Raw genomic sequence first — 52,620 nt, forward strand, 5'->3', positions numbered from 1 at the left:
CTCTTGTGGAGGTGGAGCGCCCGCGCCGGTGCCGTGGGTCAGACGGCTTCTGCGATCTGCTGCTGGTCGCCGGCGGTACCGGCGTCCTCGTCGTCGATCAGAAGGGTCGGGTCGATGCCCGCAGCGCGCTGCGCGTTCTTCTCGTCACGCTCGGTGAGGGCGTTGACGATCTGCTCGTAGCTGCTCTGGATCGGCGGGTTCTTCGCCGTGCCGTAGGAGAGCACGTACTGGCTCTTCATGGCGCGCGTGAACGCGACGTAGAACATCCGCTTGGTGTCCTGGGTCATCTTCGCGTCCTCCTTGTACAGGACGACGACGTTGTCGAACTCGAGGCCCTTTGCACCGTGGATCGTCGAGACGACGAGATCGGCCTTGGACTCGAGGTTCTTCCGCTTGCGCTCCTGGTTCTTCTGCTTGTTCACATTCAGCTTCTGCTGGTTGCGCGAGATTTCGAAGGACAGGAGGTTGTCGCGGAGCCGGTCGAAGAACACGTTCGCAGGCAGGCTGCCCTGGTTGCACAGGGCGACCCAGCCGTTGATCGTGGCGCTGTTCTCGACCCACCATTCGGAGATGGTGCGCAGGATCGCCTTCTCGACGTTGACGTTTCCGGCATTCTTCGTCAGCTTGCCCATGTTGTCCTTGATCCCCTGGGAGACCACGAACGAGGCGTTGGCCGGCTGGACCTGCAGGACATCGTTCCAGAAGAACTTGATGTACTTCGAGAAGATGTCCGTGGCGTAGACGCGGTCGCTGACGAGCGAGGCCACGTGCCTGTTCGGGTAGGCCTTCTCGAGCACCTCCTGGATCAGCGCCACCTCACGGCGGGCGTAGGCCAGGAAGGCCACCTGCTCGCCGCGGTCGAGGCAGGCCTGCACGTACGCCGGGATCACCGTGTTGCGCACGATCGGCTGCAGGTCGTTGGCGATGAAGCCGGTCAGGCGCGCCACCTCGTGGTAGTCGAGGGTGACCTTCTCCTGGAAGGAGTCGGCCGTGGGCACCGCCAGCGAGTTGGCCTGCAGCTGGATGTTGGCGAACTGGTTGGTCTCCAGGCCGCCAAGCACGACGTTTGCAAAGTCCAGGATCTCCTGGTTGCTCCGGTAGTTCGTCGTGAGCCGGAAGGTCGCGAAGACCCCCGAGCCCTCCAGCGTGTTGAGAGCCCTAGGGTTGGCCGAGCGGAACTCGTACAGCGTCTGGCTGGCGTCGCCGACGATGAACAGCGACTGTGCGTGCTTGGTGATGTACTTCAGCACGTAGATGAACTCGAAAACCGAGTTGTCCTGGACCTCGTCGATGATCAGGTACTTGCTCTGCACGTGGGCAGGCTCGGACATGTCGTCGATCTTCTGGTAGCAGATGATGATCTGCAGCTCCAGCGAGGTCTGCTCGATGCGGTCGAGCAGCGCGATCACCTCGTCGAAGTGGTTCTCGACGAAGGTGTTCAGGGCCGTGAACGCGCCGGTCTTGTTCTGGTCAACCTCCAGCAGGCGGTGGCGGAACGTCGCCGCGAACTGGCTGTTCGGGTAGAAGATGTCGATCGAGTTGATGATCGTGTCGATGGCCGAAACCTTGTGGGTCGGGTGGTTCATCGAGTAGATGTCGATGATCATCTTGGCGATCGTCATCGAGCCGACGTTCGGGTTCTTCTCCGTGATGTTGTCAGCTGCTGCGTTGGTGAACGACAGCACGGTGATGTCGCTGGCGGGCACCCCGCAGGTCTCGAGGTACTTGATGCGCTCGAGGATCACGGTCGATTTGCCCGTACCCGCGCCGGCCTGCGTCATCACCAGCGGCTCGTGTGTGCTGAGTGCGTCGAGCTGCTGCTTGGACAGGTGCGGCGGGAACACCGCGGCCGTGGCCGGCTGAGGCGGCGTGATGAGCTGGCCCTTCATCCGCTCCAGGTGGTCGAGGGTGTGGTTCATCAGCAGGCTGAGGTTCTGCTTGGACAGCTTCGCCGCGATCGGCGCGGAGAATGTAGTGTCCAGCTGCTGGTGGATCCGGCGGTACGCCTCCAGCGGGACGTTGTAATTCTCCAGGTAGCGCAGCTGCACCGCGAGCATGTTCAGCTGCTCCTCGGTGGGGCTGGCCGGCATGTCCTGCACGTACTGGCAGACCGTATCCGAGATGGCCTCGGAGTCCCAGATCCGGGCCAGGCGCGTGATGCGCTCGTAGATCGGGTACTCATCCATCCAGTCGGCGAGCTTGTCGAGGTTGGTGGCACTCAACCCTGCGGCCGAGAGCACATCTTCGATGAACTCACGGGCGTTCTCGGCAGGGCTGGTGTCCCACTGCAGGAACACAGCTGCGTCGTGGTTGCCGTAGCCGACGGAGCGGGACACCGAGACGGCGCGCTCGGGCTCGGCCACGCCCTGCTTGAGGAAGTAGAGCTCCAGGCGGTACTGGATCACCAGGTCGCGGCGGATCTTGTCGCCGGCTTTGTCCTCGTAGACGGTCAGGGCCTGGGGGGTCATGTCGAAGTGCACGTCCCAGGAGTTGGCCGGCGTCGGAAGGTCGAGCTCGAAGCGGTCATCGACATGTGGCACCGGGAGCGTGAACGAGCCGCCCGAAAGCAGGGAGCGGCGTGTGATCGGGGCAAGCGGCACCAGCGCGGTGGTGATGTCGTGGTGGGTCGAGCTCTGCTTGACCTCGATGTCGCGGTCCACCGCGTAGGCGGTGTTGGTCGCAGTGTTGATCGGCCGCAGGCTCTCGTTGAGCAGGCCGGTCTTCTTGCCGGACCCGGTCAGACGAGAGGAGAAGAACTTCGGGTCGACGGTCTTCTGGGCAGCGACGGCGGCTGCGGAAAGGTCGATGTCGTCAAGCAGGATAGGCATGGTGTCGTCTTTCTTCGAACGAATCAGTAGGCAGGTCGAGAGGGTTTATCGAATGGGAGCCGCATAGACCATTCTCACAGGAGACGAATGGTCAATCGAATGCTCGTAGACGAGCGTTTGGGTCACGGGCGCGGGCATGAGAGCGGGAGGGCTCGCCTCTGGCGACGAGCCCTCCCGCGCTCCTCTCAACCCACCCGTCAGGGGCCGTGAGGCCCCTGAATCCGGGCGCAGCGGCGTCAGCCGCGCGCACACCCGGACACCGCGCGCTACCCAGGCGCGCGGTCGTTCATCGCAGGCTCACCTCTTGGGTAGGCCCGGCGGGAAGCACCTTCATTCGGCGTTCCAGGGATTGGCCTTGGTGACGGACCCCGAGGGGTCCACCTCGACAAGGCCGAGCATGAGCACGAGATCACGGCAGTCGGCCGCGTCCTCGGAGTGGGCGGAGACCAGCAGCCGTGCGTCGTCGCAGATCTGCTCGCTCCTGTCTTCGGGCTGTGCTGCACGGATGGTGGCGGTGCTGGTGGTCGTGATGGTCATGGCAGTGACGTCCTTGCTTCCTGTGGTGGAACGCGATGCGCGCACGCACAAGCACCCCCACCCCGGGTATCCGGGACAGGGGTGCTCGAACGCAGTGTGGTGCCGGATCAGTCGACGGACAGTGCTTCCGGCTCGTCGGAGACGGCGGCCGCAGGTGGTGCGGACGGGACCGGCGCTGCCTGGGCGGCGAGCAGCCGGTCCTCGATCCACACGCGCACAGCCTTGCCGGCCGGACGCGCACCCTGGGAATCGACGTAGGTCTCCTCGGCGACGGCATGCAGCTCGTCGTCGGGGATCGATGCGGGCAGGGCCTGGCCCAGGCGCGGCCTGGCGTCCAGGATCCGCTCGCGCTGGCGGTCGTACTCCGCCGCGAGGATCTCCCGGTATGCCTGCTCGTCGACCGGGTTGAAACCCACTACGAGCGAGAACCGCCCGAGCAGCTCCGCGTCGAAGAACTGCGCCAGCTCCTTGGTCAGGGACCGGTGGGAGACGGCCGGCGGGGCCGAGCCGAAGCCGACCGGCTTGCGGTTCAGGGCTTCCCGCGCGGCGTTGGTCGTGCAGATCACCAGCGCCTTGGAGAAGTCCAGCACCTTGCCGTGGGCATTGCGGATGTAGCCCTCGTCGAACGCCGAGAGGAACAGCCTCTGCACGGCCTTGTCCGCCTTCTCGAACTCGTCGAGCAGGATCACCCGGTGGGGGTTGGACTCGAGCGTGTCGAACGGCAGCTCGCGGTTGGAGTCCGAGCCGACGTAGCCCGGAGGTGCCCCGACGATCTTCGCGGTGTCCGAGGGAGTGTGGAACTCCGTCATGTTCAGGATGATCGGCTCGGTGCCGGTCATCTGCTCGGCGATGATCTTCGCGGTTTCGGTCTTGCCCACGCCCGAGGCCCCGGCGAGCATCCAGGTCATCGGAGTCGAGGTCGGGAACAGGTCCAGCTCCTCGCGGGCCAGGCGGTCCACGAGATTCTCGAGCACGTCGTCTTGTCCGCGCAGGCGGCCCAGCAGGGTTGCCCGGAGGGTCGCGACGTCGAACTCCGGGCGCTGGGCGTTGCCGGTCATCAGGCGCTTGGCGACGTCCAGGACGCGCTTGGCGGTCAGCGGCACCTGCGGGATCGACCGAAGGGTGTTCACGAGTGCCGTGTCCCCGGCGGCCTCGGCCTGGACGATGAGCTTCTTCTGCTCCAGCACACGGTCGGCCATTGCCCGGTCCAGCAGCGTGATGGCGCTGTCGGGGCGGTGCTGCCCGGCACGGGAGTTCTCCTCCGCGATCCGGACGGTCTCGGCCAGGACGTCGTCGGAGACCGCGATCTGGTGGCGGTAGTGCGCCACCAGGCCCGGCCGGACGCTGCCAAGCACCGTGAGGGTCTGTTCGACGGTCAGTTCGTCGACGATCAGCGGGGTGAAGCGCCGCGCGAAGGCGGGGTCGTCGTCGAAGGCCCGGGACTCGGTGGAGGTGGTGGCACCGATGACGCGCATGTCGCCGCGGGCCAGGGCAGGCTTGAGCACCTGCGAGACCTTGCGCAACACCGAGTCGGTGTGGGAGGTGGATCCACCGGTGATCTGGTGGATCTCGTCCATGAACAGGATGACCTTGTTCTTGGGGTCCGAGGCGAAGTCGATGACGGACTGGACCTTCTCCTCCAGCTGCCCGACGATGCCGGAGCCGGCGACGAGGTTGGTGATCGGCAGTTCGTAGACCGTGAAGCCCTTGAGCTGATCAGGGATGAGGGTGTCGCCCAGGGCGATCCGGCGGGCGATGTCCTCGACGATGCGGGTTTTGCCGACGCCGGCGGAGCCCTTCAGGAGCACGTTCGGCTTGTTCCGGCTGATCAGAACGGAGAGGACCTGCTCAATGAGCGCGTCGCGGAACAACGTCGGGTCGGCGTTCTTGAACTTCTCGTTGTAGTCGACGAGGAGCTCCTTGACGGCGTCGCCGGGCTGGCTGGCCTGGCTGGGCATGCCGCCCATGGGCGGGAAGCTCGGGGGCGTGCCGCCGCTGTTGGTGTCGTCGTCGGAGCCTGACGTGAAGTTGTTGAGGCCCATCGCGGGGTCCCTCCTTCGGTGGGGTTCGCCGGGCGGCGCGCTGGGTGGGCGCGCCGGAGTGCCTGGCGTGGATACGGGTAGGTGTGAGGGAGGAGGAGACGCCGGCCGGTCAGGCCGGTCGGCGTCTCCCCCCGTGGCCGAAGGCAGGGTCAGAGGACCATGCCCAGCAGCTTCTGCCGGATGCTCGGGTCGATGTGCTGCATACCGTTCGCGTACGTCTCGGCGGAGCGGACCATGTACTTCCAGTCCATGGCCGAGCACGGGGCATAGTAGAGGTTCGGCGGATGCTCTTCTCGCCTCGAGGGTGGGTACCACTCAAAGTCGGTGATCATCAGCGACAGCCGGCGCTTCCGTACCGGGGAGGCGTTGATGTAATCCCAGACCTGCTTGAACTCGGTGCCGCCGGTGACCTTGGGCACCTTCCGGAACTCCTGCCAGATCTGCCGCGTCGACTTGTTCTCGACCTTCAGCAGCGTCTCCTGGGAGAGCATGTGGCTGAAGGAGTTGAAGTACAGGTTGACGTTGAGCTTCTTGGCGATCCGGATGAGCATCAGCACCGCCTCCTGGTAGTTCTCCTCGGAGATTGACCCGGAGGTGTCGATGAAGACGTGCAGGTCGGGCATGTACTGCACCGAGGTGATCCGGCCCGGCTTGTTGAAGTCATCCGGGTTGCGGCGGTTGGCCTTGAGGAAGGTCGTCTTCGTCGTCCTGTAAACGTTCTGGGACTTGTTGACCTTGCCCATGCGCTTGAGCGCATGCGTGATGTCCTTGAACAGGTCCAGCTTTGTGGGCGGGGCCTTGCGGAACTTCACCTGGGCCGAACGCGAGCCGGGCTGGCCCGGCTGCTGCCGTGCGCCCATGGCGGCAGCCCTGGCAGCTGCCCGCGGGAGCGAGGTCAGCTTGGACAGAGCGGCGTTGGAGACGACTTTCACGGGCGAGGCGAGGGACTGGTTGATGAGGTTCCACTCCCCCGTTACTTTCGCGGCGGTGGCGCGGGCGTGGGCCTCGACGTTGACCAGGACCACCGACCGCGGGCAGAACAGCTCCCCAACGGTAAACGGCATGATGCCGGCGTCGAGGGCGGCCGCGCCTGTTGAAGCGGCCTTGCGCTGCTGGTCGACGTAGGTCATCAGCATGCGGATGACCAGCCGGGCGAAGGAGAACTCGTCGTTGCCGTCGGAGTCGTCCTTGCGCAGCAGCAGTGATTCGGTCAGCCCCTTCAGCGAGAGATTGGCAAAGTCGTTGAGCAGCCGGAGGGTGTCTGCGGGCATGGCGTTCGCGCCGGCCATCGCCTGCACCTGCTGGCTCAGCCAGATCTTGAAGCCGTCGAAGGCGGCAGAGGACTGGAACCAGAAGCCGAGGGTGTTCGGGTGGTAGGTGTAGGCGACGGAGGCGAAGAAGGCGCTTTCGTCGGCGGAGCCGGCGAGCAGACCCTTGGCCGCGGGGATGACATCGTTCTGGGCTGAGTAAAGGACCCGGGCTGACGGCGCGGGCCACTTGTTTTGCTGCCCGGCCTGGACGGCGAACAGCTCACCCACCGGCAGGGGCGTGCCCTGGTCATAGCTGACCAGGGTCTGTCCGAGCAGCTCCTTGGCGTTCTTCTCAGCGGCCGGGTCCATCGTTTCGCCGAGGCAGCGCATGACGATGTCCAGGACGTCGCCGGTGATGTCGTGGCCCGAGCCGTCGACGATGCTGGCCGGAGCGCTGGGGTTCAGCGGCTCCAGCAGCGGGTCGACCAGGACCTTCTGGATGGCCGGCATGGGGTCGTAATCGCCCGTGCACGAGATCGTGTGCAGGGCGTCGAGCACCGCCGGCTTCTGGTTCGTGACGGTGATCGTCATCGTGGTCTCCTAATGCGGTCTGAGGCGACGGGTGTCGTGGGGTGGCGGGGAACGCTCCGGAACGGAGCCGGTGGCATCCCCCGCCACCCGGTGCCGGGTCTGCTCAGAGGAAGGCCGACAGGGACGGCTTGACCGCGGCCACGATCGGCGAGTCGACCTCGAGGAACGCCTCCAGGTTCTGCCGGTCGAACTGCCCGGTGGTCACCAGCTCGAACAGGGTACGGGTGTGCTCCGGTTCGATCTGGACGGCCGCCTGGGCCAGCTGCTCGATGAGGCGGGAGTTGTCCTCCTTCTCCTTCATCGCGTAGAGCAGCGAGCCGGAGACCTCGTTCTGGGTCAGGCCCGAGATCTGCGCGGCGAGGTCGGTGACCGTGCCCGCGGACTTGAGGGTGGCGTAGCAGTTCGGCTTGGGCACGTTGACACGGTTGTGTGCCGGGCCGCCCGAGTTCGAGGCAAGGTCTTCGGCGATGACCGCCACGAGCTGGGTGGTGAACATGGTGTCGCCGGTGAATGCCTCGATGGCCTCGTTGAGCAGTGAGGTTTCGCGGCTGCCAATGTGGACCGGGGTCGCGAGGTGGCTTGCCAGTTCCTGGCGGTCGACCCTGTTCAGCCACCGCGAGAGGTGGTCGATGGTGCGCGGCGTGGTGAGCTGGTTCATCTCCTCGCCGCCGTCGAAGAGTTCGGCCATGGTGACGTTGCCGTCGTCGTCGTCGTCGCGGCCGTCGGCCACGATGGCGTTCGGCGTCGACTTCTGGAAGATGAGTCCGGGGTGCTGGGTGAGGACCTTCTTCACCCAGGGGTTCAGCGCGTCGCCGAGGACGGACATCAGGGTCGCTGCGTCGGGCTCGACGTGGAAGATTGCAAAGCGCGAGAGCGAGGCCTCATCGAGGGTCGTGACGTTGCCCTTGTCGTTGCCCGCCACGACGAGGCGGACATTCTCCGGCAGTTCGATGTGGCCCATGCGTCGCAGGGTCACCAGGGTGAGCGCGCCGGAAGTCACGTCGGAGGTCGTGCGGTTGATCTCGTCGAGGAAGAGGATCGGCCACTCGCGCGGATTCTCCAGCGCGTAGTCGATGCACTCCTGGATGACCTGGTGCGGGTAGAAGACCTGCTTGTAGGACTGTGTCCCGTCGCTCTTTTCGTACGGCACCAGGCGCGCACCGGTGAGGTCGGCCTTGTCGGCGAGCTGGTTGCAGGGCAGGACGAAGGCTTTGGTGCCCATCGAGTAGGCGAGGGCCTCGACGAACGAGGACTTGCCGATGCCAGGCTCGCCCATGAGTGCGGGCGTGGCCCCGACCTCGAGGGACTGCTGGATCAGTGTCGTCAGGGTGTCGTTGAACTTCATGGGAATGTCTTTCTGGTCGTGGGTGAGCTGTGAGCAGGTGAGACGGGAGACGGACCCACGGCAGGGCTGAGAGCCGTACGGGACATGTCGGAAGCAGGGCCTCAAGGCCCGGTGACGGGGCGGTCGGGCTCAGAAGCCCACCGCCTCTCCATCCCCGATCGGGCTCCGCCCGATCCAGTCTTTGTTCCACCGCCAAACCGATGGGCAACCCAGGAGGTCACCCCGCTTCGGCGGTGGCCTCCCGTGCCGCTACGAGAGCCGCAGCACGGTCCAGCAGGAAGGGCCTGCCGTTGCGCATCTGGGCGTGCTTGGGCCGCGGCTCGATGACCGCAAGTGAGGTCTTGTACAGCAGCCAGGCCTCGTCACCGGAAGAGAACTGCGCGCCGAAGGACCGGTAGGTGCGCAACGGCAGCTGCATGCCGGTGTAGAGCACGCCGAGCACCGAGAACTCCCAGCGGGAGCGGTCGTTGTCGAAGTCCTCGGGTGTCTTCAGCCGGTCGCGGGAGCCGGCCAGTGTCTGCTCGACGATGGCCTCGGCGTACGGGATGTCGGGCATTTCGCCGTCGGTGCCGACAGCGGTAGAGGGGATGCTGATACTCGGCTTGGCCTTCGCTGCCAGCTCCGCGTACAGGTCCTCTACCGAGGAGAACCAGCCCGAGGACGGCCGTGCTGCAACGTGTTCGACGATGGGCTGCGGCACCGGATTGCGGGTGAAGGTGCACCAGTGGTCCAGAAGGATCTCGTACCAGCCGTGTTCTTCGCGCAGGACGCGCTTGTCAGCGGCGATCGGGAAGTCGTGGAGGTTGGCGGGCAGCGGGGCGACCAGGTGGAAGCCCCGGCCCGACATCGACAGCTCCGAGTACAGGATTCCGGGCAGGCGCAGAATCTCCGCGGCCACGTCTGCCGGGCAGCCGGGTTCCACGTCGATTACCACCAGGCCGTCCGAGGGTGCCTGGAGGTAGAACGCCGCGTTCGCCGCGTTCGGCAGTGTGTCGGCGAGCTGGTCGAGGGTGAGCAGGCAGGTCGCGTCCAGGGCGAACGCTCCGCGCAGGGGCCCTGCATGGCGGCAGCCCGCATTGCAGCCGTCGAGCAAGTGTCGGACGTCAATAGGTGCCTTGCGGCCGGTGTCTTCATCGTCGAGCTCGCCGAGCCTGCCTGAGATGGTCCAGCGGCAGGCGGTCGCCAGGGCGCGGATCGCGGGGTTGTCGTAGAAGCTGGGGAAGATCGCGCGGGGATCGACGGCGGTCACATCAATGCCTTCTTGTCGGGAGCGGATGAAAGCAGAGCCGCGTTGCACCGCGGCTCTGAAAGACGAGACCCCCGTACGGCGTGGATGCCTGCACGGGGGTCTCGCTGGGGTTCGGTCGGTCGGGTCGGCCTTGGATCAGCCCTAGTAGGTGATCCCGGCCTGCTGGGCATCGCCGGAACCGCCCCACGGGCCCTGACCGGCGGGAGCACCCACGGCCGAGCCCGCATTCTTCAACTCGGCGTTCTCACGCTCGAGGCGGGCGAGCTTCTGCTCGGGCGTCTCCTGCTGCGGCTGCACCGCGGGGACCGGGGCGGGAACCGGAGCCGCGGGAGCCTCCGGAAGCACTGCGACCGGTGCGGTGGCAACCTGCGTGTGCACCTGGGCCGGAGCCGGTGCTGCGACTGGAGCCGCAACGGCGGGCTGCGGGGCCGGGAAGGACAAGCCGTCCTCGACCTCGGTGGCGACCGGCTCCTCGCCGTTGCCGAAGGCGGACTCCGTGCCCGGCTGGGCCTGGACCGCGCGGGGCGGGGTGTTGAAGACGATGCCGCGGGCCGCGAGCTCGCCGCTGGCAACGCCACCGGCGTTGTAGTAGCGCGGGGTCTCGTGCACGATCACCTGGTCGAGGGAAAGGCCGCGGTTGGCGAAGTTCTTCGGCTTGTAGACGCGCAGCACGAGCGTCACATCCAGGCCCTGGGCCAGCTCCTGACCGGAGGTGTCCTGGTCGTAGGTGCCATCGCCCTTCTCGGACGGGATCGCGATGATCGGCAGGTTCGTTCCCTTGGAATCGATCGAGTAGTTCGCGCCCGAGGCCGGGTTCTTCTTCGAGGTGTAGCGGCGCTCAGAGACGAACTGCTCTTCGACCGTGGGGTTCGCCGGGTCGGCGAACTGCACTTCGGCCTCGGTGATCGTCGCAGTGGTGTGCGGCTTGCCCACGGGGCTCATGCCGTTCTGGACCTTGCGCTGGTCGCTGGCGGCGAGGGCGGCCCCCTCGATGAGGCTCGTCAGCCGGGCGAAGGCGAGCTTGCCGCGGATGAAGACGCTGGTGCCTTCGGTGAGCTGGTTGGCGGAGATGGCGTAGTTGGCCATGGCGGTGGGTTCCTTCTGTTGAGTGATTCGATGGTTCGTGGCGGCCTGTCGGACTGATCTATGACTCGTCCATTCCTTCTCCTATTCTATCAAGATGCACTGGACTACGAGTAGAATGTGCATGAGGACTCGAATGGTCGGAAATGACGAGCAAGATAGAGAGGGACAGGAATGACGGATACGATGCACAGGCCCGAGGAGAAGGTCGCTGATGCGGCTCCCCCGGCCCGGGTGGCGGTGCAGCGGAGGGACCGGCTGGGGCCTCTCGGGTATGGCGGTGGACCGGTACTGGCGGCTGGGCTGATGGCCGGCGGGGCGCTGCTGTTCGCAGGCTGGGGCGCGACGCAGCTCCTCACTGCTGACCGGAACCCGGCGGGCAATGCTGCGGCAACTTCCCAGCACGAGGAGGGCACCGTGACGGTGACCCTGCCGGACCGGGACCGCAACGGGGTCCCGGACGCCTTCGAGGACAAGGCCGGCGACGGGGGGTCCACAAACGGTCAGGGTTCGGGTACCTCAGCGTCGGGCAAGGGTGACGAAGACAAGCCGGCACAGGTCCCCGAGCCGAAGCCTCAGCCGCGGGTGTACGTGATCCAGTGGGGTGACACCCTCACGGAGATCTCGGCGGAGACCGGAGTGCCGATCGGGACCCTGGTCGAGGAGAACCGGATCCAGGATCCGAATCTCATCTATGCCGGAGCTTCTCTGCTCATTCCACCCACGGCGTGAGCACAGGCCTGGGGCCCGGACAGCGCTGAAGGTCAGCGTTGCCCGGGCCTCTTGCTGTGTCCGGAAACGGTCAACCGGCGGGTTCTGCAAGCATCTGCTGCAGCGACCGCAGCCGCAGCAGCTCTTCCTGCATGCTGGTGACGTCGTCCGGCTCGTAGTCCTGGGGATAGTCGAGCTTGTATTCGCCGAGCAGCTCGATCTTCGCCTCGACGAGTCCGCTCAGGTCAAAGCCGTCGACAATTGCCTGGGCAAACTGGAGAAGGCCTTTTTCGTAGGGCACGTCCGCACCCAATGCCCAGCAGAGTGCCTCAAAGCAGCTTTCGTCGTCGTCTACGGCGATACCGTGGGCGCTGATGACGCTATTGGCGGCTTCTTCGGCGGCATCCTTGATGGCGGCGCTTGCATCAGTCATCGCCTTCGCTCCCTTCTTTTTGCCGGACGTTGCGGGCGGGCGTCTGGATGTCGAGCCAGATCTGCATGGCCTCAAGGCCTGTGGAGGCTTTATCCTGCGCATCGAGCTTGATAAGGGTCGTCCACCCAAGCTGTGTGAGCGTTTCGACGGTGAATTCGCCGCCGTTGAGCTCGAGAACCCTGTACAGTCCCGATCCAGGGACTTCGTAAATGGTCTGACCGGCTCGATGGGTTTCACGCAGTCGCTCGTACTTGACTGGCAGCTGGGCTGCGCGGAGAGGGACGGTCATGGGCTACTCCTGTGGGTCGAGGCTCTCAAGAACAGACGATTCGGTAACGGTGGCCGCGCCGCTCACCGCGCGGCTGCGACCACCACGGAACGACCCCCGGGACCGGCGTGAGCCGGTCCACGGTCTTTCCACCGATTCCCCCGGGACGCAAAAGACCCCGCCTCGGCCGAAGCCGGGCGGGGTCGATCGAACGCCAGAAGAAGTGTTGCGTCGCTCTCAGGCGGCGTCGGTACCGGCCTCACCGGGATCTTCGGCAGCGTCATGCTTGCCAAACAGGAAGCCCCGGGCCTGGCCGCTGGCCATCATGTCTCCGAGGTGCGCCAGGAGCACCGCGCGCTGCGTGGTCCGGCGGTCCTCCAGCGGGTCGTAGTCGCGCAGGGCATCCAGGTTGACCACCCAGCCGTTCTCGCGTTCGATGGCTTCTTCGAGTTCTGACCCCGCGGTGACGGCCAGGCCGGTGAAGTCATGGTCGAACTCGGGCGTGACGTCGAGTCGCTGTGTCGGGTCGTCGATGTAGAGCGTGTCACCGAACAACAGCCGGCCGGAACGGTCGAAGCCTGTGAGGAAGACGCGATCGGCGCGGGAGGTGTTCTCGACATGTACGGCGGCCACCGCGTCGTTGGCGAGGAAGTCTGTCTGGCTCAGACGGGCGTGGGTGCGTGAGCGCGCCTCGTAGCACCACATGATCGACCGGGCTTCGTCGAATCCGTGGAACTCGTCGGAGGGGGGCTGCATTTCGACCATCTGATGCTCCTTCACGGGCGTGATCACCTTCGTCCGACGGGACATCACGATGTACGGAATCGCCGGGCTGTGGTTCCCATCCTGCCACACGAGTGGAAAAGATTCCACTCACATACCAAGCGCCGGCACGAGGACGATGTCCGCAGGGCAACGAGACCCCGCGGCGGGATCAGCCTTGAGTGGTGTCAGGACCCTTGGGCGGGTCGTCGAGTTGCTCGCTCTTGCGCGCCAGCTCCACAATCGCCCGGATGCTGGCCAGCGCGCCGTCACTGAGCCCGTGCACACGCAGGGCGATGGTGCGCTCCTGCGGGGTCAGCTCCTTTTCGGTGGCGCTGTCCGGTTCGTCCTCCTCCAGGAAGTAGGACAGTGGGACGTCGAAGGCGTCGGCCAGAGCTCTGAGGTGCTGCAGGCGGGGATTATGGGCTTCCCCCTTGCGCAGTTGCTGCAGGTAGCTGAGCGACATCGAAGAGATGCCGCGCTGCTCCATCCTCTGGACGATTTCCTGCAGGGTGACGGGGCGACCGTGTGGTCCCGCCGTTTCCGCGAACAAGCGTTCTAGTCGCTGGGCGATGGTCACGGAGCTGAATCCTCCTCGTGATTTCAGACATGAAGTCATCGAGGCGAACGGTGCACGCGACGACACCTTCATACTAGTGGAAGATCTTCCAATGCGGTGGCATCGGCAGATTGCCGGTTGCGCCGGAGCAGCAGCCAGCCCTAACCAGCGGCGGGCATGAACGCACTGGCTCCAAGCATTACGGCGGCCGCCAGGCCGGATCCAAGTGCGAGCTCAAGGCGTGTGTGGTGCTTCAGCTTCAGCCGGGCGAAGGCGACCACCGGCAGCAGGGCTGGGAGGGCGAGCAGCCACCAGGGCGAGAGCAGCATTGCCGCGAGGACGATGAGGGAGGTGAAGCAGAACGCGTGCATGGAGACTTTCGGTCCCAGGAGAGTCACTCCCCCGGCGAGGACGAGCCCGGCGACCATCGTTGGCAGGATCCACAGCAGCGGGCGCGGCGCATCCAGCAGCACCGCCGTTGCCATGCCGCCAAGCACAGACGCCACGCAGACCAGGAAAACCCACCAGCGCTGATCCCGCCGGGTCACATGCCGGTCGGTGAGCTGCTCGCGCTGCACGGCGACATGGATGGCTGCCGTCGGGATCACTGCGCAGAAGGAGCCGATCAGGATGCCCCATCCGAGACCAGCCCAGGTATCCGGGTGACCTGTGACGCCGCAAAGGACGCAGATGAGGAACACGGACACAGCGGGCGCGAACAGGTCACTAAGGATCCTGGCGGCCCGGGTCGCAGGATCGTCGGTCGCGGGGATGCGGATTTCCATTCCGTTCCCGGTCATGGCTTTTCCGTCCCATTCATCGCACTCATCGCTACACGGATCTCGTAGAGGCTCTGCACAGAGGCGGACAGGGTTTCGTCGTCTTTCAGCTTGAGCGTGCGGAGCCGGCTCAGAGCCAGTGTGAACCACCCGAGGGCGGGCACGGCGTTCTCTCCGCTGAGATGGCGGACCAGTCCCGCTGACAGATGTGGATCCTCGGGGTGCTGCCTGTGCAGGGGTTCGAGTGCGGGGTCGTGGTCCTCGCGGATGAGTCTGAGCGCGTCGTGGGTCTCGATGGTGAGCCTTGAGAGTGTCATCAGCTGATCGAAGTCCTGCCGGTCTTCGGGCGGAAGCTTCACGTCGGGGTGAAGGGTGGTGGTCGTTCGCCACAGAGGCACCACGACCTCGTGCGCGAGGCGGAGCGCGAGCCTCAACTGTGTTTCTATGCTGATGCGGCGGATGACCCCCGTTGCGAGTCCCATGAAGAAGAAGCTGACAACGGTGACGAGGAGCTGTGTCCTCAGTTTAGTTCCGCCGACGACCGGACTGCCAAAGAGGTCCAGGAGTGATGAGCCGATGAACAGGGCAGATCCGATGGCTCCGGTAAAGACGAAGGCAACCGGAAGGCGGGCCGAGAAGGGTTGGTTCTTCTGCGTCATCGTCCGCCAGCAGCCGACGGCAACTACGGCAGTTGCCGCGGCGAATGCAGAGAGGTACAGGAAGTTGTAGGAGATCAGGGCCATGGCCTGACCGTGGGCAAGGGCGTCGTCGATGTCGACACGGTCGTAGATGGTGCCGTCAGCCTGGAGGGGGATGAACCACACCAGTGCGGTTTCGCCCAGGGCAATGAGTCCGGCGAAGAAGTAGACGTTCCGGATGGCCCGTCGCGACAGCGGAGTCGCCCGGAAGGTGAGAATCAGCAGAACCACGGATACCTGGGCGGCCAGGATGGCCAGGCGCTTGAGGAGGTCGATGGCCGGCCCGTCGATGGGAGGCTCCATTCCGCGGCAGACCGTGGCGATGAAGAGCGCGATACAGGTGACCCTGAGAAGGTTGACCCGGCGTCGACGGCCTTGATAAAGGGCTGAGACGATGATGATCAGGCTCATGGTGATACCGACAATGATGATTTCAGTCATCAGATCTCACCGTCCTCGTTTGATCCGGACAGGAAGGCGAGCACCTCGCTGTGTTCCTCGGATGTCCGCCGCCGACGGTGCAGGGCCTCCATCAGGCGCATGCCGGTGGTCTCGGCGCGCTTTTCCACGGGGTTGTCGAACATGCTGCGCAGGTGTGTGCAGTCGGTGTCGGCGCGGACGTCGCCGTGCAGGATGTGGGCGTACTCGTGAAGGATCGTCTGCTCCTTGTTGAGGGGCGGGAGTTCAGGGTCGTAGAAGACGTGGGCCACTCGTCCAATGACGGTGGTGAGCCCGCTGACCTCATGGTGGCGCATTTCGTCAGGGATGGGCCTGATCACGATTCCGAGGCCGCATGCTGCGGCAATGGCGTTGCCGAGGGCCTCAAGGGTGGTCTCAGAAGGCCAGTCGAAAGCGTCGAACTGATGGTGGTCCTGGTCGAAGCGCACAGGCTGGTTCTCGTGGCGGCCGGAAGGCCGGCGCAGGCGCGCGAAAAACCGGATAGGCTCGACAAGAGTCGAAATGAAGGCAGGCATCAGCGATCCTCTGTAATGAAGAGAAAAGAGACACCGCCAGTCGTTTGCCAACGAAGGGGTTCGAGTCCCGTAACTTGGTTGTAAAGATATTATCGCATAGCGGGGATCGACGTGACGGAAGTGTCTCAAGCACGACATCCTGGGTGCAGCGCACCGGTGATCGGCGCAACCCGTCCCTTCGGCGGGTCGACAGGCTCGACATCTACGAACCCGGTATTAGGAGGCGTCTAGCCTGTGGGAGCATATTTCGACGTTGGATCATGGGGCCTGTTTTGCGGCCAGGACGGCAGGCAGCTTGTGCTGGTCGGCGACGAGCCTTGCGGTCCGAGCTCGGCCAGAAAGCAGATGCGACGGATCCCAAGGGAACTGCTGCTGGAGGAGGACAGGCTCGCACAGATTTACCGGACCAGGACAGGCATCGCGGAGAAGGTGATGCACGACGGCCAGGAGTTGTCCGTGATCGTGCAGCCCAAACTGTCCCCGCGCTCCGGCAGCGTTGTCGGCGCATTCGCCATTGTTTTGCCGGCGGGGGCGGCCACCCCGGAACTGCCTTTGGTCGGCGGTTGGGAGTGGGAGATTGAGCTGGACGAAAACCTCCAGCCCACACCGCAGCGGCGCACCTACTGGGACCGGGCGCTTTACGACATCTATGCGGTGGAGCCCGGGGTTGACCAGCAGAGCCGGGGTTACTGGCAGGCGGGCGAATGGGCCAATGAACTCATCAGCAAATCGGATCAGATGCGCGTCAACAGCTTGGTCCGGGACGGTATTCAGGAAGGCCTGACCGGCGTGGGTGAGATGGGCGTTACGGGCACCATCCGCTGCCTGACCTACGACGTGGTCACCGGGTATGGCTCCGAGGTACGTGGACGCAAGCACCTGCGGCTGGTCGGTCAGATCGTGCCCGTCAAGCCTGGCGATGAGAAGATCCTGATCCAGGGCTTCAGCTACGAGGTGCCGGATTCCTTCCATGACATGGCATTCGTGCGGGACGTCAAGGCCGGGCGTGTGGACGACGTGCTGCGGGGTGTCATGTCACTGACGCGCGAGCCGATGGCAGTTGTCGACGTCGAGACCCTGGAACTGCTGATGACTTCGACCTCGTGGCGTGAGGGCGGCTTCGGCCATGTCGGCGGCCTGGGCCAGTTCACAGTCGATAACTGCGAGGAGGTACAGGCCTTCATTCGTGCCGCTGCGGAAGACACCGAGAACTCACGGTTCATGCAGGTGGACCTGCGCCGGAGCGATGGTTCGGTCCAATCCATCGGGATGACGGTCCTAGGTGTGCGCTCCGGCGTGCAGGGACGGGATGCGGTGCTCCGGCTGGATCTTTAGGGGGAGCCTCTTCCTTCAGCGGCGTGGTTCGCGCGCGCTGAACACTGCGACGGTTCCCACGACGTTGACCTCGACTTCCCGGAAGGCAGCCTCCAGCGCCGCCCGGAGGCCATCGGCGTCATCGGCACGGTTGTGGAAAATCCCGAGCCGGTTGTAGAGCGCTATGAGGCCCTTGCCTCCCAGGTTGTGCCGCACGCCGGTGCCCAGGATGGTCGCACCGAACAGAACTCCGTCGTCAGCAAGCCGCTCGGCAAGATGGCCAAAGGCTGCCCCTTTGTCGGTCCAGGTGCCGGGGACGCAGTGGAAGAGGTAGTTCACGCCGATTGAGTCGAACAGGCCGATGTCTTCCGGGAGGGGTTCGAGCACGTTGGCGACCAGACGACTGTGCGTGACGCCGGCGATCCTGGCGGAGGCGCTGTCGAGGCTGTTGGAGTTGAGATCCATCAGCATAACGTCTGCGTCCTTGTGCAGCTGTGCGTTGGCGAGGTACCAGCCCGTGCCGGGCCCGACGTCCAGGTGGCGGCGGCCAAGGAGGCGGTCGTACTGGGCCAACATGAGAACGCTTGGGCAGCGCCAGGCCAATGAGTTGGAGAGCCGGACGACCACAAAGTCGTAGATCCCGAGGATCGGCTTGCTGTAGACGCCAGCGCCGCGGCGCACTTCCTGGTCGTTCATCTAAGGGAACCTATCGATTGTTGGTACGTGTGCAAGGGAACGGAGACACTGGCGGCGCTGGTAGGCAGCGCTCCTCGCGAAAGGCCGCCGGTCTCCGGCGCGCGCTTCGTGCGAATCGGTTCGATATGTGATCCTAGTGGAATCTGTTCCACTGGAGAAGTCGCACCGACACCCGTGTCAGGGCATGATGACCTCGCGTGAGGCAAGGTCGGAGAGGGTGGCCGGATCCGGGACAGAAGTGTCCAGGCAGTCCTCCTCGCAGAGCGAGTCGATGAGCGGGTGCGACTCCATCGCCCGACGGGCCGCGTCCGGCGAGACGAAGATAACGGCCGCATTCGGATGGTTCCGGCGGTTGAGCAGGACATATCCCAACTGTCCGGGCTCCCCTCGTTGCATGCGCAGCAGGTCCAGGCGCAGCCGGGCCTGGGCCTCGACGGCTGTGACGTCGATGCCCAGCTCCCGCGACAGCCGCTCGTCGACGCTCCCGCGCGGGTCCGGGGTCCGTTCAGCCATGGGAAGTCGATCCTTCCTGACGGCTGTCGGCCGTCGCCGTGTTCATCGCGCGCAGGGACTCGAGCATCCGGCGCTTCTCCTCCTCGATCTTTTGCAGGTCGATGCCGAACCAGTCGGCGAGCACCTGCTGGAGGCTTTTCGCCACGGGCACGAGTTGTGGTTCCCGGCGGTCGTCGAACTCCCGGTATTCGGCCAGCACGTACGGTCCCTCGTCGAGAAAGCGCCCGATGGCCTCGGACTCATCTACGACAGCGGCCTGTTTGGCGTGTTCGGGATACGGCTCTGTGGTCTTGCTGCCGCTCATTGCTGCGTTCCTTCCTGGTCGGGTTGGTTCCGGTGCGCCGGGCACAGTGTCGGCCCCACGGACCATCCGCGCCCGGCGAGCACGGCGGTAATCTCCTCGTCGGTCATGCGTGCACTGTTCTCGACCCGCTCCCTGGCGCTGCAGGAGAAGTCCCCGGCGATGCACTCGACGAGGGCGTACTCCGGCCCGCGGTCGTGCTCGGCGAGGATGGCTCCCAGCGCGGGCGGCATGTGGTTGGCGCTCATGGCTGTTCTTCCGGGTTGTCTGTGATGCGGCGGATGCCCGCCAGCCGGTTGGCGACGGTCTGCTCGAAGCCGTTGGCCGTCGGCCGGTAGTACTGGGTGCCGAGTGCGTGGTCGGGCAGGTACTGCTGGGCCACGACGCCGTGCTCGTGGTCGTGTGGGTAGAGATAGCCCTCGCCGTGACCGAGAGCCTTCGCCCCCGGGTAGTGGGCGTCGCGCAGGTGCACCGGCACGTTCCCGGTCCGGCCACGCCGGACGTCATCCAACGCCCGGTCGATGCCCCGGATGATGGCCGGTGACTTGGGGGCCGTGGCAATTGCCACCACGGCCTGGGCGAGGTTGAGCCGGGCTTCCGGCATGCCGATCAGCTGGACGGCCTGGGCCGCTGCCACCGCAATGGACAGAACAGAAGGATCCGCCATGCCGACGTCCTCGGAGGCGTGTATGACCAAGCGGCGTGCGATGAACCGGGGGTCCTCCCCCGCCTCGATCATCCGGGCCAGCCAGTGCAGCGCGGCATCCGGGTCGCTGCCCCGCATGCTCTTGATGAAGGCACTGACGATGTCATAGTGCTGGTCGCCGTCACGGTCGTAGCGCTGCAGGGCGGAGCCGGTGACCTGCTCCAACACTTCGCGGTCGATAACGCTTTTGCCGGCGGCGTGGGCCGTAGCAACGGCAGTCTCCAGCCGGTTCAGCGCCTGGCGCACGTCGCCGCTGGACAGCTCGGCGATGATCTGCAGCGCGGAGTCAGCGAAGCCGATGCCTGTGGCTGACAGAACCGGGTCTTCCTCCAGTGCCCGCGAGAGCAGGTTCACGACCTCGCGGGCTTCCACGGGCCGCAGGACCAGCATGATCGAGCGTGAGACCAATGCTGAGTTGACCGAGAAGCTCGGGTTTTCGGTCGTTGCTCCGATGAGGGAGATAACCCCTGTCTCGACAGCGGGCAGCAGGACATCTTGTTGTGCCTTCGAGAAGCGGTGGATCTCGTCGATGAACACCAGCGTCCGGGTGTCGTCGTCGTCGAGGACCTTCTGGGCTGCGGCGAGTGTCTTACGGACATCGGCCACGCCGGCGCTGGTCGCAGAGAGCTCGACGAAGCGGCGGCTGGTCTGCCGCGCGATCACCGAGGCGATGGTGGTCTTGCCGACGCCGGGCGGGCCCCAGAGCAGGACAGAGGTCGCACCCTCGCCCCGGGCGAGCAGCTCGAGCGGTGAGCCGGGAAAGACCAGGTGCTCCTGGCCCACGACCTGGTCGAGGGAGGTGGGCCGCATGCGGGCGGCCAGGGGTTGGGCGGCACTCATGGTCTACTCCTTTTTGGGTCGAGGCGATCGATCTCGGCCTGCACCCGGGCTTCTTCGCTCCGTGCCGCGGCGGTGCGCTCTCTGGCCTCGGCGAGCCGGGCACGGGCCTCGCGCAGCGTTTGTGCGTCGGACAGCATTTCGATGGCGCGGATCGCTTTGAGCACCGGCGCGGCTGCGTACGAGGGCACCCTGACGCCGATCTGCAGGTAGAAGTCGTCACCGTCAGATGCGTGACCGGCGCTGGGCGGCCGGCCGAATGCTGTCGTGCACTCCTCGTTCTTGCGCGTGTGGATCCGGCCGGCGAAGACCTGGGCAGCGGTCACGCTGCAGTCGGCGACGGCCGCCTGGATGGCCTCCATGACAGGTTCGACGAGTTGGGCGTCGGTGCGCTGCTGCGGATCGACGGTGGGCAGGAGGCCGGGGTCGAGGTGAACGTCTTCGATACGGGGGTGCATGGTCGCTCCTTTTGCGGTTCGGTCCGTGGTGGTCATCAGCTCCGGATGCGTGTGAACGGGCCGGAGGTGTGGACGAACAGTGCGATGATCGGCGCGTACCGTGCGTCGCGGTGCACACCGTGGTTGTCGGTCCAGCCACCTTGGGCGTCGAGTGTCCAGCGGTCACCAGTGGCGTCGAGGTACTCCCCCGGCTTGGTGGGCAGCAGATGCTGCTTCACCAGGAGGCGAAGGCGGCGATCGATGTTCGCGCGCTTGTCGGCCGGCATCAGAGCTCCTGTCACCGGGTTGCGCGGATAGGCGTCCCCGGGCAGCAGGTCACGCCGTCGGAAGCGGCGCAGGAACAGTGGCATGGTGGTCCTTTCGTTCGGTCATGCAGCGCTCAGGCGGAGACGGCGTCCTGCCGCTCCTTGTGCCGGGCGAGCACCCGGTAGACGGTGCGGTCGGTGACCTCGGCCGTGTCGGCGATGATTCGGGGGTTCATTCCCCGGCCGGCCATCGCGACGATGAGGGCGTCGCGCTCCTGCTTCTTGGCCTGTGCGGCAGTGCGGTGAGCAGCCGCTGCGCTCTTGATGAAGTTGTCGCGTTCGGTGGTGCTGAGTCCGCCCCAGACGCCGAAGCGCTCGTCGGCGCGCAGCGCGTAGTCCAGGCACTGCGCCCGCACCCCGCACTGGCCACAAACCTTCTTGGCATCGGCGGTGCTGCCGCCCTTCTCGGGGAAGAACGCGTCGGGGTCGCTCTGGGAACACAGGGCATCCCTGCGCCACTTCTCGTCTGGTTCCTCGCCGCTCATCGTGGTGAGGCCGGGAGGCGGGTGTTCTGCTGTGCGTGCACCGTGGCTCCTCCTCGAAGTCGTCGTGCGCGTGTTGATACTTCGTACTCGGGGTGTGTAGGCACAGAGCCCCGGAGGATCCATTCCTCCGGGGCTCCGGGGCGGCTACGCCGCGCACTGCTCCCGATGCTCCTCTTAGTCACTGAAAAGGTGCGCGAAGTGTTCGTCGCTGAGGTCAATCTCGACGCGCTGGCCTCCACGAGAGACCGTGAAGACGCAGCCCTCGTCAGCGCCGGGCTGCCATGGTCCGCGCTGGAAGACCTCGCGCCAGACCTTGCTGGCGGCCTCGGCGGGAGATTCCGCGTCCTGGTCGATCGTCCATCCGACGAGGTACTCCTCGCTGCCGGTGCCCTCAAACGGGTCGAGCTGATCCCCGGGAAAGACCTGGTCGAGTGCACGTTCGAAGTCTTCCCGGGTGGTGTCGCCGCCGGACATGGCTCCGCGGACGAGGTCGGCAAGGCTATCGATGTGCAGGTTCATGGGGTTGCTCCCTGGGTTTCAGTTGGGGCGGGGTCTGCTGCGACCAACGCGGCGATGAGCTCAAGGTCGTTTCCGCTGTCGGGGTCGATGAGCGTCCCGGCGGATTCGATGTCGGCCAACGGCTGCTCGTATGTCTTACCTGCCGCGTCCCGGTAGATGAGCGTCACGCCGGACAGGTCCACGGTCGTAGTGCTTCCCGGGGAGGACCGGGAGGCTTCGACGATCGTGATGAGGTGCTGGACTTCTGCTTTCCGTTCAAGCAGAGCCTTGCGCTGGAGTGCGCGCTGCTCGAACCGGGCCAGATGCGCGTCGCAGCAGGTGTCGGTCTTGTCGGGCTCGTCCTTGGGATAGGACAGCAGATAGTGGTCCGTCTCGACGGACTTGTCGGCGAGCGTATCGAGCAGGATGTCAGCCTGCCGGGCGGTGATGCTGAGCTTGAGGTGCTGCTGCGCCGCTGCCATCAGGACGCCACCTTCCGATCTTCGGGGACGATGCCCTTGGTGCACAGCCGGACGAGCGCGGTCAGCATGTCCGGGCGGTGTCCGCCCCAGTGGATGGTGCGGCCGGAGGCCAGTTCGACGATGATCACAGGTGCCTGGGCGTAGCCAAGGTCTTCGGTGATGTGGCGGTGGTTTGCATCGCCCTGCTCGATGTCGATTTTGGTGTACTGCATGGTGGGCTGCTGCCGATCGAACAGGCTTTTGGCCTTGTCGCAGTTGGGGCACTCCGCCGGCCCGTAGATGGTGATCTTCGGGGCGGCGTGTGCGGTCCGGGGCAGGTCGCCGATCGTGGTGGGGGTCATGGGACGTGGTTTCCTTCTCTCCCTTGCTGGGGGTACGGGCGCTTTGCGGGGGGGATATTGGTGCGGTGGGGCGTGGCAGAGAGATTTGCTGGCTCACATGCCGGCCGCTTTTGACCATCCGGTGTACAGATCGACCCCATCGGGACTGAGGCCTGATGGGGTCTTCCTGGTAGGTGACCTTGTGGTGGCGATGGGCTTTACACGGTGCCGGCGGGTCGGATTCGTCCTGAGCGAATCGCGGCTGATTATGATTCCGCGCACGACGTGTGCCCATCCTCGGAATGCATCTGCTCGAGTGGGTAGTAGCAGGTGGCCTGCCGATCGAGCTCCTCGACGTGGTCTTCGTAAATGCCAAGCCGGTGGTGAGTGGGGAGCATTTGGCCGTTGATGCTCTTGCACTTCGGACAGTGGTGCTCCCCCGGGTAGTACCTGTTCCTCCGGCTGACCCGGGCTCCACAGTCCAGGCATTCCCAAGTTCCACAGGAAGGACAGGGTGGGGTCTTCCAGGCAGCCATACTTAGGGCTCTTCTTCTGCATTGTCGTCGCTGAACCCGCACCAGACGGCTTCGGCTTCTTCTGTCCACGCTTCTTCGGTGAGGATGTAGCCGATTCGGTTGACAAAATGCCACCCGGAGACGGCGTAGAGGCTGCCGCCGTCATCCCCTTCGACGATGGTCCATAGATTCCGGGAATCCCTGTCGAGGCCTTGGTCGGAGGAGCGGATCGTGTCTCCGGTGACGGGATCGGGCACAACGGTGAAGCGTGATTCGAACTCATTTTCGGTCAGCTGTTGCATGCTCTGCTCCCTGTTGTTGTTTGCTCTTAGGCCTTTCGCCACGAGGCTGACCGATGTCGTCGGGTGTGTGCTGGGCACAAATGGTCATGCATCAGCCCTCCGGGTTCAGCTGTCGAATGAGGCGCGCAATGGCGCGCCGGCGCACGGCGTTGTATTGCTCCCAGAAGGCGTCGTCGGTGCTCGCGCGGACGGCGGCGTTGATCTCTTCGTCGCTCAGTGTGGAGATGCGGTCGGCCTGCTCGGCGTTGAGGCTGTGGGCACCGGGGGCTTCTTGTAGCTCGGCGCGGACAGACTCGGCTTCCAGGGAAACGGGGTCGTGCCGGGGCTGGCTTCCACAGGGACAGCGACCGGCATCTTGGCCATGCTCGATCGCCACCCAGACGTCGTGGTTGTGGGCCAATCCCTGGTCCGCGTCGTGGCGGGCGATGGCCGTGGCCCCGGTCAGAATCTCGCTGGTTTGCCAGGCGCAGCCGATGCAAGCGGTGCCGTCTGCACTGGACTGGCCGTATACATAGGTCTGATGCTTGCCGCGGTGCTTCTGCGCCCGGACGGAAGGGATCGAATCCCAGAGCTTTTGGTCGTAGCCGGCGGGTGCGATGGTGCTGATGGGTTTGTCCAGGGGCATGGTCACCTCTCCTGCCTCTTCTGTTGGTCGCGAAGCGCCTGGCGCTCCCGCTCGCGGCGGGTGCCCTTACGGGGCTTGGGGGTGTGCCGCTGCGTCGCACTGGACTTGCGGAGTTCGCGCATCCAGTGCGCCTGTTCGGGATTCGCCGTCGGCCGGAAGCCCTCGGTGGAGTAGTGCTGTCTGCGCTTTCGGTTCATGGGTTCTTCTCCTCGGCCACGCGGGCGATGTGGCGCGCGCAGCCGGCCGCCCACGTGCGGGCATCGACGGTCTGCGCGTCGGCCACCGCCTTCGCGGCACGGTCGATGTCGATGGGTAGCCGATGCCTGATGAGCAGCGCCAGGGTGACGTCGAGCATCACGGTGCGCTCGTGGTCGCTCAGCTCTGTCTGCTCGGAGCGCCCGTGTGTGGCGCTGTTCTCGTGCAGGGTTCGGTCCGCCCGCGAATCGAGCAAGGTCTGCTTGATCTCGGGGACGAGGTCTTCTGCGGTGGTCTGGGGCGTCATGCGGTTCTTTCCGCCGGGCCGCGTGGCCCGGGATCGAGGAGCCCCGTCGCGCGCCGTCCCATAGGGACCCGGCCGCGGCGAGGCTGCGGTCGTGTGCTCTTGTTCAGTCCTTCGAGCCGACGCGGAACCGGAGGTACTCCCGCAAGGTCGGCGCGTCCGTGCCGGGAAGCGAGAGCCGGTCGAGGGCTCCGTACAGGTCCTCGTCTCCGATCAGCTTGCCCTCGTGGGCGACGACGGTTTCTGCCAGGCGGACCAGCAGGACCTTCATCTCCTCGGCGCGCTCCTCGTCGGCGGTCCGCAGGCGCTTGATGTCGATGAGGCGCTTCTCGCAGAGGCTCTTGAGGTAGAGCGCGCCCTTGCGCCACTCGAGGAATTCGATCAGCTGTGCGCTGTGGTCCAGCGGGGACAGCCGCCAGATCTCTGCGTCGTCCTGCCGGAAGGAGAGCTGCTGGTCGATGCTGGATGCGGTGGTCTTCAGCCAGTGCTCGGCCTGGTTGAGGCCGGCCGGCGTGGTGGTGATCTCAGCCCAGACGGCGTCGTCGCGCAGGCAGCTGCGCATCACGGCGTCGAGCGGGTCGTGCAGGCGCAGAGGGGTGGGACTGGCGGTGGTCGTCATGGTCATGGCGGATGTCCTTGTTGGTCGTGTCGTTGATGGTCTCCGGAGCGTAAGCCCCGGCTGTGAGCTCTGGCGCTGGCCGTGGGTGCCGGGCTTAGTCCCTGGTGCTGAAGCGCAGGTCCGGCCAGATGGGCTCGACCGAGACGCCCAGCAGCTGTATGCGGGGGTTGCGGTTCTTGTTGAGCTTCCAGGCGCGGCGCACTGCAGCGGCCTTGTTCCGTGCCGTCTTCTGGTCGTCGAACGGCCCGATCAGGCGCGAGTAGGCCTGGGTTCTGCCGGACTTCAGGCTCTCGGCCTGCATCATCACCACTACGCCGTAGCCGTTGGCCTCCTCGGATACCAGGTCTTCCCACGAGTCGTAGGTGCGTTCGGTCTGTGTGCTGTACGCCTTCATGGCAAGATCTCCTGGTTGTAAGGCTGGCTGTTGATGGGCCGCTCCCAGAGCGGCATGCCGTCCTCGCCGTTCTCTGCCGAGAACTCGAGGCGGACGCCACGCCGGTCCACGTGTGCGCCGAAGTCGGACCAGCCCGCGGGCGGGAGCCGGTAAATGGGTCGCTCAGCCATGGGCCTGGCTCCTTCCTGTCGTGGTGTCGTGGCGATGACGGGGACCGGGCCGAAGCCCGAGCCCCGGCATCACTGCCCCGGCACCCGGGTCGGCCCCGCCGACCCCGACGCTGTGCCGTCCGGTGACCAGGACCCTGCGGGAGCTGGTCACCGATCGTCATGAACCAGCGGTGATGCGTTCCCCGTGCTGGGCGAGCGTGCGGCCGTTGACCTTCACGCTGTCGACGGCGGAGGTTGCCAGTTCCAGAGCATCCTCGAAGGAAAACCTGAAGCGGCGAATGAACTCTTCATCTCGCGAGGAGGGCTGCAGCTCGAACTCCCAGGTGCCCTCCGCTGAGAGGCAGTGGCCCATATGCATGACTGCCCAACGGTCCAGTTGCGTCTCGGGGTCCTGTCCGCGCCATTCGAGGGTCACTTCGAAGTGCCCCTTGTCCACGAGCGGGGAGTCGGCGTAACCGGTGGGCAGTACGCGATGGACCGAGGGGACGACCCGGGGGCCCTCATTCCCTTCCCGTTCGAGGCGACGGCGCTCGTCAGCCAGCGCATCAGCGATGGCTCCGGTCTTGAACGCCGCGAGTTCCCCGGAACCCACGTCATAGATCGGCGCTTCGTTCTCGTTGAGAAAGTAGTGGCGCATGGCTTCTGCGGCAGCGCGGGCTCCGCGTTCGAACTCGGTCATCCTGGTCTCAGTCATGGTGCTGTTCTCCTGTGTTTTCGATGTGGCCCTGCCGACGTTCGGCAGCCCAGGGAAGGCGCGAGTCCTGGTCAGCGGAGCACCAGAGCCCGCCAAGCGAGGCGCTTCTGTAGGTGTGGGGCAGGTGGTCCTCACGGTTTCCGCAGAGCCCGACCGGCAGCCCGGCCGGGTCTCCAGTCAGCTCGGCGAATCGCAGCCGGTACTCGAGCTCGGCAGCATCCGGGCTCCACGCATGGATCTCGCCCCCGAAGGGCTGACCGGGAACCCCCCAGTCCCCCGCGGGCTCGCCCAGCAGTGCTGCGCGCTCGTCGAGCAGGATCCGCGAGTCGGCGTGCTTCACCTCGGCGGGCATGGTGGGGTCGATGCTGAACTTTTGGGCGATGGCGATCATGACGCTGTCCTCCACGGCCCGGTACTCGGGCATGTGAAGCTTCAGTGGGCGGACCATGTCGCCCACGTATGCCTCTGTCGCGTCGTGCAGCAGCGCCCAGAGCGCGTGTTCCGGGGCGACTAGCCGCGAGAGGAGCACACAGTGTTCGGCGACAGACATGAACCGGCGGACGTGGCCGTTGTAGCGGCACTGCATGGACAGTGCGTGTGCGATGTCGGCGATGTCCACGTCCTCGGGCCGTGGGTCCAGCGGGTAGAACCGGCGACCTGTGTAGGTCTGCATCCAGTTGCCTCGCGGCGCAACGGTTGAGACGGGCGGGGCTCCGGCTGCGGCCATCCCTGCTCCCTGATCGCGAACGACGCTCCGGGTCCCGCGGGCGGGGTCGAAGCTGGCCGGCAGCTCGCGGTCGAAGAGCTTCTCGAGCAGCGCCACGCCGGGGTCCACGGGTTCGCTCTCTGCGCTCTGGAGCCAGAGCACGCCGTAGTGTTCCCCGGTTTCGCGCAGCACGACGTCGTGCAGGCTGTCGTCGGTGTTGTCGATCGTGTAGTCCGTGTTCGGCCCGAGGGCCGGTGCGCGCAGCGGCTTCGTACCGGGCCGCGCCTGCATGGCTTCTCTGGCCTCGGCGGTGAAGCGCACGCGCGCTCCGTCGGGCCAGGCCTGGTGTTTCCGGTCATTCATGAATCAGTCCTCCTCGGGCCGGGTGGCATTGGGGTCGGGGTGGTGCGCCGCGGAGCGCCGGCGCGTGGCTGGTGCTCCGCGGCGACGGGATGGGCTGTCAGACCCGTTCGGAGACCCACAGGTCGTTGAGGTCGTCCTGGATCTCCTCCTCGAGGGCGACGAGGATCGCCTCCTCGCCGGACACAGCCGAGATGAGGTCGTCCTGGACCTGTTGCTTCTCCGCCAGGACTCCGGGCATCCGCTCGTCCTGAGTGCCCTTGGTGATGATCCGGTGGATCACCACGGGCTTGGTCTGCCCCGTGCGGTACAGGCGGCCGTTGGTCTGCAGGTAGTGCTCGAGCGAGAACGGCAGCGTGTACCAGATCATCGTTGAGCCGCCGTCCTGCAGGTTCAGGCCGTGGCCGGCCGCCGCAGGGTGCAGCAGCATCACCTGGATCTGCTTGGCGTTCCACCGGCGGACCATCTCGCGCGAGCCGTCGAAGACCTGTGCGTCGATGCCTGCCTTCTTGAAGCGCGCCATCAGCTGCTCCAGGTCAGAACGGAAGTGGTACGCAACCAGCACGGGGTCTCCCCCGCTGTTGCGCACCAGGTACTCGGCCATTTCGAGTTTTTTGTCGTGGATCACCTCGTATTGGCCCTTGGTCGCCGGGACCTCCGGGTCGGCTGTGTAGAGCGTCCCCGAGGCGAACTGCATCAGTTTGCTGGTGAGGACCGCCTGGTTCTCGGCGACGATCGACTCAACGCTCTGGGTGAGCTTGCCGTTCTCGTCCTGGTAGGTCTTCACGACATCGAGCACAAGGTCGCGCCTGAACTCCTTGTAGGCCTGCATGAGGTCCGGCGGGAGGGTGACGTTGGCGTCCTGGATTGTCAGGCCCGGCAGGTTGAGGTTGGTGTTCTGCGCGCTCATCACCAGGTGCCTGATGGCCTCATGGATCTCGGCCTCGGCGTTCGGGGTCGGAATCCACTTCGCGGGCGTGGTGGTGCCGGGCACCATCTTCGGAATGAACCACCGGTTGCGGAACTCCGTGATGGTCCGGCCCAGGGCCTCGCCCTGGTCGAGCAGGTAGATCTGGCTCCACAGGTCGTGCAGCCCGTTCGGGCTCGGCGTGCCGGTCAGCTCGATGAGCCGCGTGATGGCCGGGCGGACTGTCTTCAGCGCCTTGAACCGGGCGCTGCTGTGGGACTTGAATCCCTGCGACTCGTCGATGATCACCGTCTGGAACGGCCAGATGAGGGTGTCCTGTCCGTTGATGGACTGGATCGGCATCTGGTCGACCAGACCGTAGCGGCACTGAGGGCAGCCATCGCCGCCGCAGCTGCGGCAGTCGTGGCTCTCGCGCTCCAACGCGCCGCGGGTGACGAGCTCGCTGATCGCCTCCTTGACCGCGGTCTTGGTGGGGGGTTTGGTTCCGGGCTGCCCGGCAGCCAGCTGGAGGAAGTGCCCGATCAGCTGCTCCTGGGCCATCGCTCCGATCGTCTCGATGAGCCCGCGCAGCTGTACGGCCTTGGGTGAAATCCCGGCGGCGATGGCATCGCCGGTGGGGTCGCCGGTCAGCTGGAGCAGACGCGCACCCTGGGAGGGCTGGGTCAGCAGCTCCTGGTTGACGAAGTACATCGTCGGCGGGTCGGAGAAGACTTCCCGGAAGCGTTCCAAGCGCTTCTCCTTGGGCAGCTTCCGGTCGTTCTCGTTGACGATGAGCGACTTGGTGCGTATCGGGAACCCCCACTTGTCGATTTCGTCGAGCCAGGTCGAGCGTGCGATCGCGATCGGTGCGACGACGAGGATGTGACCCATCGGCCGGACTGTCTGCAGGACACTGAGGGTCGAAAGCGTCTTCCCTGCTCCGACACCAAGCCAGGCCCCGGCGAAGGGACGGCTGACGAGGAAGTCGTGGATCTGCTGCTGGTAGGGCTTGAGCACGATGGGCGCGGGTGACGGCTGCGGGGGTGCAATTGTCGTGGTCATGGCGTGCGGCCTCCTCTCATCGGTCGGTGCTCGGGATCAGGCATGGAATGCCTCGCGGATAAGGCCCAGGCGGACCTCGGCGTCATCGGCCCGGCGCGTCTGGGCGGCGAGCTCTGCCTCCAGCCCGACGATCCTGCGCTGCAGGGCGGCAACACGCGGGTCCTCACCCAGCGCGGTGCGTACGCGTTCGAGGACTGCTTCGGCAGAGGCATCCCCGACGGCCGAATCGGGTATGGGTGGCGCAAACGGCAGATCTTCCTGGGCCTCGGCGGTCATGTCGTCCTCTGCTTCCTGCCCGGGCTCGGGCGCGATCATCAGGTGTCCCCGGCGGCGGGTGGGCCGGGCAGCCTCCGGCTGCTTCTGTTCCGGTGCCTCGGGTTGTGCGGGCGCGTCGACGGGCACAGGCTCGAAGGCCGGCTCTCCGGCCCCGTCGAACGCGACCTCGATGAGCTGGTCCGCAGGCAGACCCCCGGCCTGGGCGTCGAACCAGCGGGAGAAGGCGGCCGGGTGCTCGACGAAGGCCACGGCTACGGTCATCTGCTCTCTGCCGCGCGGCGCGCTGTCCGCAGCAGAAACTTCGTCGTCGGGCCGGTGCCCGGCGAGCAGCCGCTTCATGTCCGCACGGGCGTTCTGCGCCGCGCGGTTGGCCGAGGTCAGGTTGCGCGGCACGGACACAGATCCGCCGGTGTTGTTGCGCAGGATGGCGTGGCCCCGGGACGAGACACGCCCAACGCAGCCGGCCTGCATTGCTGCGAGCACGAGCTCCGTGGCCTCGCGGTCGAAGGTGCCCAAGTCGGCCCGGGTGAGCTGCCGGAAGGCCGAGGTGGCCTGGCCGTTGCCCTTGGTGACGCGGCCGCTCATCGGGCGGCCTCCTGGGTCCCGGCGTCACCGCGGGCGATCACCGTCCGGGTGCTCTCCGCTGCCAGGAGGTTGAATACCACAGCAGCGGCATGGTCTTCGTCGTCCTCGCCGCACATCCACTGCATGAAGTGGCGGAACGCGCTGGCGCGGAACTCCTCCATCTCCGCGGCGGTGCTGGCCTGCTCCCAGTCTCGCGAGTCGTACTTGCGCGCTCCGCGCTCCACGAGCGCGGCAGTCCTGGTGAGCAGCTGGTCCTGGCAGGGAACCTGCAGGGGCACGAGCAGGTCAAAGCGGGGCTGGCCCGTCTTCACCTCTCGCTGCATGCCGGAGGCGGTGATCCGGCGTGATCCGGAGTCCTTGGTCTCGTAGTCGCGGGCGTCTGTCTCCGGGCCTGCGGACATGGCTGTTGCGGTCATGATGCTGCTTTCTGCTGGCTGTCGGTCAGGTGGTGGCCGAGCACGTGGGCGATGAAGGCGTCGACGGCCTGCTCGTCGTCCACGACGTGGATCTCGGCACCGAAGCGGCGCATCTTGGCGTGCATGACACGCTGTCGCTTCTCGAGGTCGCCGCCGGGCCGCTTGACCTCGACGAAGACCGTTCCGGTGGGCGTGATGACGATTCGGTCGGGTACGCCACCGCGGGCCGGGGACACGAACTTCAGGCAGAACAGGCCGTGCCGGCGGCACTGCGTGAGCAGGTGCTGCTCGACGGCCTTCTCGCGCTGGTTCTTTTTCCTCGGCATGGGGGCTCAGTCCTCGTCGGTCCCGGCAGTGTCGGAGGTGTCGCTGTCAAGGAAATACCCGAAGCCGACGATGTCCTCGTCGTCGATGTAGGCGGCGATGGCGTCCGGGTCGTAGACGAAGCTCGGATCCTCCGGGTCGACTACGACCCAGCGCTTGGCCGCGTTGCCGTAGTTGGAGAAGCCGTCGGTGTCGGCAACGGTCACCAGGCCCTGGTGTGCAAGCTCCTTCAGCCGGGTGCGGATGCCGGAGTCCGAGGATCGCGGCACCTCGCCGAGGCTGGTGACGACGCGGTCGTGGTAGGCGGCGATGAGCTCGTCGTGGGTGAACGGCCCCTTCTCGGGGACGATGTCGAGCACGATGGGGCGGACCCGGGATGCGCCGAGGGCAGCCTTCACGGCAGCGGCGTACGAGGTCTCCGGATCAGTGGTACGGACGGGGAGTGTTGACTGGGACATGATGGCCTCTCGTGGTCGTGTCGTGACGAGTCGGAATTGCCTTTCCTACTCAATTATGACTCGAAGTGAATGATCTATGCGGCACCATTTGCAATGATGTTCAGAAGTGAACAAGGGGAGCCGCGGTATACGCGGCCCCCTTGTTCGGGCGTTGACGGATTGGCTCAGGCGGCCGCGTTCATCCAGTTCTTGGTGAACGTCTCCTCGAGCATCCGGACGTAGGTGTCCAGGTCCAGCGAGGCGATGAGCCGCTCGATCCGGTCGGCCGGCAGCTGGTGCAGGTCGTCGTTGACGACGACCATTGACCAGGTGGGGTCGATGGCGTTGATGCGCCGCACCACGACGTCCTGGTCGTCCGGGAGCACTGCGAGCCCGTCGGACGTGCTGGCCTCGGCGCGGGAGCGCGCCCAGCCGTTGTGGCGCAGTACCTCCAGCGCGACCGGGTCACGCTTGGCACGGCCGATGCCCTCTTCGCGGCGCTTGGCCTGACTGGCCGCGGTGACCTTCCAGGCACCGGCGTTGAGCAGGCTCCGGGCGTTCTCGGTGCCCTCGCGGACAATGAACACCCGGTTGACCATCTGCAGCACCTGCGGGTCGCGGACGTTGGTCACGTGTCCCTGCTCGCTGTACTCCACGCCCACGGCGGGATCGATCGGCGCAGCCGAGAAGGGGTAGGTGATCGAGCCGCGGGAGGCCGCGATAACGTTCTGGAACAACAGGAGCGACCGGATCGGGTTGTCCTCCAGGACGGCTTCCTCGATCACCTTCCGGCCCAGCATCAGGTCGAAGGGCTCCGCGATCGCCGACTCTCCCCTGCTCGCCACCGTCTGCAGGTAGCGGGCCAGGGCGAAGTCGATGACAGCCGGGTGGGCCAGCGACTTCGTAGGAGTCGGGCCGGCGTGGCAAGCCAGCGTGCCGCCGCCGGCGGCAATGATCGGGCTGTCCGCTACCGAACGCCCCGGCTCCGGGGCTTCCAGCTCCAGGCGGTTGTTCGAGTCCTTGCTGATGAGGAACATCAGCTCAGGCTCGATGTCGACGCCGATCGCGGCCTGCTGCTCGGTGAGCACGCGGTTGTTGGTGGCCTCGTCGAAGCCGTTCTCTCCGCCGACCACTGAGTAGAGGCCGTCGGTGTTGGTGGAAATGATCCGCGCCCCCGCCAGGGTCTGGGCCTGTCCGATCCGCCAGCTGAACAGCTGGCCGAGGATGCGCATCGAGATGATGCGGTTGTTCATCCGGATCGGCGTGCGGTGACCTGCGTCGCCTGCGCCCGAGGCTGAGTTGAGGATCAGCTTCGTGCCGTTGCGCAGCACGCCGAGCCCGGCGATCTGGGCCTTCAGCCGCGCAGCGTCAGGGCTGTCACCCGGAAGCTGCGCCAGCTGCTTCTTCAGCGCCTTGATCTCCTGGCCGTAGCGCTCCTTGTCGAAGAAGATCTTCGCGTAGCGGTCCTCGCCAAGCTCGGGGTTCCAGAACGCACGCATGTTGCGCAGCAAGTTCGGGTAGTAGCTGGTGAAGTCCTCGTGGATCACCAGGCCGGCCGAGGTGCGTGCGAACTTCGGGTGCAGCTTGTCGGAGCCGTCTTCCTTCGCGATGAACAGCTCCGGCTTCTTCTTCGCCGGCTCATCGCGGTAGGCGGCATTGGTGGCCGTGTTGTTGGCGAGTACCACCTTGCCTTCCAGGACACCGCCGTCGGCCAGGACGACGTTCAGCGCCTCCGCCTCGGGCCGCTGGGTAGTCAACAGATCCGCCGGGTCGGGCACCTGGGCCTGGGCACGGGCGAGCTGCCCCGCCTGGTCAGGGTCGTCCTTCTTCGGCTTGCGGTACTTGACCTTCTCCGGGTCTGAACCCAGCAAGACCAGCCGCTTGTCGACGAAGGTGCCGTCAGGCAGACGGAGCATGGCGTGCTGACGCTTGGCCTCGGCCACGAAGTCCTTTGCGTCCGGGAAGGCCTGTGCCGCCCGGATGAGCATCATGGTCTGATCGTTGTGCTCGACTTTCTCGGCATTGAACACCGTCAGGTCCGCTTCGGCCCCGTGGATGCCGCCGGTGGAGAACGTGGCGAAGCAGGACGACGGCGAGGCGTCCGCCCGGAAATACGGCACGTTGTTCGGCGTCTTGGGTACGTCGCGCAGCGACTTGGCCGGAAGGCTGAACTTGTCGCGGTACTCCTCGGAGTCGTTGAAGTTCGTCCCCTCGATCGAGCGGTAGTACGCCACAACCTGCATGAACTGCCGGTGCGCCTCGCGCTGGGCATCGGTCACGCCGGGGTGGGTGGACGGGTCGGGTGCGACGTTCTCCTCGAAGAAACGCACGCATTCGTCGAGCACGTTGACCGGCTCAATCCCGCGCTCTCTGGCGACCTCCGGGTGGGGATACACGAAGGACACCGCCTCGATGTCGTCCAGCGAAGCGTAGGGCGCGAGGATGCGGCCCACGAACTTCGCCGATGAGGAGTCGACAGCCAGCCGGTCCTTGCGCACCGCGCCGTTCTTGGTGAACACCGTTTCGGCGAACTGAGTGAGCAGGCCGGCCTTGAGGTCGAAGTTGCTCGCGTACGCCGGGTGCCGGAACAGCTGGGCCAGGCCCAGGCAATCCGAGACGTTGTAAGCCAGCAGTTCATAGAGGTCCTCGACTGCCACGATGCTCGTGTCGTGGCTGAGCTTCTCGGACTCTTTGATCTGGCGTCCGAGCATCCCGAGCAGGCGCTTGAGGCTGACCTTCGACTGCAGTTCGTTCAGTCGGGCCACGTCCAGGTGCCGGCCCGAGTGAAGCATGGCGCGGCGGATCTTCGCAGCCGCCCCGTCCCAGCCAAGATAGCCGGGCATGTACTCGATGTGATGGGACGAGAAGAGCTGATCGTTGTGGTCGCGCAGGGTACGGGCCGTGGTCGGCTGGAATGGTTGACCGCTGCCCGGGTTCGGGAAGGCCTCGTTGAGGTAGAGCGCGACCATTGTCGTGTCGTAGTTCATCGAGTTGTAGCCTGCGAGGAACGGGTGCCGTGCCGGGTCATAATCGGCGTCGGTGTCGCAGACCGGACGAAGCGCCGCGGGGTACCCGCCGGGGTCGGAGCGGTTGCATACCTGGTCGGCGTTCGAGAGCCCCATCAGCTCTGCGAGCCGAAGGCTGCCCCGTTCGCCGCCGAGGTTCCACAGCTGGACGCTGACCGCTGGAAGGCCCGGGTTGGAGCGGATCACGGTGTCGTAGAGGGCCTGGGGATCAACGGAGGCAACGAGCGCCGGGTCGTCGGCCAGGAAGAAGATCTCCAGGTCGTGGACGGTGCGGCCCGGCCGCGGAGTGTAGGCGCACAGCGTGAAGACGTTCGACAGCGATTCGATGTCGTAGAACGTGAAGAGCGCGGTCTCAGCTGTGACGGGGGTGCGCTGGGTGGTCATGGGTCTGGCCTTTCGGTCGTCACCGGCCGTCACGGCCGGGTGTGTAGTTGTCGTCAGCAGGCGCAGGGCCTACACAGGGTTGTGTGGAGAGCGGCGGCGCGGGGCGTCCATCCTGCTGGAGGCCTCAACCACGAGCCGCCGCTTCTCCTCCGGGTCGGCACTGATCTGCGAGCGGACGATCAGGTTGGTGATCCGCTGTTCGCGGGCGACATCGGCCAGCGCGGTGCTCGCCCTGCCCTGCTGCCGGGCGAGGTCGGCCACCGCCCGGGCGAGCTCGGTGATGGCCCTGGCGATTGTGGGCATGGTCGGATCAGTCCTCTCCTGTGGTGTCCTCGTCGTCGGCGTCCACCTGGACGGCGGGACCGGTGTGCCGGAGCAGGCCGCGGTAGTTGGCCTGCAGGACCGGCTGCGACTTCTTCTTCGGGTCCGAGCCGCTGTAGTGCGGGTTCATCCACTTCTTCAGCTCGTACTCGGCGATGGTTGTCTCGGGGGTGGCCATCATCTGGCCGGGGCGGATCTTCTTGTTCTTGTCCGGGCAGTGCCACAGCGGGTCAGGCCGCACGATCGCCACCAGGTCCGTGATGAACTGCTTGTTGCTCACCGGCGATCCCGAGGGCGAGACGTCCGCGAACCAGGCCTTGTAGAGGTCGTAGGCGAAGGTGAAAGGCACCAGGTCCCACACCAGTCGCTCGCGGAACTCTTCCCAGAAGGCGCGCACAGGGTCGTTGGCCTCCTTGTACTCCGCCAGGACGTCCTTGGTCGCCACCGGCTCGGAGAGCTGGTAGTAGTTGCCCGGGTCGGCCGCGCCGGCGCGGTTGAGCACGTACCAGAGGGCGTACTCCAGGACCTCGCGGCGCTGGAGGTAGTCGTCCTTGATGTACTTGCGCTCCATGCCGGTGAAGCTCTTGTTGAACGGTACGAACAGCTGCCGGCGGTAGAAGCTCTCGGACTTGTCCTTCACGCGCGGGAATTCGTTGAGGCACTGGACCATGAAGCCGAAGAACTGGTAGGCGATCGGCATCCGGTACTTGCGGTTGATCTGGATGACGTCGTTGGTGACAATCGCCTTCAGGTTGGCTGCCTTGTCGATGAAGGTGCCCACGTCGTTCTCGTCGACGATGATCGCGTTGGCGCGTACGAGCGGTTCGAGCGCGAAGTCCTTGCCGAAGTCGCTCAGCGGGATCGAGGTGTGAGAGCGTGGGCCGCACAGGTTGCGCATGAGGGAGCAAAGCGTGCCTTTGCCGTTGTTGCCCTGTTCTGAGTAAAACCAGGCGGTCTTGCCCCAGCTGACGTGCGGACGGATGATCGCGCCGATGACCTCCCAGAGCAGTTCGGGGATACCCTCCTCGTCGGAGAGTTCGCAGATCCAGGACTCGATGTCCCAGGTCGATCCGTCGACAGGGTGGACGATCACCGGGTTGTCAGGGTCCTCGACGTAGTCGATGTGGCACTTGGCCAGGAATACCAGTGCCGGGTCGAAGGGTACGAGCGACTTGGGCTCGAAGTGGAAGGCCTTGCCGCCCTCGTGGATGTCCCGGGCCTCGCGGCCATAGTGGAACACTCCGTTGTTCACGGCGATGAGGTCTCTGTGGCTGCACTGGTGCCGGCGCGGGCTGTCTTCGCGGAGTACTGCCAGGACCTCGGCGAATTCCTTGAGTGTCAACTGGGTGTTGTAACGGCGCGCCGTGGTGCGGATGTCGTCCTCGCTGGTGGTGTACGTGCCGCGGCCCGGGCCGGTGGCCTGGTACATCGCCAGCAGGTCGTACTCGCGGTCAGTGTCCTTGGCGCTGGGGGCGATGCGGATCACGTGGTGAAGGCTCAGCAGGATTTGCGCCACTTGCCAGTAGGTCAGGTGCCGGGCCAGGGGCAGCTTTTCGGCAGCCACCTTGGTCTTGCTGTTTTCGGCCTTGGAGACGCCGTTGACGATGGCGAGCAGCTGCTTCTCGAGCAAGCGCGGTGCCGGCGGGTCCGACGGGTCGATCAGCTGGAGGTAGACCTCGGTCGCGCGCGTGACGATTTCGTTTTGCGGGGCGATGTCGCCGCCGTCGGCGAAGTACGTCATGACCTCGGTGAAGGCGTCGGCGACAGGGTTGGTCGAGGGGGTGTCGAAGTCCTCGTCGAAGACGGGCGTTGGGTCGTCAGGAGTCGTCATGCTGCTGTCTTTCTCGATCGCGTCGAGCACCTGCCGGCAGTGAGTGGGAAGCCGATTGGTCTCGTAATCGAATAGGAACGTGCTCACGACTCTATGCCATCCGAATGGTCTTTCGCAACGAGTCGACTGATAACAGACTCATGGTTCGACAGAGGTCCCGTGTTGTACCCGGTCGGGGCTCGGAGGGGTCGCGCGCGAGACCCGGAGGCCACAGCGACACGACGAGAGCGTGCGGTCTGGAATGAGAAACAGCGACTCCGGGGGCGTATGCCCCACGGAGCCGCTGGCTTCTCGTGCTCGAGCACTCCCCCGCGGGCGGCGTAAGCCGCCCGACCACTTGGTCGGGGTTCGGGGAGTTCTTCCGACCGGCCGGCCGGGAACCTCCAGGGCTGGTCTCCCGCTGCCGCAGAGAGCCGGTATACCCCCTATGGGTACCGGAAGGTGTACCACTTGACGTGGTACACCTATTTCCCCTGGTCAGCCGGGGATTTCAGGATTTCTCCAAACGGGGTGTACCACGTGGAGATTTGCACGTGGTACAGGCGTTTGCCCTGGTCAGACGGGCTTTTTATACCCCCTGTACCACTTGTACCACTAAATAAAGAGTAGATATATGCGCAGGGGGGATAAGAGCTCTTACTGGCTGGACGACCGGTCGGAATGCGTCCTTCGCGCACATATGTAAACACCCGGAATGTGGTGGTACTCGTGGTACATCGGCCGGAAACGCTGATCTACCAAGGCAAAGCGGCGTACCACGTCCGCTCGGGCACGTGGTACAGACTTCCTTGGCCAGGGTCGCCCGACAGGCCGTTTGAGCAGGCCAGTACTGGGATCGGGAGGTGTACCACGACACGTGGTACACCTCGGAGCTGCGTCCTCACGCGCCGCCGGGCATCAGGTCCTGACGGCCCTGACGGGAGCGATCGCGATGGGCCTGCCGTCCTGGCCGTCCGGGCTTTCGAGTGATTCGAGACAGATCTGTGAATGGATGCGGGAATGCCGCCACGATTGCATTGCACATGATGAATCGACACTGATAGAGTGGGCATCGGTGTTAGGGTCAGGAACCGTCACCAGGTGTTGTTGTCACAGGAACGTGAAAACAGAAAGGCCGGAGAAGCATCCCCGTGGGAAGGGAGCTCTCCGGCCTTTCTGCGCGTTCACGCTGGTGCGAGGCGCTGGGTGCGCCGGCCGCTTAGAAGGCGACCGCGCTGCGGCCTCGCCGGTATCCCGCATAGGGGGACTCGGGTATGTGGGCACGGACCCGGTGGCCGTCCTCGACGGCGTACAGGATCTCGTAGGTGATGGAGACGTTGCGGTTGCAGGGCATCACACCCTGCCTCCGGCGCATCTCGAGCTTCCGGAAGCCGGCGACGGACTCGGCGCGTTCGAAGAAGCGGGCGAGCATCTCGCGGGCGCGTTCGTGCGCCTGCTCGGCCGTGAGGCCGCTGGTGCTCATGGCGAAGAAGTGCATGGACCCTCGATCGAAGGTCGGCCTCTCACCGGTGTCGAAGTCGCGGGCGAACCGCGCACGGCGCACTTCGCTGTCGCTGGGGCGCACGAGCCGGCCCTGCGCGTCGTACACGCACTTGTTGACGACTGCCATGGTGGGTCCTCCTCCTCTCAGGTCTGGCTGATGAAAATCCTTCAGCCAATCCCCCGGTGACCGGATCACCCCGGTCACCCGAGAGCAGGCCCTCCGGAGCGACCGTCGGCCCACAGCCGAGTGGTCGCCCCCGGAGGGCACCATCGTCAATCCTGCACATTGAGCCCGGACGCTATGCTGCCTGTGGCTCGTTTTCCCTGCCTTCTCCCCTGTCGTCCCGTGCAGGCCCGGCGGGTGCCGCCAGGCGGTACACCGCCAGGGCACACCCGAGGAACGCCGCGGTCATCAGCAGCGCTGAGACGGGGTTCGCCAGTGCGCCCAGCAGCTGGGCGGGGACCAGGACGGCCGCGAGGTTGAAGGCCAGGTGAAGCAGCACGCACGGCCACAGGACACGGGTGCGCTCGTAGACCAGCGCCAGCAGCACCGCCAGAGGCAAGGTGGCAGCAAACTGGACGACATTGGCGTGCAGCAGGCTGAAGCCGGCTGCAGTGACGAGCACTGCCGCGACGACGCCGACCCTGCGCCGCAGCAGCGGGTAGAGCAGGCCGCGGAAGAGCATCTCCTCGGCCACTGGTGCTGCCACCAGCGCGAGCAGGAGGGCCACGGCCGGACCGGCGTCTGCCCTGGCCCGGGTCGATTCATCGAATCCCGCCGAGCCGCCCAGGGTATAGAGCCACAGTGCCAGGGACTGGCCGGCGAGGAACGCCAGCGCCAGGCACCCAAGCACTGTCCGGGTGAAGCGCGGCGTCCCAGCCATCGGTAGGGCCGTCGGCACGTTGGCGAACCACCGGGGCCGGAAGAGCCTGGCAACGCCGACGAGCAGCGCTACCAGGCCTCCGAGCACCGCGGTACCCAGGACGGGCTCTCCGACCACGGAAACTACGACAAGGCCGAGTCCCAAGTAGGCGGCGAGCACGCTGAGGGGCACGAGGACACACCACGCAATGGAGACGAGCCGGGACTTGATCGGTGGAGCGGGCATCCCCGCCTCCTTTCCGTGGTCAGGCAGACGCGGGGATCTGCTCTTCGATGACGGCCTGGACGCGGGTCTCGCCCCGGAAGGTGTTCAGCTGCAGCTTCGCGATGAAGCGCAGCGTACCGACCTCGGTGCGGCTGGCCGACCGGGTCAACTGCGCGATCTCCGGTTCCTTCTCCTCGGCGACGTTCCACCACAGGCAGGACAGTCCGGACCTGGTGACCAGCCGCAGATGCTTCTTGCACAGGCGGCACACGCGGTAGCCGCGGGCATTGGTCATCAGGTTGGCGTCGGTGCGTTCGTGGCCGCAGTCGGCATCGGAGCCGATCCTGTCCACCCGCAGCCCGAGAGGCTCGACAGCGATTTCGACCACCGGCTCGACGAAGCCATGGCCGAAGGGCCGCAGCGCTTCCACACGCCGGACGAAGCCGACCAGAGGCTCGAGGTCGTCCAGGCCGGCATCGCAGTCCCGGTCCGGGCCCAGGACCAGGTCGGCCCGGCGATCATCCTGGACGGCAGCCAGCAGGGCAACCTGTGTGGCCTCCCGCAAGGCTTCGACCAGACCGTCGAGCAGTTCAGCCCGGTCGACCTTGACGCCGCAGGCCTGCTGGTGGCCGATGGCGCGCATGCCGTCCTGGTGCTCGAGCGTGTCGATGATGCCGAACCACGACGGTGCCCGGCCGGAGCCGCTGACGTAGTCATCGGGCCCCGCGGGACGGTTGAGCACGACAACCGGGTGGCCGTGACGCTCCATCAACCGGTTGGCGAGCAGGCCGTACATGCCCGGGTAGGCCTCGGAGAAGTAGACCCAGGGAGCCAGCGGCTGATCACCTTCCTCGAGCTCCAGGGTGTGGACCTCGACAAGCTCCTTGCGGCTCTCGTTGGTCGCGATGACCTGGTGTGCCGCCTCGAGCATCAAGTCCTGGTCAGGGGCAGTGAACACGCCGAAGCAGGGCGCGAGCGGGTCGCCCGTGCGGCGCGGGGAGTTCATCGCCGGCGCGAGATAGAACCCATAGAAGCCCTCGTCGATACTGTCGATGTCGCGGACCTTGCCTGCCTGGCCGAAGGCCTTCAGCAGGACCGCGAAGCCCTCGAAGGCCCGGACGAAGGCCGGGTGGTGCGGGTCAACGCGCAGCAGCTGCATCAGAGTCGACTGTCCGACGTCGATTGCCTCGGGGTCCGGGTCGAAGCCCCAGGGGGTCGGGACCGTGCGCGGTGCGGGCGCATACAGCAGCCGTGCGATGGACAGCGAGTCGCGCACCAGCTGCCGGTTCTCGTACAGCACGGGCATGACGTCGGAGACGGTGCCCAGGCCCGCGAACAGGCGCAGCAGGCGGATCTCCCAGAGCTTCTCCGGCCGGTGGACGCGGGCATAGGCCTCCAGCACCTGGTAGAGCACGTGCGCGCCGCAGATGCCGGTGTTGGCGTAGGTCTCGTCCATCCGGCAGGGATCGACGGTGACGTCGGCGCTCGAACCGGGTTCGAGTTCCTCGTGATGGTCGGTGACCAGGGTCTTCCACCCCAGGGCCCGGGCGGCGGCGATCCCGCGGTGGGAGTTCACTCCCCCGTCACAGGTCAGCAGCACCTTAGTGTCCGGCCACGTCGCGGCGATCTCTGCAATGTCTTCGGGAGTGAGGTCGTGGCCTCGGCGGTAGTCGGGCAGGTGCAGCTCGACGTCGAAGCCGAGCTCTGAGAGTCCGGCGTAGCCGAGCACACCGGAGGAGATCCCGTCCATGTCGAAGTCGGGGGCGATGGTGACCTTCTGGCCGGCGGCCCGGGCGTCCTCCAGGGCCTCGACCATCTCGGCCAGGCCCAGGAGCTCGTCGTGTTCAGCTGATTCAATCTCGCGGAGGTACTCGTCGGTCCATCCGCGGCGCTGGCACATCAGGGCGAACAAGTCGACGCCATCGTCCGTCAGAGGATGGTCGTCGACGGTCTGGAGAATGGTCATGGCGGGGGCCTCTCGATCGTGTCGAATGGTCGGATTACAGGGGTGGCGAAAGACACCCGCTGGTAGTGTGATTTTAGCAGTGTGACATGCTGAATATGCTGGTATAGCAGCGTTTTCGGCCTATAATGAAGGCATTCGAAAGATCTGTCGTTCTGGCGCGCCCAAAGACTTCTCTAAGGCGGTTCGGATCGTCTACCATTCAAGACATGGCTATTCGAAATATTGTGGAGTCGGACATCAGTGGCAAGCCGGATGCTGCCACAGTCACCTTCGGACTGGGCGACACCTGGTTCGAGATAGACCTGACCGACGAAGAGCGCAAAGAGCTTGAGAAGAATCTCAAGGAATACATCAGTAAGGGTCGAAAGGCCACTAAGAAGGGCGAGAAGAAACGACTCGTGCCTGAGACGACGCCCGAGGAACGCGAGGAAATCCGTAAGTGGGCGCGCGAGAACGGCCATGAAGTGCCCGAGTTCGGTCGCATTCCGAAAGCTGTCATGAAGGCTTACGACGAGGCACACGGCATCGAGCGGACTCTCTAGTCCACCTTTTCCGCAGTCTTTCGGGCCATACCGGAGAGACCTCCGGCCACCTTATCGCATCAAGGATCAACAGCCCTGCAGCACCAGCTGCAGGGCTGTTGTCATGTCCAGGGACGGGGTACCTGTCAGAACGACGGCAGGCGCGGGTGGATGACGTCCTCGACATCGATGCCTGCAGCCAGGGCGCGGGAGCGGGCGTGCACGGTGCCATGTGAGAAGTGCCCCGGCGATCGGGGCATCAGCTGCTGCTGGCCGGTGCGCTGATCGCACTTGCTGCACAGGTCCAGGAAGGCGGCGACACGGACCTGCGCTCCCCCGGCGCGCATGGCGATGAGGGCATCGACCATCCGCTGGTTCCGGGTGAAGCCTGCCGCCTTGGGCTCAGCACTCCAGTCGGCGGGGAACTCGATCACCTCGAAGCCGGCGGCCCTCCACAGCCGCTCGGCCATGGTGTCAGCGCCCTTGGGGCAATGCCCTGAGAGGAGCACAGGGCGGGCAACCGCCGACGGCCCCCAGGCTCTCCAGGCTTCGTTGAAAGCAGCCTTCATGGCCTCTTCGGCGTCCCAGGTCCGGGAACCCGTCACGAGCAGGGCGTGGCTGAATCCACTGGTCATCGCGATGCCTCCAGGCTGGTCACCGGGGTCATCGGCATAGAGCCCTCCGGGGCCGGTGCGGTGGCAGTCCGGATCGTGGCACTAGTCTGTCGCTGCATCATTCGCGTCCTCTTTCGCCGCAATGTTTTCCGGAATAATTCCCGATGGTCATTCTCAGTCGGCAGCTCACTACGCGGCAGCTGCCGATGCCTGGGCTCTGTCGACCCTGGCAGCGCCGCGTTCGTAATGGACTGCCACCCGGACCTTCCGGTCCTCGCTGAGCGGCGCGACGTGCAGGGTGTATCCACCGTCCTTGTCGCGCTCGAGATAGGCGACGCAGACCGTGCCACTCTCTTCATCGTCGAAGTCGACCTTGCCGAAGTTCTCCGCCGGGGTCACCTCAGTAACTCGCTCCCCGTAGGGGATCCACGGCTTGGCCTCGCACCTGGCTCCGGTGTCGTAGGGCGATAGCTGCGGCTGTGGCCGGCGTGCGGACCTGGATGCCTTCCGGGTGTGTGTCATGACGATGCCTCTGTTTCTCGGGATGCAGGTGTCGGGCATCGAGTGCAGGTCCCGCCAGGGGTCCGCGGCGACTCGATGTACGGTCCAGCTCCCGTGCCAGCTCCGCTGGCCTGACGGCCTACTGGTCAACTGTGTCGGGACCTGCCCCGACTGGGCCGCGCAGCGGGCCGGCCGACGGGCCGTCCTCCTCGGACGAACCTGGTGCGCAGCGCCAGGTGATCCACCGCCTGGCTGCACCCTCTGCCGCGTCCACCTGTGGGCAAATGCGGCGGGGCAGGCGGGGGGCATCCTCCTCTCAAGCGCAGCGCTGGGCATAGCCGGAGGGAGCGCAGCGACTGACGGACCGGCGAGCGAAGCGAGCGGTGGAACCTGTCGGCTATGCCGACCAACAGCGTCTCGAAGCGCAGCGAGAGACCGGAGCGAAGCGGAGGGTCCGCAGGACCGCTGTTGCCAGGTTTCCTTATGCCCTTTTCCTCTCTTGCCGCCATTTCGCCATTCCACGGCTGGAGCGTTAGCGGAAGCCTGGAATATCAGGGGAAACGACCCGTACACCCTTGACCCGTACACCCCCTCTCCATCCGCGCAGCGGGTGTACGGGTCATGTCGTTTCCCTTGGATTCTCGGGCTTTTGGGCGTACAGCCCTTTTGCCGTCCGCTGCAACGCCGTACGGGTGCATCTTCCGCACCACCGTGAGGCACGAGCGGGTACCCGTACGGGTCCTCACACGTAGCGTCAGCGACGTCGGGCGCAGCCCGTTCTGTCCCCTGGTGCATCCTGCTGCCGCAGGCGCATCAGACGCGGCGCGAAGCAGTCCACCACTCCCCGCGACCTGTCGCGTCAGGCTGTGGAAAACTCTGCTGTGACAGCACTGCCCTGATCTGTTGGTGCGCTTGCCGCACCGGCGTGCGTGCGCTCGTTCCGGCTGTGTTTCACCGTCGCGCCAGCACCTGTCGCACCGCGTCCGAGGCGGGCCCACAGCGCTCTCTTGCCGGTGCCTGTTCGAGGCCGGTCACTTCTCCCCCCTGGCGGCAACTGCACCCACGGATGAGCGACAGCGAGTCCTTGCCGTCCACCGCCCGGCCGGTCTCTCGTGAACGCATCAGAAGAGGAGTTTTTCCGGGAAGCACGCCAGCCTCCCTGGACCCACCTGAGCCGCAGCTTCCACAGCGTCACCGAGCCGTCCGGGTCTCCCACCAGGTGCAGCTTCCTGGAGGGGCTCACGGGTTCTCGCCCTCTGGACACCCACCGCCCGTGAGGCACGGAAGGAAGCGGAGTCTTTTCCCTGTCGCTCCATGCGGGGCTCTACAACCCGGCTCGCCTTTTCCCTCCGCTCTCCCTGCGGCCCCCGGGCGGGTCGGTGACGCCACGGGCGCAACCACAGCTGCTCCACCCTGTTCCGACATCTCCTCCGCTCGCTCCGCCGACGTTCCCAGGACTGCCTCGACGTGCCGCCGGCGGGTGTTCCAGGCATTGATCAGGGCCCTGATCGCTGGACTCCTTATGGTCCCGGAGTGGACAGATCATGTCCCAGCATGGCCAGACAGGGACACAGACAAGACCCATACAAGACCCGAGAGAGTCCAGAAAGGCCAGTCGGACCCCATTGAGTGCCGGATGGCGCACATCGGGGCTGCTTCAGGCGCACGTCTGGTCCCTTGGTGGTCTTTTGCGGGTCTGCGATGGCCCGGTTCATGTGGGTGGACTGTTGCTGGTCCCTTCGAGGGCTTGCCCGTGTCCCAGCCGGGACCACTGAGCGCCCGCCGATGTGCGGTGGCCTGATCGAGGTCTTTTGCTGGACCGCAGTGGACCGCGTGCCGGTCCCGGGTGCGCCCTTGATGAGTCCAGTGTCGCCTGACTCCGTGGCTGCCCCCTGGCCTTCTGCGGGTCCTGCCGGCGGCTCCCGCAGGTCCCGCCGTGGCCACGAATCATTCCGCACGATCCTGGCTCGATTCACTGGTGGCCTTTTGCGGGTCTCGGCGTGGTCCTTGCAGAGACCATTGAAAGACCAGTAGAATGATGACTGATAAATGAGTCGAAAGGTCCCCGACTGGCAGTAGCGCCTCGCGGACCGCACATGAGAGGGGGCCGCGATGACCGAGGACAGTGTCCATCAGTACGAGGGCGCAAGGGGGTGCCCGAGATGACCGACAAGGCCGAGCCGCGGCGTCTGCGGTGGAGCGTCCCGCGGGCCGACGAGTCGACGAACCGGTGGCTGGACGAGCAGTATGACATCTCGCGCTCGCTCCAGCTGCTGATCCGCGAGTCCATCCAGCGCGACGGCTACATCGACGTGGTCAACCGTCCCGTCGAGCAGCTGCCCCGGCGAGGACGCCCGCCGCAGGGCGAGCAGGATCCCGGGCGCACCGAGGACCAGGCCCAGGACGACGAGGGGCAGAACGACACCGACAGCCAGGGTGAGAGTCGTGACGAGGCTGCTGTGCCTGTTGCTGCTTCTTCAGAGCCCGTGCAGCGCGTCGAGACCGCCCAGGCTGTTCAGCCGCCGCCCGCGCCTCCTGTCCGCGAGCCGCACCCCGTTCCCGCCAGTGAGCCTTCGGTCCCTTCGGGGCTGGACGCCTTCCTCACCCGCTGATCCGCACCGCACTTCCTGAGACACCGACTTCCTGACTGAGAGGGACACAACCATGAGCAACACCCGCACCGCCGAGAAGACCATGCAGCTCACTGGCGGCATCGACGTCGGCAACGGATACGTCAAGGGCGTCATTCGCGGCGAGGTCCACGGCAAGGAGGTCTTCGACACCATCGATCTTCCTTCGGCCGTGGTGAGCACCTCGCGCTCCACGCCGAAGGTGCCCGAAGCTGACACCGATGCCTTCAAGATCGTGGTGGAGGACGACTTCTACAACCGCGTCGCCGCCTCGTTCACCACTCCCCTGATCGGGCACTCGGACCTGCGCACCTTCGGCCGCGCGGCCTTGAGCACCCCGGGGTCGAAGTTCACGCAGTTCGAGGTCCTCGGATCCCGTTCGAAGGCCGACCAGGAACTGAGCTCGGTGCTCGTCCTGGGCGTCTTCGCCGCCAAGGCCCTGCGCGACTACGTCCGCGAGCACGGCGCGCTGCCGGACCGCGAGCTGCGCGCCACGGTGCGCGCCGGCCTGGCCCTGCCGATCGCCGAGTACGTGCAGCGCCGCAGCGCCTATGCTGCACAGTTCGTCGGACTCCTGGGCGCAGCTGACCCCACGGTGCACCTGGTGACCGTGAAGAACTTCTCCACGCCGGTCACCGTGCGCCTGCAGTTCGAGGATGTGCAGGTCCTTCCCGAAGGTGCGTCCGCGCAGTTCGCGATCACCGACAAGGGCGCGCCGCTGGCGCAGGCTCTGTTGGATGACCTGCGGGCCTCGGACCCCGAGGAGGCAGCGCGCCTGCAGGGCGTCACCGCCGAGCTGCTGGTCGGTGTGCGCAACACCGTCGGCGTCGACGTCGGCGAGGGCACCGTGAACTTCCCCGTCTTCACCGACGGCGCGTTCAACTCCGAGGCGGCCAGCACGCTGGACCAGGGCTACGGCACCGCGCTGACGAACGCCCTGGACCGCATGAGCACGAGCGGCGACAAGGACTTGCGCTTCAAGAACCGCAAGGCGCTGGCAGACTTCCTGCAGCAGGAGCCCAGCGTCTTCCTCCAGGGTCGGTTTGATCGCGCCGCCGGCTACGTCTCCGAGGAGGCCGAGTACCTGGCCGAGGAGATCGGCGCACGCTTCGAAGACGTCCTCGCCGAGGTCGGTGGCACCACCGAAGTGGTGTACGTCTACGGCGGCGGCTCCGGCCCGATCAAGGAGATCCTGCGCCCGGTCCTGCAGAAGGCCGCTGGCGGCATCCCGGTGCTCTACCTCGACGCGGCGTACTCGCGCCACCTGAACCGCGAGGGCCTCTACCTGGCGGCGAAGGCCGTCGAGGTCCAGAAGCCCGAGGGCAAGCGCAGCAGGGCGGCAGCGTGATGGATGCGCATAAACCCTCCGTGGCCGTGACTGAGTTGCTGGCCCTGCAGGACGAGCAGGGCCAGCTCCTCGGCCGGCTGGCTGAGCTCGATGCGCGCCGGGCGGAACTTCTTGGCTCGCTGGCAGGGGCTCCGGCCCTTGCCAGCGGGGAGCCCGACGGGCACGTTGCACCTGACGATGAGGCGACGGAAGAATTGCCGGAGGTCGTGGTGCACAAGGGCGTCGAACTTGGCGGCCACGTGATGGTCGACGAGGACGTCTACGAGGACGTGCACACGCCGCCGCGGGTTTACGTCTTCGAGGAGTACGACTCGGAGGCAACCGCCGATTCGAACTGCACGCTCGTCGAGGTGGCGAGTGGTGACTGGACGGTCCGCGGCATCGGCGAGCTGGTGCCCGTCGATGACGCCGCCGTGGACGTCGGCCAGGAGAGCTGAGCCGTGGCTGCGCCGGTCAACTATTCCACGAAGATCTCGGCGGCGCAGACGGTCGCCGAGATGCAGGCGCTGCTCGCGCAGCACGGGGCCCGCCGGATCAGCGTCGACTATGACGCCTCCGGCGTGCCCAGTTCCCTGGACTTCCTGCTCGCGACGCCGCATGGCCAGCGCAGCTTCTCTCTTCCAGCCAGCGTCGACCGCATGGAGGCACTGCTGCAGAAGGAAGACGCCGCCGGCCGGTTGAAGGCGGGATCGCGCGCGGAGCGGACCAGCCGGGCGCAGGCTGAGCGTGTTGCCTGGCGCGTCATGAAGACCTGGCTCGAGGCGCAGCTCGCGCTCGTGGCCGCCGGGATGATCGACGTCGACCAGGCGCTGCTGGCGTTCCTGCAGGTCGACGCGGCGGGCCGGACGCTTTACGAGGTCTACAGGGAGCGCGAGGCGGCTGCCCTTGAGCTGACGCGCGGTGACTCGGACTGACCCGGGTCCGCGCGGGCAAAGAGCCCTTCCTGATCACCGAAAGGCGTTCAGGAAGGGCTCTTTGCACCTCTCGGCATCAATACACTGTCCTGTCTCAATGGCATTCGTCATGAGAGAATTGACGTATACGAGTCGATGCGTACTGTCATTTCCATAGCGCACCGACAGATGAGGCACGACGAGGGGATGCACCGATGAGGATTGCACAGAGCCGGCCCGACGGTGGGTGTACGCCGTGACGGGTCCGGAGATTGCCCTGTACGCGCTCGGAGTGGTGATCTTCCTCGCTGCGATCCTTGTCTCGATCGCGCTGCACGAGCTGGGGCACCTCTACTTCGCGAAGAAGTTCGGGTGCCGGGTGAGCCAGTACATGGTTGGCTTCGGCCCGACGGTCTGGTCCCGGAAGAAGGGTGAGACCGAGTACGGCATCAAGCTCGTCCCGCTCGGCGGCTACGTGAAGATCATCGGCATGTTTCCGCCCGAGACGGACCGCGAGCAGCAGATTTCCCGCGGCGAGCAGGTGCCAGCATCCGCGCCGGCACACCAGGAACATTTCAGCGAAGCTCACAGCGGCGTCCTCGTCGCAGCCAGCGCCGCGACTCCGGACGCGCCGCTCACGCTGCGCAAGTCCAACACGGGCCTGTTCGCGCAGATGGTCTCGCAGACCCGGGCAGCCGAATTCGAGCTCGTGGAGCCCAGGGACGCTGACCGGCTGTTCTATAAGCTGCCCGCGCCGAAGAAGATCCTGGTGATGCTGGCCGGCCCGGGCGTGAACATCGCCCTGGCGTTCCTGTGCTTCCTCTGCGTCTACGGCATTTACGGTGTGCACTCGGTTGAGCCGACCGGCCGCCCTGCGGTCTCTGTCGTCTCCGACTGCGTGATCCCCCAGGACGCCAAGCGCACTGCGTGCCAGGACAGCGACCAGGTCTCCCCCGCCCGGGCGGCCGGGCTTCAGCCCAATGATTTGGTCGTCAGCTTCAACGGCCAGCCCGTGGCGTCCTGGTCCCAGCTGTCGGACCTGATCCACGCCAACGGCAGCAGCGTTGCCGTCATGGAGGTGGAGCGCGACGGCAAGCTCGTCAAGCTCCAGGCGGCGCACACGATCGCCATGCCACGGGACCTCGACGGTGAGGGTCCAGGGCAGACTGCGACCGTCGGCTTTCTGGGTGTCGAGCCGGAGTCCCGCGAGGTGGTGACCAGGCACGGCCCGGTCTACACGCTGGAGCGCATGGGCGAGATGACAGGACATGCCGTTTCGTCCATCGTGCAGCTGCCCGCCCGGGTCTACAACGTCGCCCAGGCGATCTTCGGCCAGGGCGAGCGTGCCCAGGACGGGCCGATGTCGGTCATCGGTGGATCCAGGCTCGCCGGCGAGGTCGCGGCGTCGACCAGGCCCGGCCTCGACATCGGCGGCAAGGCAGCACTGCTGGGGCTGGTGGTCGGCTCGTTCAACCTCTTCATCGGGGTGTTCAACCTGATCCCGCTGCTGCCGCTGGACGGCGGCCACATCGCGGGCAGTGCTTTCGAAGGGACCAGGCGCTGGCTGGCCCAGCGGCTCCGCCGTCCTGATCCCGGTCATGTCAACGTCGCCCGGCAGCTGCCGGTCGCCTACGTGATCGGCTTCGCGATGCTGTCGATGAGCCTGGTGCTCATGGTCGGCGACATCGTCGTGCCGCTGAAGTCGGGGCTCTGATGGGACCCGCACCAGCCCTCGACGGGACCACACCGAGACCATCCACAGCCCAGTACCAGACCACACACCGACCAGAAGGGATGCAGACCCATGACCGACCACGATGAGACCCCGAAGAGTCCAGCAGGGGGCCCCGACAAGACCAGTAAGAAGCCACAGAGCCGCGTCTCCCGGCTGCGGCAAATCTACGAGGAGCGGCCGGCGACCTTCGCCGTTGGTCTTATCGGCGTCTCCGCACTGCTGTTCCTGTGCGGCGGGATCCTCTCCGGTGACGTGCGCCTGCCCTTCAGCTCCGGCTGGTAGCCGGAGCCACCAGCCGCGCTGAGAGGCAAGAGACCTGCAAAAAAGAGAGACCCCGTCGCCGGAGCTGATGCTCCTGCGGTGGGGTCTCTGCTGTAGGGCTGGTTCCCTGGTTCAGGGACGGTCGGGCCTGCGGATCACTTTGACCGGCAGCACTGCTTCCATGGCCATGAATTTGAGGAAGGCCTTCACGCAATCGGGACAGATGAAGAACCACGGCTGGATGTAGTGGAATTTCAGGGTCCGCCATACGTGGGCCTCCGGGTCGTAGTTGTCGGAGTTTTCATGGACAACGTCCAACTCCGTCTCGGTTCCACAGCGATCACACGAGGTGAGAGTTACCTGCCTGCTTCCCATCAGGTTCCTTTCTGAATTTTGCGGCGTGCGGCACGCTGATCAGTCGATGCCGTGTTCGGCTGACAGGGCTGCGAGATCGTGGCTGAGATCTTCCATTGCGGAGATGGCAGCCATGGTGCACTGCTGGGTGGCAGGGCAGCAGAGCGAGTGGCGCAGACCTGCTCCGACGATCTCGACGGCCGGCATGTACTTGAAGAGCATGCGGTACATGCGTGAGTCCTGGCCGTGGCCGAGCTGGTGGCGGATGGATCCTGCGTTGTCCTTCAGGTCGCTGGCCTTGATGAGCATCGCCCGGGAACCGGAATTGGCAAGCCGCGTGAGGTGCTCCTCGTAGGAGGTGCTGCCGTTAGGGGTGGTCACCGCACCAACGAGCACTGAGACGCGCCGGCCGTACCGCCGTGCCAGGCAGCCCAGGGCATTCTCACCCGGCTGGCCGAACGCAGCAAGCAGTTCTTCGCTGCAGTCCTCGACGACATCATGCAGCAGTGCTGCGGCAATCAGTTCAGCGTCAGTGACACCCCAACGCAGCAGCCGCAGTGCCACACGCAGCGGATGCTCGATGTACGGCACCCGGGGCATGTCTCCCCTGACGAAGCGGGTTTGCTTCCGGTGCAGGAACGAGGCCGTCGCAGCTGCGCCGGTCACGAGCTCGGTGTTCACAGCTCCGGGCATCAGGCGCTGGATCTCCCGCTCGAGTTCGAACACGAGCATCGCCGGGTCCATGTGCTTGAGCGGGACACGCGTCGTGGTCAGGGTGGTCATGGCTCTTCCTTTGTTCGGGATGATTCTCTTGCTGTTGCAAAACACCAGGCGCTGCCCCGCAGCGCGTGAACCCGCCTCAGAGTCAGAGCGAGAGCCCCGGCTCCGCACCGGAGCGCAGGAGCCGGGGCTCTGGTGGGATCAGGCAGGACGACTGGTCATTCGTGCTGGTCCGACTGGGTGCTGTTTTGCCTGCGCTGCGCGGCCCAGGTCTTCAGGCCCAGAAGTCCAGCAGCCCAAACCGCACCGGACAGAACCACGAGCACCACGCTCGCCGTCCAGTGGCCGGTCCAGGCGCTGGCTGCGATCGCGGGCAGCAGGGTGAGGACGTTCAGTACGATCCCCGTGATGAGGAGCGTCCTGCCGACACTCCGGAGGATCCGCTCGCGGCGGCCGGTGGTCTGCATCGTCTCAGGCATGGTGGTTCACGCTCCTTCGTCGTGGGATCTGTCCTCTCAGAGCTCGATCCGCTTGCCGCGGGCGAGCTCGGCAGCGGGGATGCTCAGCCGGTAGCCGCCGACCGGATAGCTGGGGTGGTCACTGGCGACGACCGCGCAGTTCCACCAGCCGGCGTGGCGCTTGCGGGGACGGGGTTCTTCCTCGCCCTCGGTGCGGGCCTCGCCGCGGAACTCGATGGGCACCACGACGACGCGGTGGCCTGAGCCCCGCTCAGTGGCGTGCCAGGGCAGCTCGATGAGCAGGTCCTGGGGCCACTGCTCGATGGTGACCGGCAGCTTGGACAGCTCGTGGTTGACCGAGCCCTCGGGCGACTGCGCAAGGCGCTGCGCTTCCTGCTCGGCTGTCTCGATGAATCCGATCTTTTCGAGGAAGGTCATGGCAATCAGGGCTCCTGGTTCATGGGGTGGGAAGTTGATGGGTCGGCCTCAGTGCTGGACTGGCCGCGGACGAGATCAGCCAGCGCCTGGGCGTAGGCTTCTTTGGCACGTTCGACGGCGGCCTGCTCGTAGAG

The 52,620-nt window shown here is 65.8% G+C and carries 60 protein-coding genes and 1 pseudogene (1 of these 61 only partly in view); 9 read left to right on the forward strand and 52 right to left on the reverse strand.

Translation table 11 applies throughout. The annotated features are described in order from the left end of the window. Positions 1-38 precede the first annotated feature (38 nt). The 7 genes from ACFUTU_RS12635 to ACFUTU_RS12665 all read right to left on the reverse strand — a co-directional run bounded on the left by ACFUTU_RS12635 (position 39) and on the right by ACFUTU_RS12665 (position 10,928). The gene (locus tag ACFUTU_RS12635) at positions 39-2,828 is read right to left on the reverse strand and encodes an AAA family ATPase (RefSeq protein ID WP_377964714.1); all 2,790 of its coding nucleotides are present in this window, start codon (positions 2,826-2,828) and stop codon (positions 39-41) included. 330 nt (positions 2,829-3,158) lie between these two features. Then, positions 3,159-3,365 carry a hypothetical protein gene (locus ACFUTU_RS12640; RefSeq protein ID WP_377964716.1) on the reverse strand — a complete coding sequence of 69 codons (207 nt, stop codon included), beginning with the start codon at positions 3,363-3,365 and terminating at the stop codon, positions 3,159-3,161. A gap of 107 nt (positions 3,366-3,472) precedes the next feature. After that, the gene (locus tag ACFUTU_RS12645) at positions 3,473-5,407 is read right to left on the reverse strand and encodes an AAA family ATPase (protein ID WP_377964718.1); all 1,935 of its coding nucleotides are present in this window, start codon (positions 5,405-5,407) and stop codon (positions 3,473-3,475) included. A 149-nt stretch (positions 5,408-5,556) separates the two neighbouring features. Further along, a complete protein-coding gene (locus ACFUTU_RS12650) occupies positions 5,557-7,248 on the reverse strand; it encodes a hypothetical protein (RefSeq protein WP_377964720.1) in 1,692 nt (563 codons plus the stop codon). A gap of 103 nt (positions 7,249-7,351) precedes the next feature. Further along, complete coding sequence (locus tag ACFUTU_RS12655) at positions 7,352-8,593, reverse strand: AAA family ATPase (RefSeq protein WP_377964722.1); 1,242 nt, start codon at positions 8,591-8,593, stop codon at positions 7,352-7,354. Between the two features lie 217 nt (positions 8,594-8,810). Then, a complete protein-coding gene (locus tag ACFUTU_RS12660) occupies positions 8,811-9,842 on the reverse strand; it encodes a hypothetical protein (protein WP_377964724.1) in 1,032 nt (343 codons plus the stop codon). Positions 9,843-9,983: 141 nt separating this feature from the next. Next, the gene (locus ACFUTU_RS12665) at positions 9,984-10,928 is read right to left on the reverse strand and encodes a hypothetical protein (RefSeq protein ID WP_377964726.1); all 945 of its coding nucleotides are present in this window, start codon (positions 10,926-10,928) and stop codon (positions 9,984-9,986) included. Positions 10,929-11,099: 171 nt separating this feature from the next. Here ACFUTU_RS12665 and ACFUTU_RS12670 point away from each other — a divergent pair, with 171 nt between their 5' ends. Further along, positions 11,100-11,657, forward strand: coding sequence for a LysM peptidoglycan-binding domain-containing protein (locus tag ACFUTU_RS12670; RefSeq protein ID WP_377964728.1), 558 nt, complete (start codon positions 11,100-11,102; stop codon positions 11,655-11,657). Between the two features lie 70 nt (positions 11,658-11,727). On the opposite strand, the gene ACFUTU_RS12675 is transcribed toward ACFUTU_RS12670, so the two are convergent. The 7 genes from ACFUTU_RS12675 to ACFUTU_RS12705 all read right to left on the reverse strand — a co-directional run bounded on the left by ACFUTU_RS12675 (position 11,728) and on the right by ACFUTU_RS12705 (position 16,109). Continuing rightward, positions 11,728-12,069, reverse strand: coding sequence for a hypothetical protein (locus ACFUTU_RS12675; protein WP_377964730.1), 342 nt, complete (start codon positions 12,067-12,069; stop codon positions 11,728-11,730). After that, on the reverse strand, positions 12,062-12,358 hold the full coding sequence (locus ACFUTU_RS12680; RefSeq protein ID WP_377964732.1) for a hypothetical protein: 297 nt from the start codon (positions 12,356-12,358) through the stop codon (positions 12,062-12,064). Before ACFUTU_RS12680 ends, ACFUTU_RS12675 begins: the two co-directional genes overlap by 8 nt. Before the next feature lie 216 nt (positions 12,359-12,574). Next, positions 12,575-13,102: a hypothetical protein gene (locus ACFUTU_RS12685; RefSeq protein ID WP_377964734.1), complete on the reverse strand. Its 528-nt coding sequence runs from the start codon at positions 13,100-13,102 to the stop codon at positions 12,575-12,577. A gap of 169 nt (positions 13,103-13,271) precedes the next feature. Continuing rightward, positions 13,272-13,679, reverse strand: coding sequence for a hypothetical protein (locus tag ACFUTU_RS12690; RefSeq protein WP_314191950.1), 408 nt, complete (start codon positions 13,677-13,679; stop codon positions 13,272-13,274). A gap of 140 nt (positions 13,680-13,819) precedes the next feature. Then, positions 13,820-14,458, reverse strand: coding sequence for a hypothetical protein (locus ACFUTU_RS12695; RefSeq protein WP_377964736.1), 639 nt, complete (start codon positions 14,456-14,458; stop codon positions 13,820-13,822). Next, entirely contained in the window at positions 14,455-15,576 is a 1,122-nt protein-coding gene (locus ACFUTU_RS12700; RefSeq protein ID WP_377964738.1) for a hypothetical protein, read from the reverse strand. Before ACFUTU_RS12700 ends, ACFUTU_RS12695 begins: the two co-directional genes overlap by 4 nt. After that, the gene (locus tag ACFUTU_RS12705) at positions 15,576-16,109 is read right to left on the reverse strand and encodes a hypothetical protein (protein ID WP_377964740.1); all 534 of its coding nucleotides are present in this window, start codon (positions 16,107-16,109) and stop codon (positions 15,576-15,578) included. The genes ACFUTU_RS12700 and ACFUTU_RS12705 overlap by 1 nt, the downstream gene beginning before the upstream one ends. Positions 16,110-16,454: 345 nt before the next feature. Here ACFUTU_RS12705 and ACFUTU_RS12710 point away from each other — a divergent pair, with 345 nt between their 5' ends. Continuing rightward, positions 16,455-17,444, forward strand: a complete 990-nt coding sequence (locus ACFUTU_RS12710) for a hypothetical protein (protein ID WP_377964742.1) — start codon at positions 16,455-16,457, stop codon at positions 17,442-17,444. Positions 17,445-17,459: 15 nt separating this feature from the next. Here ACFUTU_RS12710 and ACFUTU_RS12715 read toward each other — a convergent pair whose 3' ends face one another. From ACFUTU_RS12715 to ACFUTU_RS12865, 31 genes and pseudogenes are all read right to left on the reverse strand, one after another. Next, positions 17,460-18,119, reverse strand: a complete 660-nt coding sequence (locus ACFUTU_RS12715; protein ID WP_377964744.1) for a methyltransferase — start codon at positions 18,117-18,119, stop codon at positions 17,460-17,462. A 177-nt stretch (positions 18,120-18,296) separates the two neighbouring features. Next, positions 18,297-18,632, reverse strand: coding sequence for a hypothetical protein (locus ACFUTU_RS12720; protein WP_377964746.1), 336 nt, complete (start codon positions 18,630-18,632; stop codon positions 18,297-18,299). Then, entirely contained in the window at positions 18,625-18,936 is a 312-nt protein-coding gene (locus ACFUTU_RS12725; protein ID WP_377964748.1) for a hypothetical protein, read from the reverse strand. Before ACFUTU_RS12725 ends, ACFUTU_RS12720 begins: the two co-directional genes overlap by 8 nt. Beyond that, positions 18,933-19,181 carry a hypothetical protein gene (locus ACFUTU_RS12730; RefSeq protein ID WP_377964750.1) on the reverse strand — a complete coding sequence of 83 codons (249 nt, stop codon included), beginning with the start codon at positions 19,179-19,181 and terminating at the stop codon, positions 18,933-18,935. Before ACFUTU_RS12730 ends, ACFUTU_RS12725 begins: the two co-directional genes overlap by 4 nt. Continuing rightward, the gene (locus ACFUTU_RS12735) at positions 19,178-20,479 is read right to left on the reverse strand and encodes a replication-associated recombination protein A (RefSeq protein ID WP_377964752.1); all 1,302 of its coding nucleotides are present in this window, start codon (positions 20,477-20,479) and stop codon (positions 19,178-19,180) included. The genes ACFUTU_RS12730 and ACFUTU_RS12735 overlap by 4 nt, the downstream gene beginning before the upstream one ends. Beyond that, positions 20,476-20,934 carry a hypothetical protein gene (locus tag ACFUTU_RS12740; protein WP_377964754.1) on the reverse strand — a complete coding sequence of 153 codons (459 nt, stop codon included), beginning with the start codon at positions 20,932-20,934 and terminating at the stop codon, positions 20,476-20,478. Before ACFUTU_RS12740 ends, ACFUTU_RS12735 begins: the two co-directional genes overlap by 4 nt. A 35-nt stretch (positions 20,935-20,969) precedes the next feature. Beyond that, the gene (locus ACFUTU_RS12745; protein WP_377964756.1) at positions 20,970-21,284 is read right to left on the reverse strand and encodes a hypothetical protein; all 315 of its coding nucleotides are present in this window, start codon (positions 21,282-21,284) and stop codon (positions 20,970-20,972) included. A gap of 209 nt (positions 21,285-21,493) precedes the next feature. Beyond that, positions 21,494-21,715 (reverse strand): annotated as a pseudogene (locus ACFUTU_RS12750) (WhiB family transcriptional regulator); the annotation flags it as partial. A gap of 183 nt (positions 21,716-21,898) precedes the next feature. Continuing rightward, a complete protein-coding gene (locus ACFUTU_RS12755; protein WP_377964758.1) occupies positions 21,899-22,243 on the reverse strand; it encodes a hypothetical protein in 345 nt (114 codons plus the stop codon). Continuing rightward, a complete protein-coding gene (locus tag ACFUTU_RS12760) occupies positions 22,240-22,704 on the reverse strand; it encodes a hypothetical protein (protein WP_377964760.1) in 465 nt (154 codons plus the stop codon). The genes ACFUTU_RS12755 and ACFUTU_RS12760 overlap by 4 nt, the downstream gene beginning before the upstream one ends. Next, positions 22,704-23,045, reverse strand: a complete 342-nt coding sequence (locus ACFUTU_RS12765) for a glutaredoxin family protein (protein WP_314191962.1) — start codon at positions 23,043-23,045, stop codon at positions 22,704-22,706. The genes ACFUTU_RS12760 and ACFUTU_RS12765 overlap by 1 nt, the downstream gene beginning before the upstream one ends. 517 nt (positions 23,046-23,562) lie before the next feature. After that, positions 23,563-23,841, reverse strand: coding sequence for a hypothetical protein (locus ACFUTU_RS12770; protein ID WP_377964762.1), 279 nt, complete (start codon positions 23,839-23,841; stop codon positions 23,563-23,565). 91 nt (positions 23,842-23,932) lie between these two features. Next, the gene (locus ACFUTU_RS12775; RefSeq protein ID WP_377964764.1) at positions 23,933-24,466 is read right to left on the reverse strand and encodes a hypothetical protein; all 534 of its coding nucleotides are present in this window, start codon (positions 24,464-24,466) and stop codon (positions 23,933-23,935) included. Between the two features lie 2 nt (positions 24,467-24,468). Then, the gene (locus ACFUTU_RS12780) at positions 24,469-24,663 is read right to left on the reverse strand and encodes a hypothetical protein (RefSeq protein ID WP_377964766.1); all 195 of its coding nucleotides are present in this window, start codon (positions 24,661-24,663) and stop codon (positions 24,469-24,471) included. Beyond that, positions 24,660-24,968 carry a hypothetical protein gene (locus tag ACFUTU_RS12785; protein WP_377964768.1) on the reverse strand — a complete coding sequence of 103 codons (309 nt, stop codon included), beginning with the start codon at positions 24,966-24,968 and terminating at the stop codon, positions 24,660-24,662. The genes ACFUTU_RS12780 and ACFUTU_RS12785 overlap by 4 nt, the downstream gene beginning before the upstream one ends. 103 nt (positions 24,969-25,071) lie before the next feature. Further along, positions 25,072-25,590: a hypothetical protein gene (locus tag ACFUTU_RS12790; protein ID WP_377964770.1), complete on the reverse strand. Its 519-nt coding sequence runs from the start codon at positions 25,588-25,590 to the stop codon at positions 25,072-25,074. 88 nt (positions 25,591-25,678) lie between these two features. Further along, positions 25,679-25,978 carry a hypothetical protein gene (locus tag ACFUTU_RS12795; protein ID WP_314191968.1) on the reverse strand — a complete coding sequence of 100 codons (300 nt, stop codon included), beginning with the start codon at positions 25,976-25,978 and terminating at the stop codon, positions 25,679-25,681. Next, positions 25,975-26,148 (reverse strand): hypothetical protein, encoded by a 174-nt coding sequence (locus tag ACFUTU_RS12800; RefSeq protein WP_377964773.1) that lies wholly within the window; start codon positions 26,146-26,148, stop codon positions 25,975-25,977. Before ACFUTU_RS12800 ends, ACFUTU_RS12795 begins: the two co-directional genes overlap by 4 nt. Positions 26,149-26,305: 157 nt before the next feature. Then, positions 26,306-26,842, reverse strand: a complete 537-nt coding sequence (locus ACFUTU_RS12805; RefSeq protein ID WP_377964775.1) for a hypothetical protein — start codon at positions 26,840-26,842, stop codon at positions 26,306-26,308. Continuing rightward, positions 26,835-27,911, reverse strand: coding sequence for a hypothetical protein (locus tag ACFUTU_RS12810; protein ID WP_377964777.1), 1,077 nt, complete (start codon positions 27,909-27,911; stop codon positions 26,835-26,837). Before ACFUTU_RS12810 ends, ACFUTU_RS12805 begins: the two co-directional genes overlap by 8 nt. Before the next feature lie 97 nt (positions 27,912-28,008). Continuing rightward, a complete protein-coding gene (locus ACFUTU_RS12815) occupies positions 28,009-29,877 on the reverse strand; it encodes an SNF2-related protein (protein ID WP_377964779.1) in 1,869 nt (622 codons plus the stop codon). A 36-nt stretch (positions 29,878-29,913) separates the two neighbouring features. After that, positions 29,914-30,738 (reverse strand): hypothetical protein, encoded by an 825-nt coding sequence (locus ACFUTU_RS12820; protein WP_377964781.1) that lies wholly within the window; start codon positions 30,736-30,738, stop codon positions 29,914-29,916. Continuing rightward, the gene (locus tag ACFUTU_RS12825) at positions 30,735-31,154 is read right to left on the reverse strand and encodes a dATP/dGTP diphosphohydrolase domain-containing protein (protein WP_377964783.1); all 420 of its coding nucleotides are present in this window, start codon (positions 31,152-31,154) and stop codon (positions 30,735-30,737) included. The genes ACFUTU_RS12820 and ACFUTU_RS12825 overlap by 4 nt, the downstream gene beginning before the upstream one ends. Then, positions 31,151-31,480, reverse strand: coding sequence for a VRR-NUC domain-containing protein (locus ACFUTU_RS12830; RefSeq protein WP_314191974.1), 330 nt, complete (start codon positions 31,478-31,480; stop codon positions 31,151-31,153). The genes ACFUTU_RS12825 and ACFUTU_RS12830 overlap by 4 nt, the downstream gene beginning before the upstream one ends. Positions 31,481-31,486: 6 nt before the next feature. After that, positions 31,487-31,936 (reverse strand): hypothetical protein, encoded by a 450-nt coding sequence (locus ACFUTU_RS12835; protein ID WP_377964786.1) that lies wholly within the window; start codon positions 31,934-31,936, stop codon positions 31,487-31,489. Positions 31,937-32,100: 164 nt separating this feature from the next. Next, positions 32,101-35,325: a hypothetical protein gene (locus tag ACFUTU_RS12840; RefSeq protein WP_377964788.1), complete on the reverse strand. Its 3,225-nt coding sequence runs from the start codon at positions 35,323-35,325 to the stop codon at positions 32,101-32,103. A gap of 69 nt (positions 35,326-35,394) precedes the next feature. Then, positions 35,395-35,628 (reverse strand): hypothetical protein, encoded by a 234-nt coding sequence (locus ACFUTU_RS12845; protein ID WP_377964790.1) that lies wholly within the window; start codon positions 35,626-35,628, stop codon positions 35,395-35,397. Between the two features lie 7 nt (positions 35,629-35,635). Beyond that, positions 35,636-37,477, reverse strand: a complete 1,842-nt coding sequence (locus ACFUTU_RS12850) for a phage/plasmid primase, P4 family (protein ID WP_377964792.1) — start codon at positions 37,475-37,477, stop codon at positions 35,636-35,638. A gap of 1,198 nt (positions 37,478-38,675) precedes the next feature. After that, complete coding sequence (locus ACFUTU_RS12855) at positions 38,676-39,086, reverse strand: hypothetical protein (protein WP_314191979.1); 411 nt, start codon at positions 39,084-39,086, stop codon at positions 38,676-38,678. 172 nt (positions 39,087-39,258) lie between these two features. Continuing rightward, positions 39,259-40,068 (reverse strand): CPBP family intramembrane glutamic endopeptidase, encoded by an 810-nt coding sequence (locus ACFUTU_RS12860; protein ID WP_377964795.1) that lies wholly within the window; start codon positions 40,066-40,068, stop codon positions 39,259-39,261. A 19-nt stretch (positions 40,069-40,087) separates the two neighbouring features. Then, positions 40,088-42,013: a DHH family phosphoesterase gene (locus tag ACFUTU_RS12865; protein WP_377964797.1), complete on the reverse strand. Its 1,926-nt coding sequence runs from the start codon at positions 42,011-42,013 to the stop codon at positions 40,088-40,090. A 206-nt stretch (positions 42,014-42,219) separates the two neighbouring features. Between ACFUTU_RS12865 and ACFUTU_RS12870 the strand changes: the two genes are divergently transcribed. After that, on the forward strand, positions 42,220-42,555 hold the full coding sequence (locus ACFUTU_RS12870; protein WP_193593403.1) for an Lsr2 family protein: 336 nt from the start codon (positions 42,220-42,222) through the stop codon (positions 42,553-42,555). Between the two features lie 125 nt (positions 42,556-42,680). On the opposite strand, the gene ACFUTU_RS12875 is transcribed toward ACFUTU_RS12870, so the two are convergent. Next, positions 42,681-43,169 carry an SLOG family protein gene (locus ACFUTU_RS12875; RefSeq protein ID WP_377964800.1) on the reverse strand — a complete coding sequence of 163 codons (489 nt, stop codon included), beginning with the start codon at positions 43,167-43,169 and terminating at the stop codon, positions 42,681-42,683. Positions 43,170-43,337: 168 nt separating this feature from the next. Then, a complete protein-coding gene (locus ACFUTU_RS12880; protein ID WP_377964802.1) occupies positions 43,338-43,670 on the reverse strand; it encodes a hypothetical protein in 333 nt (110 codons plus the stop codon). Positions 43,671-45,811: 2,141 nt separating this feature from the next. Between ACFUTU_RS12880 and ACFUTU_RS12885 the strand changes: the two genes are divergently transcribed. From ACFUTU_RS12885 to ACFUTU_RS12910, 6 genes are all read left to right on the forward strand, one after another. Further along, positions 45,812-46,261 carry a hypothetical protein gene (locus ACFUTU_RS12885; protein WP_377964804.1) on the forward strand — a complete coding sequence of 150 codons (450 nt, stop codon included), beginning with the start codon at positions 45,812-45,814 and terminating at the stop codon, positions 46,259-46,261. A gap of 52 nt (positions 46,262-46,313) precedes the next feature. Beyond that, positions 46,314-47,627 (forward strand): hypothetical protein, encoded by a 1,314-nt coding sequence (locus ACFUTU_RS12890; RefSeq protein WP_377964806.1) that lies wholly within the window; start codon positions 46,314-46,316, stop codon positions 47,625-47,627. Beyond that, a complete protein-coding gene (locus ACFUTU_RS12895; protein ID WP_377964808.1) occupies positions 47,624-48,064 on the forward strand; it encodes a hypothetical protein in 441 nt (146 codons plus the stop codon). Before ACFUTU_RS12890 ends, ACFUTU_RS12895 begins: the two co-directional genes overlap by 4 nt. A 3-nt stretch (positions 48,065-48,067) precedes the next feature. Then, complete coding sequence (locus ACFUTU_RS12900) at positions 48,068-48,541, forward strand: hypothetical protein (RefSeq protein ID WP_377964810.1); 474 nt, start codon at positions 48,068-48,070, stop codon at positions 48,539-48,541. A gap of 235 nt (positions 48,542-48,776) precedes the next feature. Further along, the gene (locus tag ACFUTU_RS12905; RefSeq protein WP_377964812.1) at positions 48,777-50,234 is read left to right on the forward strand and encodes a M50 family metallopeptidase; all 1,458 of its coding nucleotides are present in this window, start codon (positions 48,777-48,779) and stop codon (positions 50,232-50,234) included. Between the two features lie 90 nt (positions 50,235-50,324). Further along, a complete protein-coding gene (locus ACFUTU_RS12910; protein WP_377964814.1) occupies positions 50,325-50,537 on the forward strand; it encodes a hypothetical protein in 213 nt (70 codons plus the stop codon). 111 nt (positions 50,538-50,648) lie between these two features. Here ACFUTU_RS12910 and ACFUTU_RS12915 read toward each other — a convergent pair whose 3' ends face one another. The 5 genes from ACFUTU_RS12915 to ACFUTU_RS12935 all read right to left on the reverse strand — a co-directional run. Further along, entirely contained in the window at positions 50,649-50,834 is a 186-nt protein-coding gene (locus ACFUTU_RS12915; protein ID WP_377964816.1) for a hypothetical protein, read from the reverse strand. 96 nt (positions 50,835-50,930) lie between these two features. After that, positions 50,931-51,653, reverse strand: coding sequence for an HD domain-containing protein (locus ACFUTU_RS12920; protein ID WP_377964818.1), 723 nt, complete (start codon positions 51,651-51,653; stop codon positions 50,931-50,933). Positions 51,654-51,808: 155 nt separating this feature from the next. Continuing rightward, a complete protein-coding gene (locus ACFUTU_RS12925; RefSeq protein WP_377964820.1) occupies positions 51,809-52,069 on the reverse strand; it encodes a hypothetical protein in 261 nt (86 codons plus the stop codon). A 36-nt stretch (positions 52,070-52,105) separates the two neighbouring features. Beyond that, a complete protein-coding gene (locus tag ACFUTU_RS12930) occupies positions 52,106-52,486 on the reverse strand; it encodes a hypothetical protein (protein ID WP_377964822.1) in 381 nt (126 codons plus the stop codon). A gap of 5 nt (positions 52,487-52,491) precedes the next feature. After that, a protein-coding gene (locus ACFUTU_RS12935; RefSeq protein WP_377964824.1) for a hypothetical protein crosses the window boundary here: on the reverse strand, positions 52,492-52,620 show its 3' end. 213 nt of this gene lie beyond the right edge of the window; only the last 129 of its 342 coding nucleotides appear in the window; its start codon lies beyond the right edge, outside the window; it ends in the stop codon at positions 52,492-52,494.

Source organism: Arthrobacter sp. NPDC057388 (assembly GCF_042668165.1).
Taxonomy (GTDB): Bacteria; Actinomycetota; Actinomycetes; order Actinomycetales; family Micrococcaceae; genus Arthrobacter.

What these genes read in the sequence shown, in the direction of transcription:
- ACFUTU_RS12635 (WP_377964714.1), bottom strand. Translation starts at nt 2,828, where the DNA reads ATGCCTATCCTGCTTGACGACATCGACCTTTCCGCAGCCGCCGTCGCT.
- ACFUTU_RS12640 (WP_377964716.1), bottom strand. Translation starts at nt 3,365, where the DNA reads ATGACCATCACGACCACCAGCACCGCCACCATCCGTGCAGCACAGCCC.
- ACFUTU_RS12645 (WP_377964718.1), bottom strand. Translation starts at nt 5,407, where the DNA reads ATGGGCCTCAACAACTTCACGTCAGGCTCCGACGACGACACCAACAGC.
- ACFUTU_RS12650 (WP_377964720.1), bottom strand. Translation starts at nt 7,248, where the DNA reads ATGACGATCACCGTCACGAACCAGAAGCCGGCGGTGCTCGACGCCCTG.
- ACFUTU_RS12655 (WP_377964722.1), bottom strand. Translation starts at nt 8,593, where the DNA reads ATGAAGTTCAACGACACCCTGACGACACTGATCCAGCAGTCCCTCGAG.
- ACFUTU_RS12665 (WP_377964726.1), bottom strand. Translation starts at nt 10,928, where the DNA reads ATGGCCAACTACGCCATCTCCGCCAACCAGCTCACCGAAGGCACCAGC.
- ACFUTU_RS12670 (WP_377964728.1), top strand. Translation starts at nt 11,100, where the DNA reads ATGACGGATACGATGCACAGGCCCGAGGAGAAGGTCGCTGATGCGGCT.
- ACFUTU_RS12675 (WP_377964730.1), bottom strand. Translation starts at nt 12,069, where the DNA reads ATGACTGATGCAAGCGCCGCCATCAAGGATGCCGCCGAAGAAGCCGCC.
- ACFUTU_RS12680 (WP_377964732.1), bottom strand. Translation starts at nt 12,358, where the DNA reads ATGACCGTCCCTCTCCGCGCAGCCCAGCTGCCAGTCAAGTACGAGCGA.
- ACFUTU_RS12685 (WP_377964734.1), bottom strand. Translation starts at nt 13,102, where the DNA reads ATGGTCGAAATGCAGCCCCCCTCCGACGAGTTCCACGGATTCGACGAA.
- ACFUTU_RS12695 (WP_377964736.1), bottom strand. Translation starts at nt 14,458, where the DNA reads ATGACCGGGAACGGAATGGAAATCCGCATCCCCGCGACCGACGATCCT.
- ACFUTU_RS12700 (WP_377964738.1), bottom strand. Translation starts at nt 15,576, where the DNA reads ATGACTGAAATCATCATTGTCGGTATCACCATGAGCCTGATCATCATC.
- ACFUTU_RS12705 (WP_377964740.1), bottom strand. Translation starts at nt 16,109, where the DNA reads ATGCCTGCCTTCATTTCGACTCTTGTCGAGCCTATCCGGTTTTTCGCG.
- ACFUTU_RS12710 (WP_377964742.1), top strand. Translation starts at nt 16,455, where the DNA reads ATGCGACGGATCCCAAGGGAACTGCTGCTGGAGGAGGACAGGCTCGCA.
- ACFUTU_RS12715 (WP_377964744.1), bottom strand. Translation starts at nt 18,119, where the DNA reads ATGAACGACCAGGAAGTGCGCCGCGGCGCTGGCGTCTACAGCAAGCCG.
- ACFUTU_RS12720 (WP_377964746.1), bottom strand. Translation starts at nt 18,632, where the DNA reads ATGGCTGAACGGACCCCGGACCCGCGCGGGAGCGTCGACGAGCGGCTG.
- ACFUTU_RS12725 (WP_377964748.1), bottom strand. Translation starts at nt 18,936, where the DNA reads ATGAGCGGCAGCAAGACCACAGAGCCGTATCCCGAACACGCCAAACAG.
- ACFUTU_RS12730 (WP_377964750.1), bottom strand. Translation starts at nt 19,181, where the DNA reads ATGAGCGCCAACCACATGCCGCCCGCGCTGGGAGCCATCCTCGCCGAG.
- ACFUTU_RS12735 (WP_377964752.1), bottom strand. Translation starts at nt 20,479, where the DNA reads ATGAGTGCCGCCCAACCCCTGGCCGCCCGCATGCGGCCCACCTCCCTC.
- ACFUTU_RS12740 (WP_377964754.1), bottom strand. Translation starts at nt 20,934, where the DNA reads ATGCACCCCCGTATCGAAGACGTTCACCTCGACCCCGGCCTCCTGCCC.
- ACFUTU_RS12745 (WP_377964756.1), bottom strand. Translation starts at nt 21,284, where the DNA reads ATGCCACTGTTCCTGCGCCGCTTCCGACGGCGTGACCTGCTGCCCGGG.
- ACFUTU_RS12755 (WP_377964758.1), bottom strand. Translation starts at nt 22,243, where the DNA reads ATGAACCTGCACATCGATAGCCTTGCCGACCTCGTCCGCGGAGCCATG.
- ACFUTU_RS12760 (WP_377964760.1), bottom strand. Translation starts at nt 22,704, where the DNA reads ATGGCAGCGGCGCAGCAGCACCTCAAGCTCAGCATCACCGCCCGGCAG.
- ACFUTU_RS12765 (WP_314191962.1), bottom strand. Translation starts at nt 23,045, where the DNA reads ATGACCCCCACCACGATCGGCGACCTGCCCCGGACCGCACACGCCGCC.
- ACFUTU_RS12770 (WP_377964762.1), bottom strand. Translation starts at nt 23,841, where the DNA reads ATGCAACAGCTGACCGAAAATGAGTTCGAATCACGCTTCACCGTTGTG.
- ACFUTU_RS12775 (WP_377964764.1), bottom strand. Translation starts at nt 24,466, where the DNA reads ATGCCCCTGGACAAACCCATCAGCACCATCGCACCCGCCGGCTACGAC.
- ACFUTU_RS12780 (WP_377964766.1), bottom strand. Translation starts at nt 24,663, where the DNA reads ATGAACCGAAAGCGCAGACAGCACTACTCCACCGAGGGCTTCCGGCCG.
- ACFUTU_RS12785 (WP_377964768.1), bottom strand. Translation starts at nt 24,968, where the DNA reads ATGACGCCCCAGACCACCGCAGAAGACCTCGTCCCCGAGATCAAGCAG.
- ACFUTU_RS12790 (WP_377964770.1), bottom strand. Translation starts at nt 25,590, where the DNA reads ATGACCATGACGACCACCGCCAGTCCCACCCCTCTGCGCCTGCACGAC.
- ACFUTU_RS12795 (WP_314191968.1), bottom strand. Translation starts at nt 25,978, where the DNA reads ATGAAGGCGTACAGCACACAGACCGAACGCACCTACGACTCGTGGGAA.
- ACFUTU_RS12800 (WP_377964773.1), bottom strand. Translation starts at nt 26,148, where the DNA reads ATGGCTGAGCGACCCATTTACCGGCTCCCGCCCGCGGGCTGGTCCGAC.
- ACFUTU_RS12805 (WP_377964775.1), bottom strand. Translation starts at nt 26,842, where the DNA reads ATGACTGAGACCAGGATGACCGAGTTCGAACGCGGAGCCCGCGCTGCC.
- ACFUTU_RS12810 (WP_377964777.1), bottom strand. Translation starts at nt 27,911, where the DNA reads ATGAATGACCGGAAACACCAGGCCTGGCCCGACGGAGCGCGCGTGCGC.
- ACFUTU_RS12815 (WP_377964779.1), bottom strand. Translation starts at nt 29,877, where the DNA reads ATGACCACGACAATTGCACCCCCGCAGCCGTCACCCGCGCCCATCGTG.
- ACFUTU_RS12820 (WP_377964781.1), bottom strand. Translation starts at nt 30,738, where the DNA reads ATGAGCGGCCGCGTCACCAAGGGCAACGGCCAGGCCACCTCGGCCTTC.
- ACFUTU_RS12825 (WP_377964783.1), bottom strand. Translation starts at nt 31,154, where the DNA reads ATGACCGCAACAGCCATGTCCGCAGGCCCGGAGACAGACGCCCGCGAC.
- ACFUTU_RS12830 (WP_314191974.1), bottom strand. Translation starts at nt 31,480, where the DNA reads ATGCCGAGGAAAAAGAACCAGCGCGAGAAGGCCGTCGAGCAGCACCTG.
- ACFUTU_RS12835 (WP_377964786.1), bottom strand. Translation starts at nt 31,936, where the DNA reads ATGTCCCAGTCAACACTCCCCGTCCGTACCACTGATCCGGAGACCTCG.
- ACFUTU_RS12840 (WP_377964788.1), bottom strand. Translation starts at nt 35,325, where the DNA reads ATGACCACCCAGCGCACCCCCGTCACAGCTGAGACCGCGCTCTTCACG.
- ACFUTU_RS12845 (WP_377964790.1), bottom strand. Translation starts at nt 35,628, where the DNA reads ATGCCCACAATCGCCAGGGCCATCACCGAGCTCGCCCGGGCGGTGGCC.
- ACFUTU_RS12850 (WP_377964792.1), bottom strand. Translation starts at nt 37,477, where the DNA reads ATGACGACTCCTGACGACCCAACGCCCGTCTTCGACGAGGACTTCGAC.
- ACFUTU_RS12855 (WP_314191979.1), bottom strand. Translation starts at nt 39,086, where the DNA reads ATGGCAGTCGTCAACAAGTGCGTGTACGACGCGCAGGGCCGGCTCGTG.
- ACFUTU_RS12860 (WP_377964795.1), bottom strand. Translation starts at nt 40,068, where the DNA reads ATGCCCGCTCCACCGATCAAGTCCCGGCTCGTCTCCATTGCGTGGTGT.
- ACFUTU_RS12865 (WP_377964797.1), bottom strand. Translation starts at nt 42,013, where the DNA reads ATGACCATTCTCCAGACCGTCGACGACCATCCTCTGACGGACGATGGC.
- ACFUTU_RS12870 (WP_193593403.1), top strand. Translation starts at nt 42,220, where the DNA reads ATGGCTATTCGAAATATTGTGGAGTCGGACATCAGTGGCAAGCCGGAT.
- ACFUTU_RS12875 (WP_377964800.1), bottom strand. Translation starts at nt 43,169, where the DNA reads ATGACCAGTGGATTCAGCCACGCCCTGCTCGTGACGGGTTCCCGGACC.
- ACFUTU_RS12880 (WP_377964802.1), bottom strand. Translation starts at nt 43,670, where the DNA reads ATGACACACACCCGGAAGGCATCCAGGTCCGCACGCCGGCCACAGCCG.
- ACFUTU_RS12885 (WP_377964804.1), top strand. Translation starts at nt 45,812, where the DNA reads ATGACCGACAAGGCCGAGCCGCGGCGTCTGCGGTGGAGCGTCCCGCGG.
- ACFUTU_RS12890 (WP_377964806.1), top strand. Translation starts at nt 46,314, where the DNA reads ATGAGCAACACCCGCACCGCCGAGAAGACCATGCAGCTCACTGGCGGC.
- ACFUTU_RS12910 (WP_377964814.1), top strand. Translation starts at nt 50,325, where the DNA reads ATGACCGACCACGATGAGACCCCGAAGAGTCCAGCAGGGGGCCCCGAC.
- ACFUTU_RS12920 (WP_377964818.1), bottom strand. Translation starts at nt 51,653, where the DNA reads ATGACCACCCTGACCACGACGCGTGTCCCGCTCAAGCACATGGACCCG.
- ACFUTU_RS12925 (WP_377964820.1), bottom strand. Translation starts at nt 52,069, where the DNA reads ATGCCTGAGACGATGCAGACCACCGGCCGCCGCGAGCGGATCCTCCGG.
- ACFUTU_RS12930 (WP_377964822.1), bottom strand. Translation starts at nt 52,486, where the DNA reads ATGACCTTCCTCGAAAAGATCGGATTCATCGAGACAGCCGAGCAGGAA.